Origin of the sequence: Microbulbifer jejuensis (assembly GCF_047289955.1) — a bacterium.
In the GTDB taxonomy this organism is placed as follows: Bacteria; Pseudomonadota; Gammaproteobacteria; order Pseudomonadales; family Cellvibrionaceae; genus Microbulbifer.
Map to the genome: position 1 here is coordinate 1 of NZ_JBLBUB010000024.1, position 56618 is coordinate 56618.

57 protein-coding genes, 1 pseudogene and 1 riboswitch (1 of these 59 running past the window's edge) are annotated in these 56618 nt (G+C 55.3%); of the genes and pseudogenes, 43 read left to right on the top strand and 15 right to left on the bottom strand.

Annotation, left to right across the window (positions count from 1 at the left end):
* The 5 genes and pseudogenes from ACL7TT_RS15100 to ACL7TT_RS15120 all read left to right on the top strand — a co-directional run.
* Positions 1–166, top strand: a pseudogene (locus tag ACL7TT_RS15100) (IS256 family transposase); the annotation flags it as partial.
* Positions 167–329: 163 nt separating this feature from the next.
* Positions 330–653 carry a D-Ala-D-Ala carboxypeptidase family metallohydrolase gene (locus ACL7TT_RS15105; RefSeq protein WP_413396628.1) on the top strand — a complete coding sequence of 108 codons (324 nt, stop codon included), beginning with the start codon at positions 330–332 and terminating at the stop codon, positions 651–653.
* Between the two features lie 482 nt (positions 654–1135).
* Complete coding sequence (locus ACL7TT_RS15110) at positions 1136–1444, top strand: hypothetical protein (RefSeq protein WP_413396630.1); 309 nt, start codon at positions 1136–1138, stop codon at positions 1442–1444.
* 648 nt (positions 1445–2092) lie between these two features.
* Positions 2093–2344, top strand: coding sequence for a hypothetical protein (locus tag ACL7TT_RS15115; protein WP_413396632.1), 252 nt, complete (start codon positions 2093–2095; stop codon positions 2342–2344).
* Positions 2334–2837 (top strand): hypothetical protein, encoded by a 504-nt coding sequence (locus tag ACL7TT_RS15120; RefSeq protein ID WP_413396634.1) that lies wholly within the window; start codon positions 2334–2336, stop codon positions 2835–2837. Before ACL7TT_RS15115 ends, ACL7TT_RS15120 begins: the two co-directional genes overlap by 11 nt.
* A 410-nt stretch (positions 2838–3247) precedes the next feature.
* Here ACL7TT_RS15120 and ACL7TT_RS15125 read toward each other — a convergent pair whose 3' ends face one another.
* The 4 genes from ACL7TT_RS15125 to ACL7TT_RS15140 form a co-directional block, all read right to left on the bottom strand.
* A complete protein-coding gene (locus tag ACL7TT_RS15125; RefSeq protein ID WP_413396636.1) occupies positions 3248–3925 on the bottom strand; it encodes an IS91 family transposase in 678 nt (225 codons plus the stop codon).
* Between the two features lie 12 nt (positions 3926–3937).
* Positions 3938–4039, bottom strand: coding sequence for a transposase zinc-binding domain-containing protein (locus ACL7TT_RS15130; RefSeq protein WP_413396638.1), 102 nt, complete (start codon positions 4037–4039; stop codon positions 3938–3940).
* Positions 4036–4167, bottom strand: a complete 132-nt coding sequence (locus tag ACL7TT_RS15135; RefSeq protein WP_413396640.1) for a hypothetical protein — start codon at positions 4165–4167, stop codon at positions 4036–4038. The genes ACL7TT_RS15130 and ACL7TT_RS15135 overlap by 4 nt, the downstream gene beginning before the upstream one ends.
* 128 nt (positions 4168–4295) lie before the next feature.
* The gene (locus ACL7TT_RS15140) at positions 4296–5066 is read right to left on the bottom strand and encodes a tyrosine-type recombinase/integrase (RefSeq protein ID WP_413396642.1); all 771 of its coding nucleotides are present in this window, start codon (positions 5064–5066) and stop codon (positions 4296–4298) included.
* Positions 5067–6039: 973 nt separating this feature from the next.
* On the opposite strand from ACL7TT_RS15140, the gene ACL7TT_RS15145 reads away from it, so the two are divergent.
* From ACL7TT_RS15145 to ACL7TT_RS15180, 8 genes are all read left to right on the top strand, one after another.
* On the top strand, positions 6040–6297 hold the full coding sequence (locus ACL7TT_RS15145) for a hypothetical protein (RefSeq protein ID WP_413396644.1): 258 nt from the start codon (positions 6040–6042) through the stop codon (positions 6295–6297).
* 184 nt (positions 6298–6481) lie between these two features.
* Positions 6482–6889, top strand: coding sequence for a GFA family protein (locus tag ACL7TT_RS15150; protein ID WP_413396646.1), 408 nt, complete (start codon positions 6482–6484; stop codon positions 6887–6889).
* 91 nt (positions 6890–6980) lie between these two features.
* Positions 6981–7499 (top strand): GrpB family protein, encoded by a 519-nt coding sequence (locus ACL7TT_RS15155; RefSeq protein WP_413396648.1) that lies wholly within the window; start codon positions 6981–6983, stop codon positions 7497–7499.
* A 252-nt stretch (positions 7500–7751) separates the two neighbouring features.
* Positions 7752–7997, top strand: a complete 246-nt coding sequence (locus ACL7TT_RS15160; protein WP_413396650.1) for a hypothetical protein — start codon at positions 7752–7754, stop codon at positions 7995–7997.
* 453 nt (positions 7998–8450) lie between these two features.
* Entirely contained in the window at positions 8451–9482 is a 1032-nt protein-coding gene (locus ACL7TT_RS15165; RefSeq protein ID WP_413396652.1) for an XdhC family protein, read from the top strand.
* Positions 9479–10195: a nucleotidyltransferase family protein gene (locus ACL7TT_RS15170; protein WP_413396654.1), complete on the top strand. Its 717-nt coding sequence runs from the start codon at positions 9479–9481 to the stop codon at positions 10193–10195. Before ACL7TT_RS15165 ends, ACL7TT_RS15170 begins: the two co-directional genes overlap by 4 nt.
* A 150-nt stretch (positions 10196–10345) precedes the next feature.
* A complete protein-coding gene (locus ACL7TT_RS15175; RefSeq protein WP_413396656.1) occupies positions 10346–10810 on the top strand; it encodes a (2Fe-2S)-binding protein in 465 nt (154 codons plus the stop codon).
* Entirely contained in the window at positions 10807–13053 is a 2247-nt protein-coding gene (locus ACL7TT_RS15180; RefSeq protein WP_413396658.1) for a xanthine dehydrogenase family protein molybdopterin-binding subunit, read from the top strand. The genes ACL7TT_RS15175 and ACL7TT_RS15180 overlap by 4 nt, the downstream gene beginning before the upstream one ends.
* Before the next feature lie 92 nt (positions 13054–13145).
* Here the strand turns inward: ACL7TT_RS15180 and ACL7TT_RS15185 are convergent, their stop codons facing one another.
* The 3 genes from ACL7TT_RS15185 to ACL7TT_RS15195 all read right to left on the bottom strand — a co-directional run bounded on the left by ACL7TT_RS15185 (position 13146) and on the right by ACL7TT_RS15195 (position 14730).
* Entirely contained in the window at positions 13146–13331 is a 186-nt protein-coding gene (locus tag ACL7TT_RS15185) for a transposase domain-containing protein (protein ID WP_413396660.1), read from the bottom strand.
* Positions 13332–13433: 102 nt separating this feature from the next.
* Positions 13434–13850, bottom strand: a complete 417-nt coding sequence (locus ACL7TT_RS15190; protein ID WP_413396662.1) for a hypothetical protein — start codon at positions 13848–13850, stop codon at positions 13434–13436.
* A gap of 421 nt (positions 13851–14271) precedes the next feature.
* Entirely contained in the window at positions 14272–14730 is a 459-nt protein-coding gene (locus tag ACL7TT_RS15195) for a hypothetical protein (RefSeq protein ID WP_413396664.1), read from the bottom strand.
* A gap of 1196 nt (positions 14731–15926) precedes the next feature.
* Between ACL7TT_RS15195 and csrA the strand changes: the two genes are divergently transcribed.
* Positions 15927–16151, top strand: coding sequence for a carbon storage regulator CsrA (gene csrA, locus ACL7TT_RS15200; RefSeq protein WP_413396666.1), 225 nt, complete (start codon positions 15927–15929; stop codon positions 16149–16151).
* 384 nt (positions 16152–16535) lie between these two features.
* Here the strand turns inward: csrA and ACL7TT_RS15205 are convergent, their stop codons facing one another.
* Together ACL7TT_RS15205 and ACL7TT_RS15210 are read right to left on the bottom strand one after the other, a co-directional pair.
* The gene (locus ACL7TT_RS15205; RefSeq protein ID WP_413396668.1) at positions 16536–18317 is read right to left on the bottom strand and encodes a protein kinase domain-containing protein; all 1782 of its coding nucleotides are present in this window, start codon (positions 18315–18317) and stop codon (positions 16536–16538) included.
* Positions 18318–18395: 78 nt separating this feature from the next.
* Positions 18396–19871 (bottom strand): NarK family nitrate/nitrite MFS transporter, encoded by a 1476-nt coding sequence (locus ACL7TT_RS15210; RefSeq protein ID WP_413396670.1) that lies wholly within the window; start codon positions 19869–19871, stop codon positions 18396–18398.
* A 417-nt stretch (positions 19872–20288) separates the two neighbouring features.
* Here ACL7TT_RS15210 and ACL7TT_RS15215 point away from each other — a divergent pair, with 417 nt between their 5' ends.
* The 12 genes from ACL7TT_RS15215 to ACL7TT_RS15270 all read left to right on the top strand — a co-directional run bounded on the left by ACL7TT_RS15215 (position 20289) and on the right by ACL7TT_RS15270 (position 30461).
* On the top strand, positions 20289–21596 hold the full coding sequence (locus ACL7TT_RS15215; RefSeq protein ID WP_299944708.1) for an MFS transporter: 1308 nt from the start codon (positions 20289–20291) through the stop codon (positions 21594–21596).
* A 136-nt stretch (positions 21597–21732) separates the two neighbouring features.
* Positions 21733–22941, top strand: coding sequence for an alginate export family protein (locus ACL7TT_RS15220; RefSeq protein ID WP_413396672.1), 1209 nt, complete (start codon positions 21733–21735; stop codon positions 22939–22941).
* Positions 22942–23059: 118 nt separating this feature from the next.
* A riboswitch (molybdenum cofactor riboswitch) is annotated at positions 23060–23210 on the top strand.
* The gene (gene moaA / locus ACL7TT_RS15225) at positions 23199–24176 is read left to right on the top strand and encodes a GTP 3',8-cyclase MoaA (RefSeq protein WP_299944711.1); all 978 of its coding nucleotides are present in this window, start codon (positions 23199–23201) and stop codon (positions 24174–24176) included. Its footprint overlaps the riboswitch before it by 12 nt.
* A 5-nt stretch (positions 24177–24181) precedes the next feature.
* On the top strand, positions 24182–24781 hold the full coding sequence (gene mobA, locus ACL7TT_RS15230) for a molybdenum cofactor guanylyltransferase (RefSeq protein WP_413396674.1): 600 nt from the start codon (positions 24182–24184) through the stop codon (positions 24779–24781).
* Between the two features lie 2 nt (positions 24782–24783).
* Positions 24784–25326 (top strand): molybdenum cofactor biosynthesis protein B, encoded by a 543-nt coding sequence (gene moaB / locus ACL7TT_RS15235; RefSeq protein WP_413396742.1) that lies wholly within the window; start codon positions 24784–24786, stop codon positions 25324–25326.
* Positions 25327–25329: 3 nt separating this feature from the next.
* A complete protein-coding gene (gene moaC, locus ACL7TT_RS15240; protein WP_413396676.1) occupies positions 25330–25821 on the top strand; it encodes a cyclic pyranopterin monophosphate synthase MoaC in 492 nt (163 codons plus the stop codon).
* A 21-nt stretch (positions 25822–25842) separates the two neighbouring features.
* On the top strand, positions 25843–26088 hold the full coding sequence (gene moaD, locus ACL7TT_RS15245) for a molybdopterin converting factor subunit 1 (protein ID WP_413396678.1): 246 nt from the start codon (positions 25843–25845) through the stop codon (positions 26086–26088).
* Positions 26089–26098: 10 nt separating this feature from the next.
* Positions 26099–26578: a molybdopterin synthase catalytic subunit MoaE gene (gene moaE / locus ACL7TT_RS15250; RefSeq protein ID WP_299944718.1), complete on the top strand. Its 480-nt coding sequence runs from the start codon at positions 26099–26101 to the stop codon at positions 26576–26578.
* Positions 26563–27333, top strand: a complete 771-nt coding sequence (gene modA, locus ACL7TT_RS15255; protein WP_299944720.1) for a molybdate ABC transporter substrate-binding protein — start codon at positions 26563–26565, stop codon at positions 27331–27333. The genes moaE and modA overlap by 16 nt, the downstream gene beginning before the upstream one ends.
* Positions 27330–28052: a molybdate ABC transporter permease subunit gene (gene modB, locus ACL7TT_RS15260; RefSeq protein WP_413396681.1), complete on the top strand. Its 723-nt coding sequence runs from the start codon at positions 27330–27332 to the stop codon at positions 28050–28052. Before modA ends, modB begins: the two co-directional genes overlap by 4 nt.
* On the top strand, positions 28052–29170 hold the full coding sequence (locus ACL7TT_RS15265; RefSeq protein WP_413396683.1) for an ATP-binding cassette domain-containing protein: 1119 nt from the start codon (positions 28052–28054) through the stop codon (positions 29168–29170). Before modB ends, ACL7TT_RS15265 begins: the two co-directional genes overlap by 1 nt.
* 100 nt (positions 29171–29270) lie before the next feature.
* Positions 29271–30461 carry a hypothetical protein gene (locus ACL7TT_RS15270; RefSeq protein WP_413396685.1) on the top strand — a complete coding sequence of 397 codons (1191 nt, stop codon included), beginning with the start codon at positions 29271–29273 and terminating at the stop codon, positions 30459–30461.
* A gap of 56 nt (positions 30462–30517) precedes the next feature.
* Here the strand turns inward: ACL7TT_RS15270 and ACL7TT_RS15275 are convergent, their stop codons facing one another.
* Entirely contained in the window at positions 30518–32131 is a 1614-nt protein-coding gene (locus ACL7TT_RS15275) for an MFS transporter (RefSeq protein ID WP_413396686.1), read from the bottom strand.
* Between the two features lie 198 nt (positions 32132–32329).
* On the opposite strand from ACL7TT_RS15275, the gene narL reads away from it, so the two are divergent.
* The 3 genes from narL to ACL7TT_RS15290 are packed head-to-tail and all read left to right on the top strand — an operon-like array spanning position 32330 to position 34821.
* Positions 32330–32995 carry a two-component system response regulator NarL gene (gene narL / locus ACL7TT_RS15280; protein WP_299944731.1) on the top strand — a complete coding sequence of 222 codons (666 nt, stop codon included), beginning with the start codon at positions 32330–32332 and terminating at the stop codon, positions 32993–32995.
* Positions 32996–33042: 47 nt separating this feature from the next.
* On the top strand, positions 33043–34272 hold the full coding sequence (gene moeA / locus ACL7TT_RS15285) for a molybdopterin molybdotransferase MoeA (RefSeq protein ID WP_413396688.1): 1230 nt from the start codon (positions 33043–33045) through the stop codon (positions 34270–34272).
* Between the two features lie 48 nt (positions 34273–34320).
* On the top strand, positions 34321–34821 hold the full coding sequence (locus ACL7TT_RS15290; protein ID WP_413396690.1) for a GrpB family protein: 501 nt from the start codon (positions 34321–34323) through the stop codon (positions 34819–34821).
* A 138-nt stretch (positions 34822–34959) separates the two neighbouring features.
* On the opposite strand, the gene ACL7TT_RS15295 is transcribed toward ACL7TT_RS15290, so the two are convergent.
* Positions 34960–36105 carry a beta-ketoacyl-ACP synthase III gene (locus ACL7TT_RS15295; protein WP_413396692.1) on the bottom strand — a complete coding sequence of 382 codons (1146 nt, stop codon included), beginning with the start codon at positions 36103–36105 and terminating at the stop codon, positions 34960–34962.
* Positions 36106–36264: 159 nt separating this feature from the next.
* Entirely contained in the window at positions 36265–36954 is a 690-nt protein-coding gene (locus ACL7TT_RS15300; RefSeq protein ID WP_299944735.1) for a ComF family protein, read from the bottom strand.
* Positions 36955–37122: 168 nt separating this feature from the next.
* On the opposite strand from ACL7TT_RS15300, the gene bioB reads away from it, so the two are divergent.
* From bioB to bioC, 3 genes are read left to right on the top strand one after another with little or no spacing between them, the layout of a single operon-like run.
* Positions 37123–38172 carry a biotin synthase BioB gene (gene bioB, locus ACL7TT_RS15305; RefSeq protein ID WP_299944798.1) on the top strand — a complete coding sequence of 350 codons (1050 nt, stop codon included), beginning with the start codon at positions 37123–37125 and terminating at the stop codon, positions 38170–38172.
* Positions 38169–39362 carry an 8-amino-7-oxononanoate synthase gene (gene bioF, locus ACL7TT_RS15310; RefSeq protein ID WP_413396694.1) on the top strand — a complete coding sequence of 398 codons (1194 nt, stop codon included), beginning with the start codon at positions 38169–38171 and terminating at the stop codon, positions 39360–39362. Before bioB ends, bioF begins: the two co-directional genes overlap by 4 nt.
* A complete protein-coding gene (bioC, locus tag ACL7TT_RS15315; RefSeq protein WP_413396696.1) occupies positions 39359–40906 on the top strand; it encodes a malonyl-ACP O-methyltransferase BioC in 1548 nt (515 codons plus the stop codon). The genes bioF and bioC overlap by 4 nt, the downstream gene beginning before the upstream one ends.
* On the opposite strand, the gene ACL7TT_RS15320 is transcribed toward bioC, so the two are convergent.
* Positions 40897–41385, bottom strand: a complete 489-nt coding sequence (locus ACL7TT_RS15320; RefSeq protein ID WP_413396697.1) for a L,D-transpeptidase family protein — start codon at positions 41383–41385, stop codon at positions 40897–40899. The genes bioC and ACL7TT_RS15320 overlap by 10 nt on opposite strands.
* Positions 41386–41620: 235 nt before the next feature.
* Between ACL7TT_RS15320 and bioD the strand changes: the two genes are divergently transcribed.
* The 7 genes from bioD to creD all read left to right on the top strand — a co-directional run bounded on the left by bioD (position 41621) and on the right by creD (position 48865).
* Positions 41621–42307 carry a dethiobiotin synthase gene (gene bioD / locus ACL7TT_RS15325; RefSeq protein ID WP_413396699.1) on the top strand — a complete coding sequence of 229 codons (687 nt, stop codon included), beginning with the start codon at positions 41621–41623 and terminating at the stop codon, positions 42305–42307.
* A 106-nt stretch (positions 42308–42413) separates the two neighbouring features.
* The gene (locus tag ACL7TT_RS15330; RefSeq protein WP_413396701.1) at positions 42414–44195 is read left to right on the top strand and encodes an acyl-CoA dehydrogenase C-terminal domain-containing protein; all 1782 of its coding nucleotides are present in this window, start codon (positions 42414–42416) and stop codon (positions 44193–44195) included.
* A gap of 108 nt (positions 44196–44303) precedes the next feature.
* A complete protein-coding gene (locus ACL7TT_RS15335) occupies positions 44304–44495 on the top strand; it encodes a DUF3094 family protein (protein WP_299944741.1) in 192 nt (63 codons plus the stop codon).
* 8 nt (positions 44496–44503) lie between these two features.
* The gene (locus ACL7TT_RS15340) at positions 44504–45172 is read left to right on the top strand and encodes a nitroreductase family protein (RefSeq protein WP_299944743.1); all 669 of its coding nucleotides are present in this window, start codon (positions 44504–44506) and stop codon (positions 45170–45172) included.
* 108 nt (positions 45173–45280) lie between these two features.
* Complete coding sequence (gene creB, locus ACL7TT_RS15345) at positions 45281–45967, top strand: two-component system response regulator CreB (RefSeq protein ID WP_299944745.1); 687 nt, start codon at positions 45281–45283, stop codon at positions 45965–45967.
* Between the two features lies 1 nt (position 45968).
* Positions 45969–47393, top strand: coding sequence for a two-component system sensor histidine kinase CreC (gene creC, locus ACL7TT_RS15350; protein ID WP_413396704.1), 1425 nt, complete (start codon positions 45969–45971; stop codon positions 47391–47393).
* A gap of 125 nt (positions 47394–47518) precedes the next feature.
* Positions 47519–48865 carry a cell envelope integrity protein CreD gene (creD, locus tag ACL7TT_RS15355; protein WP_299944749.1) on the top strand — a complete coding sequence of 449 codons (1347 nt, stop codon included), beginning with the start codon at positions 47519–47521 and terminating at the stop codon, positions 48863–48865.
* A gap of 36 nt (positions 48866–48901) precedes the next feature.
* On the opposite strand, the gene ACL7TT_RS15360 is transcribed toward creD, so the two are convergent.
* On the bottom strand, positions 48902–49363 hold the full coding sequence (locus ACL7TT_RS15360; RefSeq protein WP_413396707.1) for an EVE domain-containing protein: 462 nt from the start codon (positions 49361–49363) through the stop codon (positions 48902–48904).
* A 119-nt stretch (positions 49364–49482) separates the two neighbouring features.
* On the opposite strand from ACL7TT_RS15360, the gene ACL7TT_RS15365 reads away from it, so the two are divergent.
* The 4 genes from ACL7TT_RS15365 (at position 49483) to ACL7TT_RS15380 (ending at position 55742) form a co-directional block, all read left to right on the top strand.
* On the top strand, positions 49483–50571 hold the full coding sequence (locus ACL7TT_RS15365) for a sensor histidine kinase (protein ID WP_413396709.1): 1089 nt from the start codon (positions 49483–49485) through the stop codon (positions 50569–50571).
* Between the two features lie 4 nt (positions 50572–50575).
* On the top strand, positions 50576–51394 hold the full coding sequence (locus ACL7TT_RS15370) for a LytR/AlgR family response regulator transcription factor (RefSeq protein WP_299944755.1): 819 nt from the start codon (positions 50576–50578) through the stop codon (positions 51392–51394).
* A gap of 131 nt (positions 51395–51525) precedes the next feature.
* Positions 51526–54621 (top strand): efflux RND transporter permease subunit, encoded by a 3096-nt coding sequence (locus tag ACL7TT_RS15375; RefSeq protein WP_413396711.1) that lies wholly within the window; start codon positions 51526–51528, stop codon positions 54619–54621.
* Positions 54618–55742 carry an efflux RND transporter periplasmic adaptor subunit gene (locus ACL7TT_RS15380; RefSeq protein WP_413396713.1) on the top strand — a complete coding sequence of 375 codons (1125 nt, stop codon included), beginning with the start codon at positions 54618–54620 and terminating at the stop codon, positions 55740–55742. Before ACL7TT_RS15375 ends, ACL7TT_RS15380 begins: the two co-directional genes overlap by 4 nt.
* 303 nt (positions 55743–56045) lie before the next feature.
* Here the strand turns inward: ACL7TT_RS15380 and ACL7TT_RS15385 are convergent, their stop codons facing one another.
* Positions 56046–56618, bottom strand: partial view of a leucine-rich repeat domain-containing protein gene (locus ACL7TT_RS15385; RefSeq protein ID WP_413396715.1) — the 3' portion only. Its footprint extends 261 nt past the window's final position; 573 of the gene's 834 nt are visible here — the last part of the coding sequence; its start codon lies beyond the right edge, outside the window; its stop codon occupies positions 56046–56048.

A 56618-nucleotide genomic window follows, 5' to 3' on the forward strand; every position in this document is an offset into this window, starting at 1 on the left:
GTGCCTATCGAGAGACGGAATGTTGCACATGCTGTTCAAATTGGGAATGTGTGCAGAAGGAAAGTGGAGAAAACTCCGAGGCTTTGACTACCTCGCGAAGGTCATCACCGGAGTGAAATTCAAAGATGGAGAAGAGGTGCCAACAGTAGATCAGAGCGCTGCTTGATCATGCCTGCCGAACACCAGAATTGGCAATAACTCCGGGTGAAGTCATCCATAGTCTTCTCCAGGTCGGAGACCGCTTTCAAGTTGATTTAGCCGCAGTCAATAATATAGACGAAATAGTGCCTAGCCCGCCCAGCGCGGGCTTTTTCTTATCTGGTTAACCAATGTTCGATAACAACTACTTCACCGAATCGGGGTTGTACTGCCGCTATTGCGGGAAAATCCCCTTCTCGGATGACACGTTACGTCGGTTGATCAGAGTTGAAGAGCGGTTCAACAAGCTGATGATTATCAACTCCGGTTATCGCTGCGCGACACACTGCGTCAGTATCGGTTCCACGATGACACAGACTACCGGACAGGCTATTGATGTATTGGTAATCCAGGGGTACGCCTGCCGCTGTCACAGTGCGGCGGATCGGAGCGCTCTGGGCAACTGCCCCGAGGCCCATAGCAGGCGCTTTCTGTTGCTGATTATCATTACTTAAATAAATTTGTTTTTAGAGGGGCACATCACCGCACGGGAGTACGCACTGGCATTCATGCTGAAGCTGGGCCGCTATACGGTGGAGCTCATGGAGTGTGGTGAACTTGAGCTTCATGATATGGCCTGCCGTCTGGCTGAGTGCTGAGATTGCGGTGAGATCACTGTCGCACCCCGTGCACCATGGTGAGCAGCTTTGTAGGGGGTAATTTCATAGATAATGTGACCAAATGGGAGGGTGAATTTCGATCACTGTGACTGTTATTTTGGGAGGGGGGCTTATTTCTGCAAAAAACTAATAAATACATGAAGTTACATTGTTTGGTGTTTATTGGGATACTGGTCAGGGTGATCATTTTCCCACATGTGACGATAGTGCCAAATTTCCATATCTAATTGATTTGCAGCGCATTTTTGAGAAGTTGGCAAGAAATTTGTTCAGAAATACTGATCATGGTAACCAGTGTTTTAATGTTAGAGTTTCTTATGGCAAAGAAGCAGTTCGTTAGTCTTAAGAAAGTTGCCAAGTGGTCAATGGCGAGTACACTGCTACTTGGGATTTTCATCGTTATCTCAAGCTTGATCAATCAAATAGCTATAATGCAGTCGTTTGCTCTGGCTTATATGGCCGTGAGTTTAGTATTTTCTGTTTCTACTTTCATGTTGATTCTACGTCATTATAAAATTACATCAGGTAACGATATTTTAGTCCGGTTTATCGCCATCATTGGTGCGGTATTTTGTTGTTGTATTTGGCTTGTTTTATTTTATCCAGTTGCAATGTTGCTATCATAAACTCTGGCAAGTTGCTGAAATACATTCCGGGTGGAAAAAAGTGCCCTCGACCGGACAGCCTACACTTTGTTCCGGCTGCTGTTTAGCGAAGCTTGTTGCATCTTGCAGGGTGAAAGCCCTTGCCTGGTAAGAGTTAGCCACTCACCAGTATCGAATCTTGCGCGTTGTGCAGAACTTTAAATTAGGAATATTTGAGAGGCAGGAAGCGCGAGCGAATAATCAAGCTGAAGCGTAGACAGAGAAGTATGTAGGCCATAGGGAGCGCGTGCTCCTGAAGTGCTGTTATCGCTTCGAAATGCAAATTCTAGTTGGCGAGGTTTGTAACGCCATCTAAGCCGATGCAAAGCAATCGACTCAGAAGGGAGAGTTTCTCGCTATCTGAATGGCAAGATTGTGGAGACCTAGCGGAGTTCTTAAGCCACGGCATGCATACAGAGATGTAATGAGAACTTGTGAGACTCAAAGTAACTCCCAAAGGAATGGGTTGGGCTGTATAGCTTGAAAGGCGAAATGAACGATGGTGCCTTGGACGTCGGACCAACTCATAGTAGTCAGAGGGCGGGAAAGCCGTCTACAAGGCGAAGGGGTTGGCAGTTATATTGAGTCTGTAGTTGACACATACACCGGACATGTAAGGCTGGATATTGTATGAAAACAAAAGTGCAGGCATTACATACGGCAAAATCTGGGGCTGATGAATTATATTCATTGGGTGAAAGGGCGAAGATGGATGGAATGATGAGCTTTGGGAAAGGGTTTAGCTGCGCGGTAAATAATATAGCTGAGGAGCCGGATGCGGTAGTTCCGCAGGTCCGGATCTGCGTGGGGCGCCTCAGTCATGGGGCGTTCTACCACAATGATTTCATTGTCACCAAAAAATGGAAAAAGTATGAAAGTTAGAATAATAATAGCTGTCCTTGCTATGGCGCTATCTTCTGTCGCAGTTGCAAATGCAGATGAGAAAAAAACTAGACAGGAAATCTCAGATCTGATTAAAGCTTTTCGCTTTTCAATAATTGAAAAGGACGAAGAAAAGTTCCATGACCTTTTCTATGATAAATCTATCCCTTGGATCAGCGTTGTTGCAGACAAGAGAACTGGATCACTACCTAGCCAATCAGGTGTTAGACCTGGGTCTTACGTACAATTTATTTCATGGATCGTCTCAGCAGAAGAAAAAGTAGAAGAGAAATTCTGGGATATTGAAATACTAACCGATAGCGAGATTGCTTCAGTACATTTTAAATATAGTTTCCATGTTGGTGATTATAAAAGTAACTGGGGTGATGAAGCATGGCACTTGCTGAAAACCGGAAATGGCTGGAAAATTAGTTCTGTCGTTTACTCTGTCACATCAAACCCTGAGCCCATGCCGAAAAAATCTAACAAATAAGGATATATTGCGCTTGCCACAACCTATCTGGTTGTTGAATAAACCCTGCCAGCTCTATTTATGTAAATAAGTCGAAAGGGAATGGGTTTTGGAGGGCCAGCATTAACCGCTGACCTTTTCCACAGACGAGCAAAGCTCTCGCCCGGTAGGCGATAAAAAAATCGTTGTCACATAGTGCATTCGCTCCTTTACATAAGGTTCATTAATCCTCGCGGTGGTGGCGTCCGTGCTCTAACTGTTTTTATCCAGGCTTGGGTTTTGGAGGGTAAATATCAGTCACCCGCATAGGGCTGCGGCAGTGAAGGGCAAGGCAACCTCGCGGATTTCTTCTTCGGTGGCGCCGACCTTTGTACATTCAGCACCCACTGCAGAATACGCATAACGACTTTCGCGTTGCCATGTAAGTACCCCTAGCCTCGCGCACGGCGAAAGCTCTTTGGCAAACAGTGTTGCAGGATCAGTCTGATAAACTGCTCGCCGGTTACTGTACAGGTTTTCCATTGATCGGCTTTGGTATCGCGGTAGCGAAAGTGCACGTTGGAACTGTCATCGGACAAAATATTGGTATTACTAACCACGCCACGATACAGATAGCGCGCGAGGTAGTGCAGCGCTTGGGCGCCTTTGCCGACCCGTTTACAGTGTGCTATCCATTTCGCTGGCGTTCTGCTGGGTGCAATCCTGGCCTGAGAAGGCGCCTTGAGGAAGATGCCACGGAAGACTTTGGCCAAAGCGCAACCGTCGAACAGGCAGCGCCCACGGACTTCGCACCACTGCCGGCGAGCTTTACTAATTGCCGCACCGGGTAGCACAATGTGCATGTGCATGTGCATGTGCATGTGCATGTGCATGTGCATGTGTATGTGCGGGTGGTAGTCCAGACGACGGGTATGCGTATGTAGGGCAACGCAGAAGCGCAGCTCTCCACCCAGGGCGCTATCGTTTTTGGTAAAAGTTTTGAGGGTTTGCGCGGCACAACGTATTAGCAAATCGTAGCAAGTGTTCTGGTGTTGTCGGATGACATTTTGCAGCTCCCTGGGCAGCGTAAAGGTGATCAGGTAGTAGTTCACCGGTAAACGTTTTTGCACCTGGCGTTGCAGTCAGATCTGTGTGTCCTGATTTTGGCAGAGATTGCAGACGCGATGCCCGCAGGAACGGGGTGTGTGGGCGTTATGAGCGCAACGCTGGCAGGCCCATATCATCTCACCGCAAGACCCTTGGCGGCGCGCTCGATGGTGTTGAGGGCGGACCACTGGCCGCGGCTGAGGGAGTTGCCGAATTGTTCGACAAAACGGTGGCGGTAGCGTTGAACAATCGTTTGCAGTGTCATGTTACGCTCCCCATACCACACGCAGTTTGGCCAGTAGGCCATTGATGCGCCGAATCGTATTCTTCTGGGCGTAGGTGGTTAGCTGGGTGCACAGTGCAGTGGTCTTGGGACACTCGTGTCACATCTGCTCATGAATCGCCCGTAGGCTGACGCCCATGTCGGTCAGGAGTGTGCCGTAACAGTGAGGCAAAGTGTGGATGGTAATCGCTTTGTGAATGCCAACGTTGCTGACAATGGCTTTGAAAGACTTCAGTATCGCCACGATCCATTGGCGTACGGGCCAGGCACTGCTCCTCGGGGGTGTGTCCGCGAGGAAAGGGCAAGGTGGGATTTCGATGGGTTGCCCAGTATGCGCGCAGCGCCTGCAGTGTCAGCTTGGGCAGGAGGGCGAAGCGGTCCTTCTTGCCCTTCGCCTGGTGCACATATAGAAGGCCGCGTTCGCTGTCGATATCGGCCATACGAATGCCAAGGGTTTCGCCTAAGCGCAAACCCATTCTGAAGCAGGTGAGAATGAAGGTCTGGTAGCGCCGTTCGCGGGTACTGTTGATCAACCGCTCCAGCCCTTTGAGAGCCAGCGCATCGGGGAGGTGTCTTTCTTGAGATGGTTTGACAATATCCAGCCACTGCCAATGGCGCTTAAGCACGTGCTTGTAAAAGAACTGCAGGCCATTAGGATCTACCTTTATCGTTGACCAGGAGTGGGTGCTGATGAGAGACTCGAAATAGCCCTCAGGCTGCTCTTGATTGAGGGTATCGGGCGGGCTGTCAAAATATTCACAGACGCGTCGTATGGCACGGCTGTAAAGGTCAATGCTCGATTCGGCTTTGCCCTGACGCTTGAGTGCGCTAAGATGTTTTCGGTACAGTGAATCGTATCGTTTCTGCGGTGCTTTGTTCATAAAGATACTCCTCTAGTTATCGTGCTCGGATGTGAGCACGTAGGAGAATTATCTTTATTTCAGCGGGGTTATCTTTGCCGCGTAGCGGCTTCGTTCAACAGGGACCGACAGCAAGGATGTGCTTATAGCGCGCCCTTGTCTTAATCGGTATTATATTTACATGAAAGTAGTGTATCCAATAGATTGGAATAGAAGAAATCTCTTGGAAAGGCCTGCAAAGGACCGGCTATCCGATGATATTGTTCATACGGAAGATGGTGTCGAGCACGAACTGTCATTTTATGATCCTGTTAGGCTAGCGCAAGAAATTGCAAGAGAGTTGTCTGAGGGGAAACCAGGGTTCATCACGGGTGGACTAATTGTTGCGCCCGAAGTCAAAAAAATATCGAAAAGGTTATTTCACAGATTTAAAGTGCAAGGTATTTTCAAAGTGTTTAGCTATAATAAAGGGAACAAAAGCGACGCTTGCATCTCGCGTGGCCCCTACCGAAATATAGTGTGAAATGAACAATGTTCTATTTTCTAGATAATAAAACTTAGGGGCAGTGAATATGTATAAGTACATGCTGGGTATAATTTGTGGAATGGTTTTGGTTGTATGGGGATTTATAGCCCAAACTATTGGCATGCCTATTTTTAATCTTATTGTCATATCATTATTTTTTTTGGGTATCGTTGTTATGATTACATATGCAGCATTCAAACTAAAAATATTCCAAGAACAGTAGCGCTTATCCCACGTTAGTGTGGCAAAATTTAGTGTGTTCTATCAGTCTCATCTTTGGTTTGACAGGCGGTAGAAGTTGTGAAATGGTAACGATAAAATTCTCATGAATTGAGTGGCAGTAAACAACAAGTTGCAACCGACATCAAAATCTGTGCTCCTTTTATGATGTGCTGCGTTTATAACACAAAAATTATCAAACTGTTAATACCGCTTAACGTGGTGTTCAATATACAAAGAGAAATATGGATGTTTAAAGTATTAAAAAAGAAAAACAATGAATATAGTTTGAGAGAAAAGTGGGTTACGTCAGTTGTAACATTTTTCTTATTTTTACTTATTGGATATTTAGGTATTTACTATTTAGAGATATTTCAGACCTTGGGGCTGGTTACGTATCTGGGTGGAATATTGGTTAGTGCAGTCTTAGGCCTTATCGGCTTCAGGTATCCTAAAGTAATACATATGAGTGTATTTGCACTTCCGCTATTATTGATTGGAAGCTAACTTGAGTGTACATAATCAAATGTTGTATCCAACAACTTAATTTGTGGACTTTTTGCGTGGTTGCTGTTGTTGCCATTCTAAGCAAAAAACACTCAAAGCGTCGCCGCTATCGCGGCAGGCGCAACCTGCACATTGCTACATCTGCCCCAAAGCAATACGTTAAAAATCAAGAGAGTATGGAAGTATGAGCAAGCAATTAACGGGGGAGTGTTTATGCGGCAGTGTAAAATTCTCCGTAGTAGACAGCTTCAAGGCTTTTTATCAGTGTCATTGTAAGCAATGTCAAAAATTAACCGGTTCTGCTTTTGCTTCTAACTTATTCACTGCCCCAGGCAATATCGAGTGGATTTGCGGTCAAGTCAATATTACAAATTACAAACACCCTTCAAGAGAATTCTCAAAGGCATTTTGTAAAGAGTGCGGCTCTGCGGTGCCGTTTATGAATAAAAACAGAACATCATTGATTGTACCCGCCGGTTCCTTAAATGAGTATCTCGGTATACAGCCACAGGCAAATATTTTCATTTCTGAAGAAGCCTGTTGGCTGAAATCAGGACTGCAGGCGGAGAGTTTCAGTGGGTTTTCGGATTAATTTTTCAATAAGGCCAGCCAGAGGGAGCAAAAAATCGTTGTTCCTTCTGGGTTTTCCACCCTGCTGACAGCGTTAAGTGTCGTGGAGCAATATGAGAGTTATCGAAGTTGTTGAATATCAAGCATCATGGCCTAGTGAATTTGACAGGGAGAAAGAGCTTATTCTTGACACAATTGGTTCTTTGTCTCCAGAAGTTCATCATATAGGTAGCACATCTGTGACTGGTTTATCTGCAAAACCCATAATTGATATTCTTGTTGAAGTTGATGATCTAGATGAGTTAGATTCCTTCAATGACGCTCTTGCAAAGATAGGATATACTGCCAAAGGCGAAAACGAAATTGCTGAGCGTAGATACTTCGAAAAGGGTGGTGATTTTCGTAGTCATCACATGCATGCGTTTTTAAGGAGCAGCGAGAATTCTAGGAGGCATATCGCATTTCGGGATTATCTGCAACAGGATAATATAATAGCACAAGAATACGCAATTCTTAAAAAAAGTGTTGCACATAGCTGCAATCATGACAATGATAAGTACTGCAACGGAAAAAATAAATTTATACAATACCACGAGAAACAAGCAATTGAGTGGCATGCACTTAACAAGTAGGGGCGCTGGAAATAGAAATCTGCGCCTCTGCTTTCGTCATTATATTTATGATCAGAGGTGGAATGTGAACTGGGATCTATCGGATGTGGATTACCCTCAAGCTGATATAAAGAAAAATCATGTTGCGGGTTTATCCATGTGGATTGATAAAAAATCACTGAATTAGCCTTAGTATATGGTGGTGATTGGAATACATTGGTTGCAGACTTTTGGCTGAATGATCATTACTCAAGATTAATAGGCCATGTCCAAATGAAAGATGTGGCAATAGGTTATGATACTGGATTTAGAGTTTGCACCTACTTGGAGAATGGCGGAATAAAAGGTGATTCTGGTAACAATATGCCACTAATAAACAAATGGTTAAATATTGCTGTAGCAAGCGAAAGAGCCAATATCAAGCTTAATAATTTAGCTCAAAAAAACCTATTTGAAATTTGTCTTTCAAATTGTGGTGAGGGTGAGCTGAACGATGCCGTTAATATTGAATATAAATAAATACAATAAGCATATTAAAAAATGCCCACATAAAAAATCTAGGCTCGTTAACGCTCACCAAATGTTATGGTGTTAAATTTTTTGAGGCAGGTAGTTTGAGCATACTAAAAGTACTATTCTCTTTTTTCCGGATAGTAATCCGTATGCCTATCACTTCCGAGCGAAGCAAAGTTGTCTTGCACCAGGTAACAAGAGATCATCTGCAATGGGTAACAGTAAGCGAGCACTGAGGCGGCGCTCAGCTAAAGATTATTGATAACAGAACTTGCCAAAAAATGATTATGAATGTTAAAAGGATGTAAAAATAGCCAAGGAGTTAATTGTCAATAGAGGGGATTTTCCGCTTCTAAGAGGGCTGGTGAAATATAGGGTCGATGTATCCAGCATGGGTGTTGTTTCCTCCAAGTTTCATGGCGCCATGGCGGGCTCTGCCAAATTTTATAGTAAGGATTTATGTCGCATCATATTGAAGATCTTTTAAGTGAATGGCAGGCCGCACCCAAAGACGGCTGGGTATTGGCGGTTGTGACTAAAGTACAAGGTTCAGCTTATCGTAAAGCCGGTGCTATGATGCTATTCCACCCATTGGGAAAGGCCATTGGCATGGTGAGTGGAGGCTGTCTAGAGGAGGATCTTAAACGGCATGCTCAGAGAGCCATTCAATACAATGTAGTGGTAAAAGTAAAATATGACGCTAGAGATGAATCTGATGCCAGCTACCAGTTAGGTTGTGGCGGAATTGTCGAACTGATGTTGTTTCCATTAACGCAAAGTAATCATTACCTGCAATTACATTTATTGACAGAGAAACTCAATGCAGGTGACCCTGTTTTTTATGAATTAGCCATGACTAAAGCGGGCACGGCAGCGGATAAAATGAGTGCTGCCGTGGTGCATGTTACAGACGCTGATTATCCACTGCACGACTTTCAAAAAGCGGTAATGCTTACCCGAGCCAAAAGAGAACACACCACACAACAGTATCTTATCATTCCATGCCGTCCACGATTTCATATCGCTATATTTGGTGGTGGTTTGGATGCACAGCCAGTGGCCAATATTGCGAGCCAGTTAGGCTGGAAAGTTACGGTTATTGATGAGCGGACCAGTTATGCCAGAAGCTATGACTTTCCTAATGCCAGGATTATAAAGCAGTCAAGTACTAATCTGCCTGATTCGGTATTATGCCGTTTTGACGCGGCAATCGTGATGCAACACAACCTAGAGTTAGACAGTGCCGCCTTAAAACGTCTTAGCCAGGTTCCAATCAACTACATTGCCTTGCTGGGCCCACCTCATAGACGCGATAAAGTACTTGAAAGGGTTCAACTGACGGAAGCTGATTTTCATGGAGTACTTGCAGCACCAGCCGGGTTGGCGCTGGGTGGCGAGCTGCCCGAATCCGTGGCTTTAAGTATTTTGGCACAGTGTCATGGCGTACTGCATAACGCCAGCCAGTTTGCCTTAGAAAAGGTGATGCTTTGACCGACGAACTGGATAACACTCCAACAGACTTAGTGAATAGCAAGGCGAAGTCAGCATCAGCTAAAACTGTATTGGTGGCAGTATTAGCTGGTGGGGCAAGCCAGCGGTTCGAAGGGTGTAAGTTGGCAGCCGATATTGATGTTTTTGATGCCTCAGGAAAAGTAAAGCGCCAACCATTAATACTGCATTCGTTAGATAAAGTGCAATGCTTAATAGCTAAAGCACCGACGAAAATAAACTATCAAGTGATGGTCGTCCTGGGTGAACACAGCCAGGTTATCACAGCACTACTGCCTGATGAGGTCAAGGTTATCAAAAATCAACAGTGGCAACAGGGCATATCCAGTTCGATAAAAGTGGCCGTAGCTAAGGCTCAGTCGATACAAGCCGATGGTTTACTCATCACACTCGCTGATCATATCGGTGTTACTCTAAATGATCTTTACAGGTTAACCACTACTTGGTTTGCCAACGGACAAACCAGTTGTGCCCAATACAAAAACAGTTTTGGTACGCCAGCGATTTTTAATTCTGAAGACTTTAAGTTACTTTTGAGTCTTAGTGGAGATAAAGGCGCCAAAAAGTTATTGATTGAAAAAGAGAAATCACAAAAAATAAACGTGATCGATATTAAATTCGTTACAGCTGATATTGATAGCAAAACAGATTTAGAAAAGTGGCAACAACAGATAAAAGTAACCAGAGATTATTGATATTAGCTACCGGAGCGTTATTGGATTTGAGTGTGTTTTAGACTGGATAATAATTTTTCGTTACATGGCAACAAATAAATAAAAATATAACCGTGTTATCAACCTTAAGCTGTCGCTGATGTTATTAGTACCAAAGGAAAGGAGAGAGTAATGGCAAGTGAGAAACTAACATTAATGTTAAATGGTAAGATTTTTACTCTTGATACTGATCCGAATATGCCAATTTTATGGGTAATACGCGACATGTTAGGTATGACAGGCACTAAATATGGTTGCGGTGCTGGGCTTTGTGGCGCTTGCACGGTACATATTGACGGCAAACCAGCAAGAGCTTGCTTAACCAGTGTTGCACAGGCCCAAGGTAAGCATGTGACTACAATTGAAGCTCTTGAGTTTGAGGGGTTAAAAGAAGCTTGGAATACCCATAATGTGCCGCAATGTGGATATTGCCAGTCGGGCCAATTGATGTCTGCTGCGGCGTTGCTTGCGAGTAATGCTACTCCCACTGACGCTGATATTGAGACTGCTATGTCTGGCAATATCTGCCGCTGTGGTACCTATACCAGAATCAAAGCTGCAATCCAAAGTGTGGCTAAAAAGAGAACTGAGAAATGAGTATATTTACAGCAGTGCAAAACTTTAGCCGTCGTGATGTACTTAAGCTATTTGGAGTAACAGGTGGAGGTTTAGTGCTTGGAGCCAGCGGCTTGAGCTGGACTCCTATGGCACTGGCACAAGAAAAATCCGGTAAGCTCAATTTGTTCATTGCGGTTGGTGAGGATAATAAGGTTTATTTAACCTGCCACCGCTCAGAAATGGGACAGGGTATTAGGACGGGTATTCCTCAAATTTTAGCAGATGAGTTAGAGGCTGAGTGGCAACATGTTGTGGTGGTGCAAGGCATGGCAGATAAACGCTATGGTAGCCAAAATACTGATGGCTCCCGCAGTATTCGTAAATATTACTACCAGATGCGTCAGATGGGCGCAATAGCGCGAACCATGCTTGAGCAGGCAGCCGCTAATCGCTGGGAAGTTCCTGTTTCAGAGGTTAAGGCGAAAAGCCATTATGTTCATCACGACAAAAGTCAACGTAAATTGAGCTATGGTGAGTTAGCCTTAGCGGCATCGAAGTTAGCCTTACCGGATAAAGAGAGTGTTAAGTTAAAAAAGAATAGTGAATTTAAACATATTGGCCAGTCACGCACGATCGTTGATATGGACGATATGTTGTCGGGCAAAGCTAAATATGGCTATGACGTTCAACTTGATGGAATGCTTTACGCTAGTATTACCCGCCCTCCAGTATTGGGTAGTGATGTCGCTAGATTAGATGATAGTCAGGCACGAAAGGTTGCTGGAGTCGTTGATGTTATTCGCTTACCGGTTCCTAAAGGCGCACCTGCTTTTCAAGCTTTGGGCGGGGTTGCGGTAATTGCTACAAATAGCTGGAGTGCTTTACAAGGAAGAAAAGCACTAGTGATTGATTGGACTATCTCACCGAACGATACCCATGACTCTGAGAATTATTTGGAAACGCTATCTAAACGAATAACCCAACCAGGTAAACTTGTACGGCAGCAGGGCCCTGAAATTTCAGATTGGTCCACTAGTTCGAAAATTCAATCACAATATACTGTCCCTTATTTAGCCCATGCTCCAATGGAGCCACCCGTGGCAACTGCAATGGTGACTGAACATGGCTGTGAACTGTGGGCCTCGACTCAAACACCGCAAAGTACTCAGCAGAATGTGGCTAAAAATTTAGGAATAAAAGAAGAGCAAGTTAGAGTCAACGTAACCTTATTGGGGGGTGGCTTTGGTCGAAAAGCTAAACCGGATTTCAGTGTAGAAGCAGCACTGTTATCCCAACAACTTAATCGGCCTATAAAGGTAAGTTGGAGTAGAGAAGATGATATCCAAAATGGCTATCTTCATGCGATAAGCGCACAGTTTTATCAAGCTAAAGTTAATAATGACAATTTTCCCGAGGCAATGTTACAGCGTACTGGTTTCCCATCAATTAGCTCAACATTTGCAGAGAGCGTTGCGTACCCGTCTGCCGGAGAGTTAGACCTTGGCTTTGTTGATATTCCTTTTGCGCTCAAAAGCTATCGCTGTGAATCCGTTAAGGCTGAAGCATATACCCGCATAGGTTGGCTCCGCTCTGTGTGCAATATTCAACACGCTTTCGGTATAGGCAGCTTTGTTGATGAGCTAGCTCACCACGCTAATATGACATCACCACAGATGTGGAAACAGATGTTAGGTAAGCCCCGGCTGGTCGACTTTGCTGACCAAGGCTTTGAATACGATAACTATGGTGAAGAACTGTCTCGTCATCCTATGGATGTTGGCCGCTACCATAAGGTCATTGATATTGTGGAGCTGGCAATGAAACAGCAAACGTCACTTCAAAAAGGACAAGGCTGGGGCTTTGCAGTACATCGAAGCTTTACCAGTTATGTAGCAGTTGCTATTTTGGTCGAAGTCGATCGAAGCAAAAACCTAAAGGTGATCAAATCAATTGCGGCAATTGATGCTGGGTTGGTGGTTAACCCTGATCGAGTTATCTCACAAACCGAAGGCGCTGTTGTATTTGGCCTTAGTCTGGCAATGATGGGCGAGATCAGCTTTGAAGCGGGGCGAGTTCAACAGTCTAATTTTCATAACTACCCTTTGTTGCGTATCAATCAGTGTCCTGACATTGAAGTGACCATTGTGGCTTCTGATGCTCCTCCTGCGGGAGTGGGGGAGCCGGGAGTTCCGCCTGTAGCGCCAGCGTTAACCAATGCTATATTTGCTGCTACAGGTATGAGAATTAGAGACTTGCCAGTTAATAGTGTCTTGAATGTATAAGCGCCACTGAATCACCCTGAGTTTGCCGGAGGCAATTTGATTTGAGTCATGCCGCTTGGGCAGACTCGGCTTGCTGATAATACAGTAAGCGATCAAGTAACCTCGCCCTTTGGTTCATTCGGCAGGTCTGCTTCCGTTGCGCTCTGAAGATTCCATGGCAACAGGGCTTCAATTTCCCCGACGGTCTGCGCTCGCGGTAAGTCGGTGTAAACTCGGCGCAGGTAATCGTAGGGCTCAAGCCCATTGGTGTTGATTTGCACTGGATCGGGTTCAGGCATAAAAATAGACTCTTTTCGGCATAACGTTTAGTGAATGAACCGACTGGAGAGCAGCGTAAGGAGGTCCAGCCGCAGGGAACCATTGCACGCCTTGTAGGAATATTAATCAACACGGCAAAAGTACTCTCTAAATTTCCACTTTGTTACTGGCAGTGAATAGCAGTTATCTTCAAATTTTAAAACCTGTGTTACATCAGAATCAGTTAATTCGTCATAATATGTGACGCGAATTGAATTGCCACTCAGTACATCGACCTTGTGAGGTAAAAATGTCAATACATCAGGCTTTTCATCTATGAAATAAGTTGCGAATGAATCTACGCGAATTACATGCACGAGATGGCCAAAAAGCTCGTCGCGCAAAAACACCTGGGCCTTTTCTGGTATACCCTTAACCCCATCCATACTAGCTAGAGTCTTTTCTTCATTTGACCGCCAAGTACCCAGATATAAGGGATCATCGTCTGCTACTACGAATGATGCGAAAAGAAATAATGTCAAAGTTAAATTTAGCTTCATGCTCTTACTCATAACCTTTATATAGTGGTCACCGTGACCACTATTATGCTGATAACACTCCCAGAAGCAATTCTGTATCAATTATCCAAAATCCTTATTAAAATCAACTTATGAAACGCTTTTGATATGATCGTACAAAATAAAAAAGCGGTCATCGCGGCCACTATCCCGGAATAGTCCGCCATTTGTAACCCTCTGTATTTCATTTTTTCGGCGTAATTTTCTCTTCCGTCAAAGTAACAGTCAGGGTGATCGAAATTACGGCTTGCATTTGGTACCTGCCAAACTGCCCTTATAGGTCATGGATATGCCTAAATGGGCAATATCCTCGTACCAACCGCAACTGTTGTGCTTCCGGATTTCTGACCACTTTTACAGTTACTTTAGAGTTTCAGCGGTTCTTATTGGGAATAGCTTGATGTTAAACCGGCTGCTTGACATCACAGTCACTTGTTGGCATTTGTCTGGTAATCTCATAACCGATAATCACTACGGTTGACATGAGAAGCCAGACAAGCCACTTAAAAGCATTTTGCGCAAACACAACCTGCAGAGGATTTCCTATCACATAATCCATAAGCGGCTGGCGAATAAAGGCACCATGGATTGCGGTGAGCAGAAGTGAAAATATCACTACAGCAAACAGTACTCCATGCTGAATGAGTTTCTCACGCACCAAGGCATAAAGAGCAACTGCAGCAACACCATACTCAATAGAGCTTATCAGAGCCACATACTTCACCTTCCAGGAAGGTTGAATATGCACGCCCTGCATTTGGCTACTTACCCACTCCGGTAGCCATTGCGCAGAAATAACATGCACTACAAAACTGCTCGATGACGCTACAACTGCAACAATAAGTAACAACAAAATTCTCATTTCTACTCCAGTGATGCGCTCTGAGTACGGATGCTTATAAGATGATCAGCGTGTCCAGTATTATTCCAATCACCAGTTCCAAATCAAGTCTGTGGAAAATCTTTGGTATTCTGCTTTCAACCAGTCAGCAATTCATTTTAGGTACATCAGTACAAGCCAGAAAATGGTTAACGTGAACACTACCTATAAAGCTTGCTGTTGTTGGTCTTGTTTCCTTACCGGGCATTTCCTTCATAACGCTTCTTTAGGTACCAGAATTGCTTGCCAAATTTCCCCCTATAATAAATACAGAATTGAAAAAGCCCAATGCCGGGCTGCTCGCTTCCCTATGGACTTTAGTGGGGCATAGATAGGATAAAGACCCTTTTAGCCATTCACAGGTAAACACCCACCTCGTCTTGCGTACCTTTTCTTGTTTTTTTGTAGCGCCTCCGGGTGAAGATCGGGCAAATTTTCACTAACTTTACGTTCACAGGAAAGCTTGGATGTTTGAACCATGAAAAGAGTTCCATCTGGTCCGCAGTATAGATAGGTAAGGTTCATCGAACGGCTTCATCATCGATGGCGCATGCTCTGGCGGGTGTTCGTGCGGCTGAATGTCGGTTTTCAAGCCCTCCTTCGTCTTTAGGTGTTTTAGCCTATATGCGATCACAGCCAGATCTTGGATGCTGGCAATCATTTTGACTTTCTACCGCAACGGAAATATAGGCATCAAAATGATCTTATTGGATTTTATTAAGATTGTTTTCGGTATCAAGGCTACGTAAAATTGTCAAACATTTATCTGTGTTGTGGGTCGAGATTGAGTGGGCTTCTGTGAGCCAATGGCCCGGGAAGCCCAAGCGTTTCTAAAAGATCCATTTCCTCGATAGGAGAACGGTAGCGTGACATAAGCGTAAATAAAAAGGCGCTGACCCAAAGTGCACGAACACCAAGGGCCAGCTAACCAAATTGATAGGATAGTTATCAAAATGGCTTTATGGATAATACGCTAGAAACCCGCTCGTCTTCAATAAAGCGGGGTAGATTCAGGTGGTTGGAGCGATTCCCCAGGCTCTGGGAACGTTGCATCCGCCGGTTCTGCTTTACCGCCTACCGTTCCCGTGCCCCGCCTTGTAGTGCCTTCAGACCTTATTTTCCAAGTATTCCCATCATGAAAAATCAGCCCGGGATTTGCGACCCGGAAGGAAAGGCTTATGTTGATTTTAAAACGCCGGCCAGGCGAGAATCTCAGAATTGGAAAAAATGTCTCAGTCACCGTATTGGGTGTGACGGGTAATCAGGTACGGATGGGCATCAAGGCCCCAAAATCCTTGCCTGTTCACCGTGAAGAAGTGTATGTGCGCATCCAAAAGGAACGGGAGTTGGGCAATGGAAACCCTAGAGATACGGATTCTCCCCGTGGGGAGTACCCGCCATGAAACTCGATTTTCCTGTCAAGTCCCAATCATAAATCCATCAAGCTGCTGAATTGTTATCACGTTGATCTCACAATTCTTTTTCAGATAATTTTAACGGGGCAGAATCAATACTAACGGAGCCATATAACAGAATACTCGCCACATTCAGTATGCGGTGAAAGCATCCCTGTTCGCGCGTAACCGCGCCTGGGTGTAGGCACAGTTGCGCAGGACCCGGAGTTGTTCCAGCATTTATGGCCTACCGGTTCGGCAGTATGTCGTGGAGGTACGCTAGGTGGTGCATGTAAAGGTCTGTGGTCACTACTGCTGCGCTGGTATACAGCCGCCACGGGGCATAGCGTGTGTGGGTTGGTGGAGAACTGGCTGCGTACGATCGGATAAAACCTAGGTGCCGGAGGAGAAGAGCGCAACTACCGCCAGCAGGGTGACCACCCAGATACCGCACAGGATTTTCCAGAACAGGGAAGCGTCGCCCTTGTCTGTGGGGTCTTCGCGCAGGTAGTCCGGATTGGGGCTGCCCAGGTCCCGTATCAATTCCTCCAGCGTGGGGTAGCGCTGCTCCAGGTCGATACTGCAGCCGCGCGCCAGTGCGCGGTCAAACCAGAGGGGCACCACCGGGTTGAACTGGGTGGCGGAACGGTAGCGCAGGCGCTCGTAATCCGCGTTGGAGCGACACGCCTCAATCTCCTCTCCATAGGGAAGTTCCCCGGTAAACATCTCGTAGGCAATGGTGGCCAGGGCGTAGATATCGCCGCGAATACCGCTGTTGCGACCGAGAATATAGTGGGGGTCCGAATAGCTGGCGGTACCCAGCGCCGCCGGGTGTTCCAGCGGGCGGAAGATCTCGGCACTGCCGGCGATATACACCGAGCCGAAGTCGATAATTTTTACCTGGCCGTCACTATCCACCATGATATTCGCGGGTTTCAGATCCTGATGAATGGTCTCCTGGTCGTGAAACGCCTGCAGCCCCGCCGCGACCTGCTTGAGGATACGGAAGGCTTCCGCCGGCTTGGGAAAGCGATTGCGGGCAATCCAGGTTTCCAGGGTGATACCATCCACGTACTCCATCAGGTAGTAGAGTGCGCTGCGCGGCCGTTCCTGCCGGTGCAGGCGTACCACATGCTTGCTGTGAATGCGCAGGCCGATCCACTCCTCCTGCACAAAGCGGTCGATATAGTGGATATCGTCCTCGTAATTCACCGAGGGGGTTTTCATCACCAGGGTTTCACCGCAGGCCGTATCGCACACCAGATACAGCTGGCTGCGCTGGGAGGAGAACAGCTCGCGCTCCACCCGGTAGCCGTCCAGCACCATGCCCGGCTCCAGCTCCGGCGGAAATGGCAGGCGCGTGAGCTGGCGGCTGTAATCGTCCAGGGTGGCCTGGGGCAGTGCCTGCACCCGCACCACCAGCGCCGACAGATTGTCATCGCTGCCGTTTTCCTCGGCGATGCGCACCAGGGTTTCCGCCTTTTCCTGCTCGCTTGAATGGGTGTCCGCGAGCAGTTTGCGCAGAGCACCTTCGTCGATAAAGTCGTGTACCCCGTCGCTGGTGAGCAGCAGCATATCGTTGTCAGCCAGGCCCACCTGTCCGTAGTCCACCTGCAGGCCGGTATCCATGCCGAGTGCACGCGACAGCATCTGTTGGCGGTGTGCCAGGGTAATGTTGTGGTCGCGGGTCAGGCACTTGAGGGTATCACCGCGCAGGTGATAAATGCGGCTGTCGCCGATATGGAAATAGTGCGCGGTGCGGGATTTGAACACCAGGGCCGAAAAAGTACACAGGAAGCCCTTCTCCTGCTGGGGATAGTCGTGGCTTTTGCGGTACAGCTTGCTGTTGATGGAGGCGAGGATCTTTTGTCCGGCATGGGCCACCGACCAGGTGTCCGGTACCTTGTAATAATCCCGCACAAACTGCCCGGTGGCAGTGTGGCTGGCGAGGGCCCCGGCCTCGGCGGAACTGACCCCGTCCGCCAGTGCCGCCACCGCGCCAAGGTACTGTTGCAGATGCGGGCTTTGCGGCCAGTGGAACAGGGCCGAGTCTTCATTCTGTGCTTTGATACCGGCGCGGCTGCACAGGCCATGGCGCAGTTGCAGCACCGGTTGCGGCGCGGCAGCGGGGGGCTGTCCGCAATGCGCGGAAATGGTCGGGCCGGTTTCGGTCATTGTCGGTCCCCCTCTGGTAGCGGTGCCTGGCGCACAGAATCAGCGGAGAACAGCAGAGCCCTCCGCCGCCTCGGTGCCTTACTCTACGCTAATCAGCTGCACTGTGCCGTCTGGCAGCACTTCCGCAATCTTGCCCTTGGGCTCATCCAGAAACACGCAGGCAAAGAAGATCACAGCGGCAGCCCCGGCGATTACCAAAAAGAACTGGCTGTAGCTCACATAGGACAGGGTGGTGAGAAAGGTCACCGCGCCCACATTGCCATAGGCCCCGGCCATACCGGCAATCTGCCCGGTCATGCGGCGCTTCACCAGGGGCACTATGGCAAACACTGCGCCCTCGCCGGCCTGCACGAAGAAGGAGCAGCACATGGTGGCGATCACCGCGGCGGGAATCCACCAGCTGCCGTCGATCTGGCTCAGCACAAAGTAACCCACCGCCAAGCCGCCAATCAGGAACATCAGGCTGCGGCGGCGTCCCAGCTTGTCAGAAAAGTAGCCGCCGGTGGGGCGCGCCACCAGGTTCATAAAGGCGAAGCCGGAAGCGAGCAGGCCGGCCTTCACCGGGCTCAACCCTTCAAAGGTCTCCAGAAAGAACAACGGCAGCATGGAGACCACCGCCAGTTCCGAGCCGAAGGTGACAAAGTAGGCCAGGTCCAAAATGGCCACCTGCTTGAAATTGTACTTCTCCAGCGCCGGCACCCCCTTGCGCAGGTGCTCCCGGTTCACACTCCAGATCATGCGGGTCTGTAAAACGAACAGGGCTACCAGCAATCCCCACATACTGTAGGTGGCCTCCTGGCTGAGCAGGGCCACCCCACTGGGGGACAGCTTGTAGGCCAGTGCCGCCAGCGCCAGGTACATGGGCACGTTCATCAGCAGATAGAAGTAAAAGTCGCGCTTGCTGGTCACTTCCAGGCCGCCGCTTTTCTTCGGCTTGAAGTAGGTGGAGCCCTTGGGGGTATTGCGCGCGATGCGGTAGTAGAGGATGCCGTAGAGCCCGGCGAGCACCCCGGTGAGGCCGAGGGCGTAGCGCCAGCCGTCCTCGCCACCGAACAACAGGGCGAGGGTGGGCAGGGTTATGGCACCGGCAGCGGAACCGAAATTTCCCCAGCCACCGTAGATGCCCTCCGCCAGGCCCACCTGCCTGGCCGGGAACCACTCGCCCACCATGCGGATGCCGATCACGAAGCCCGCGCCGACAAAGCCGAGCAAAAAGCGGAACAGGGCCAGGGACTGGTAACTGTCTGCGGTGGCGAAGCCCAGGCAGATCGCGGATGAGGTGATCAGCAGGCCGCTGTACACCAGGCGCGGGCCCAGTTTGTCCACCAGCATACCGATCACGATACGCGCGGGGATGGTGAGTGCCACATTGAGAATTAACAGGGCTTTCACCTGCTGGCTGGTGAGATCGAAGGCTTCCTTGATAAAGACCATCAGCGGAGCATGGGAGAACCACACCAGGAAAGTCAGGAAGAACGCAAACCAGGTAATGTGCAGCGTCTTTATTTTGGGATCGCCCCAATGAAACAGATTGAGGCCGCTGGATTGACTCATGACTATTTTCTCCGGCTTCGCAGTAATCTAGCGGTGGATAGGGTCATGGCCGATGGTATTTGAGCAGCGCTGCAAAAAAAGTGCGCAAAGGGGGTAGGCGGGGGCCCCTTGCCCGGCTCTTCAGGGCGGGTTAATCCCATTGGGGTAGCGGGAAGGGTGCCCGCCTGGCGGTTTCACTGCGCGGGCTACCCAGCAGGTGGTAGTTGCGTCAATAGGTTTCCCCTCGGGGGGATTTTTGGGAGTAATTGCTGGCGAAACCGTTTTTGTGCATCTTGTCATCCAATAGCCCCGCCGGGCTGCGTCGCCTTCGCCGGCACAGTGCACTTCTGGCACTCTGTGGCCGGAATTTGCCCATACAGGGCCTGCGCGATCAGTCGGGCCTTTGGTTGAAAATCTGCATAACACGGGGAGCCTGCCGTGCAATATACCCAGCAACTCGCCGGGCGCGCATTGATGTTTGCCTCGGCCATGTTCGCCGCCAACTTTTCTGTGTGGACACTCTACGCGGTGCTCGGTGTGGAGATTCGCGCGCAGCTGGCCCTGTCCGCTACCGAGTACGGTATCCTGCTGGCGGCGCCCATCCTGAGTGGTGCACTGCTGCGCTTTCCCGCAGGCCTGCTGGTGGAGTATTTCTCGGCGAAAAACCTTATTTTGTTGCAGATGCTGTTGTTGTTGCCGGTGTTGTTTCTGCTGCCGTCTATCACCAGCTACAGTGCACACCTGCTGGCCGGTTTGTGGCTGGGTATTTCCGGTGTGTCCTTCGTACTGGGCATCCGCTATATCAGCCCCTGGTTTGAAAGGAGGCAGCAGGGTACTGCCCTGGGCATTTTTGGTGCGGGTAATGCCGGTGCGGCCATTACCCTGGCGCTGGCGCCGGCGATACAGAATTGGTTTGGACGGGAGTGGATAGGACCTGTGTATGGTTTCGGCATACTGCTGATGTTGTTTCTGTTTTGGTTTTTTGCCCCGGAGGAAACCCGCTATATGCGCAGTCGCGGCAAGCGTGCGCTTGCCGATCATCTCAAACCGCTGCTGGAGATACGCGTATGGCGCTATGGACTTTACTACTATTTTGTCTTCGGCAGCTTTCTCGCCCTTTTGCTGTGGCTGCCGAACTATTACCTGGCGGTGTACGGGGTAAGTACACCGGTGGCAATGGCATTGACGTTGCTGTTTGTGGCCCTGTCCAGTTCGCTGCGTGCCCTGGGGGGCTGGTTTGCGGACCGCTATGGGGCGCGCACGGTCAGCTGGAGCGTATTCTGGACCTGCCTGGTGTGTCTTTTTTTCCTCAGCTATCCCCCCACCAGCATGACCATCCACGGTGTGGCCCGGGATGTGCAATTGAATATTGAGGTGGGTATCGAACTGTTCACCCTGTTGCTACTGGTGATCGGTATCGCCCAGGGTTTTGGGCGCGCCTCTGTGTATAAGGCCCTGCACGATAACTACCCGGCGCATATGGGCAGCGTGGGGGGCAGCGTGGCCACTATTGGTGCACTGGGCGGTTTCACCCTGCCGGTACTGTTTGGTATTGCCCAGGACTTGGTGGGTATTCACAGCGCCGCCTTTATGCTGCTCTACGGGGTGCTCGCTGTGTGTATGCTGGTGATGTATCTGGCCATACAGCGCGAAAGACACCAGCAGCGCCTGGCCTTTGCCCGGCAAAACAATTTTCTATTCGATCAGGCGGAGGATACGGCAGTGCTCCCGGATAGGCAGGGTTGACTACCAATTTGGTATCAGGCTTGCATAAGGGAAAGTAGTAGACACATTGCCTGGGTGAAAAATGCAAAGATTTCAACGGCGGTGAAAAAGTTGTAGCTTTGTCTCTGCCAATTCGTTGTTGCAAAGGAAAAGCGTCATGACCACGCACAGATTATCCAGAATTATCGGAGCTTTACTGCTGGGGGCCTGCAGCACAACCGCTTTGCAGGCTGCGGCGCAGGATGGTGAAAATGCCACATTAACCGACGCGCTGAAATCCGGTGAGGTCGGGCTGAATCTGCGCTATCGCGTGGAGGCTGTCGATCAGGACAATTTAAACCGGGATGCCACGGCATCCACCCTGAGAACCCGGTTGAACTGGAAAAGCGGCAGCTATCGTGGTTTTGACGCTTTTCTCGAAATGGATGATGTCACTGATATCGGGAATGATAATTTCAATTCGACGGTCAATGGCAAAAGCCAATACCCGGTGATTGCCGATCCAAATGGTACCGAAGTCAATCAGGCCTACCTGCGCTATCGGGGTGACAACTCGGTGATTACCGCCGGGCGTCAGCGTATCAATTTGGATAATCAGCGTTTTGTTGGCGGTGTGGCCTGGCGCCAGAATGAGCAGACCTACGATGGGGTGCGCTACCAGTATGGCAGTACCGAAAGCCTGCAACTGGACTACAGCTACATTTACAAAGTTAATCGTATTTTTGGCGAGGACAGCGCCAATGGGGACTTTGAGGGGGATATCCAACTGTTCCACGCCGCCTACCCGGTGGCCGATGGCCACAGCCTGACCGGTTATCTCTACAATCTGGATCTGGAAGATGCGGTGAATAATTCCAGCCGCACTTACGGCCTGGACTATAAGGGGGCATTTGGCCCTGTGAAGGCGAAGTTGAGTTACGCACGCCAGACCGATATCGGCGACAGCCCCCTCGACTACAGCGCCAACTATTACCTGGTGGAGTTGGCCACTGCGCTGGGTCCGGTTGACACCAGGCTTGGCTATGAGGTGCTGGGTTCCGATAACGGTGTCGGGTTCAAAACCCCACTGGCCACCCTGCATAAATTTCAGGGCTTTACCGATCAGTTTCTGGCAACACCGGGCGAGGGTATCGAGGACCTGTATATCGGCGGCGCCACAAAAATTGGCGAGGGCAAGTTGAGTGTGAATTTCCACAATTTCAAGGCGAGTGATTCCTCAACCGAATACGGTAACGAGTGGAATATCACCTACAGCCGGAAAATCACCCAGGAGGTCTCTGCACTGGTCAAATACGCCACCTATGATGCCGATGAATACAGGGTGGATACCGACAAGGTCTGGCTGATGCTGACCGCCAATTTCTAACGAGCACAACAACCCGCAGGCCGGCCTTTCCCCTCCCGGGGCACCGGTGTCGCGGCGGCAAGGGCGAAGGGGGTACCACCTTTGCCCCAAGCATAAATTGGCTGGCTTGATACACTGACACCAGTTTAAACACCGAGTCCCGCCGCCTAAACAGCGCTGATCTTTGATTCTGCTGCAGGGTGTCGGGACCGTGGCCATAACGGTCACCAGGGTCGGGCGGGAAACTGCGCGGCCTCCCCAATTTGGAAAGGCGTTTAATGTTACAAGACCGCTTTGGCCGCAGGTTTTACTACCTGCGCCTGTCCGTCACGGACATCTGCAATTACCGCTGCAACTACTGCCTGCCCGAGGGTATCGGCTGTGGCCGTTCCCTCAAGGGCGAAAACCCCCTGTCGGTGCCGGAAGTGGCCACCCTGGTGCGCGCCTTTGCCGCTCTGGGCACAGAGAAAGTGCGCCTTACCGGTGGCGAGCCCTCCCTGCGAAAGGATCTGGTGCCACTGCTTGAAGCGGTGCGGGCCAGCGACAGGATTCGCCGCCTCGCCATCACCACCAACGGCTATCGCCTACCCAGCCAGATCGACGACTGGCACCGCGCCGGCCTGGATCAGGTCAATGTCAGCATTGATAGCCTCGACCCAGCCCAATTCCAGCATATCACCGGTCACGACCGCCTCGATAAAGCCCTCGCGGGGCTGGATCGCGCCCTGGCGCTGGGCATTGAGACCAAGGTCAATGCGGTGCTGCTGCGCCAGTACAACCTGGCCGAGCTGGATAACTTCCTCGCCTGGATTCGCGAGACCCCGGTGACCCTGCGCTTTATCGAACTGATGCGCACCGGTGACAATCGCGCGTTTTTCGCCAGCAACCATGTGTCAGGCAGCGATATTGAAGCCCTGCTGTTGCGCGCGGGTTGGGAGCAGGTAATCCGCAGCCGCGATGCCGGCCCGGCGCGGGAATATTTTCACCCCGATTACGCCGGGCGTATCGGTCTGATCACGCCCTATGGCAAAGACTTCTGTGCCAGTTGCAACCGCCTGCGGGTATCGGCCCAGGGCAAGCTGCACCTGTGCCTGTTCGCCGACCAGGGCTTCGAGATGCGCGAGGTGATCGCCGCCGGCGACAGTGAGGCCCTGGCCGCGCATATTCGCGCATTGATCGGCGGCAAGACCGCCGGCCACCAGCTGCACGAAGGCTTTACCGGCGCCACCCGCAACCTGGCAATGCTGGGGGGCTAGGGTTTATGGCCAGGGCGAACATCAACAAATCGACCATCGGTGTGGTGCTGGCCGGCGGCCGCTCCCGTCGTATGGGCCGCGACAAGGCCCTGCTCGCACACCCTGAGTGCGGCAGTTTCCTGGAGCACGCCGAGGCGTTGTTGCGTGCACTGCCGCTGGTACAAGTGGTGACCAGCGGCGCGCGCCCCGGAGGCATCGAAGACCTGGTGCCAGAGCGCGGTCCGTTGGGCGGCCTCTACTCTGTGGCGCTGGCCACCGGTGCCGAGGCCGCCTTGGTGATCCCGGTGGATATGCCGCTGCTGAGGCGGGCGCATCTCGCAGAATTGTTAGTGCAGGGGCAGAGCATTGGTGGCCCCTGTTATTTTGAAAACTGCTTTTTCCCCCTGTGGCTGCCGCTCAACCATCCATGCCTCGATTATTTGTGCCGTGCAGTGGCGGGGAGCGCGCATAACTCTGTGGGTGCACTGCTGCGCCACCTGGGTGCTGAATCCATTTCATTAAAAAGCGCCGGCGGCTGGCATCGCAATATCAACACGCCGGCGGATTATCTTGGCCTGACGGTACCGGATAACCTGTCCGAAAACCGTTATTTAAGAGAGCACTGATGATGTCCACACACGCCAGTAAAACATTTGTACCGCTGAATATCGCAGTACTTACCGTATCCGATACGCGCACTGCGCAGACCGATACCTCCGGCCAGTACCTGGTGGAAGTCCTGACTTCCGCCGGCCACCAGCTTGTAGATAAACGTATCACTCCGGACGATATCTACCAGATGCGCGCGGTGGTTTCCGCCTGGATTGCCGACCCCCAAGTACAGGTGGTGTTGGTGACCGGCGGCACCGGCTTTACCGAGCGCGACTCCACCCCGGAAGCCCTGAGCCCGCTGTTCGATAAAACCGTCGATGGTTTTGGCGAGTTGTTCCGCCAGCTTTCCCTGGCGGATATCGGCAGCTCCACCGTGCAGTCCCGCGCACTCGCCGGCCTCGCCAACCGCACGCTGCTGTGCTGTATGCCCGGCTCCACCGGCGCCTGTCGCACTGCCTGGGAGGGTATATTGCTGGAGCAGCTGGATGCCCGCCATAAGCCCTGCAACTTCATTCCCCATGTGCGCTTTGCCAGCGCCCCCTGCGAGAGTCGGGGGTAATTTGTGAGCCAGTTAACCCACCTAAACCAGCGCGGTGAAGCCAACATGGTGGATGTCACCGAGAAGGACATCACTGATCGCAGTGCCCTGGCAGAGAGCCGTATTTGCATGGGTGCGGAGGCCTTTGCATTGCTGAGCCAGGGGGCGCACAAGAAGGGCGATGTGTTATCGGTGGCCCGCATTGCCGGTATCCAGGCCGCCAAGAAAACCGCGGATCTGATACCCCTCTGCCACCCCCTGGCGCTGACCAAGGTAGCACTGGAGTTTGAACTGCAGCCGGACAAGCACAGTGTGCATATCACCGCCTTCTGCCGCCTGGCCGGACGCACCGGCGTGGAGATGGAGGCATTAACCGCAGCCTCGGTGGCGGCGCTGACGATTTACGATATGTGCAAAGCGGCGGACCCGACCATGGAAATTGGCCCGACCCGGTTGCTGCAGAAAACCGGTGGCAAGGGTGGCCACTGGCGCAGCGATGCGCCGGCAAGTGCTTGAGTATTTCAGAGGTAGAAAGATATGGTGAAGGTTCTGTTTTTCGCACGCCTGCGACAGCAGTTGGACACCGGCGAAATTGCCCTGGCAGACTTTTGCGGTAGTCTCAGTGCCCTGCGTGAAGCGCTGTGTGAGCAATACCCCCATTGGTGCGTCTACCTGCAACGGGACGATATCCGTATGGCATTGAACCAGGAGCTGGCGGAGCCCGATACGCTCGTGAATGCCGGGGATGAGGTCGCGTTTTTTCCGCCGGTGACCGGCGGCTAATGGTGCCTGTATGAAAGCAGTCGATCGTATCGAGGTGTGTGAAACGCCGCTCAATGTGGCTGTCGAATACGCGGCCCTGCAGGGCAACAGCGGGGATGGCGCCTGTGCCCTGTTTGTGGGTTCGGTGCGCGACTTCAATGCCGGTAGTGATGTCTGCGGCCTGGCCCTGGAGCACTATCCCGGTATGACAGAAAAAAGCCTGCAACGCATCACCGGTGAGGCGCGCAGCCGTTGGTCTCTGGGGCGCGTGGCCATAGTTCACCGGGTTGGCCCCATGCAGATCAACGACGAAATTGTTTTTGTCGGCGTTACCAGCCCGCACCGCCAGGCCGCCTTTGCCGCCTGCCAGTACATCATGGACCGCCTCAAGACAGAGGCCCCTTTTTGGAAGCGCGAAGCCATTGCAGATCAGACCGGTAATGCCACTGAACGCTGGGTCGAGGCCCGCGCCAGCGATGCCGAGGAGATGGACAAGTGGTCCGCCGGCTGAGCTTTCTGCTGTGCAGTTTACTGCTGGCGACTGCGCTGCCGGTCAATGCGGATAGCTGCACCCTGCGTGTGGCGGTGGCGGCCAGCTTCCGCCCGGCATTGGAACAGGTGCTGCCGGCATTCGAGCGCGGCAACACTTGCCCGGTGCAGCTCAGCAGTGGCAGCTCCGGTGTACTCTACCAACAGATAGTGCACCGCGCTCCCTTCGATTTATTCCTGTCCGCCGACCGCGAGCGGCCCGAGCGGCTGGAAAAACAGGGCGGCGTACTGGGTGACAGTCGCCGTACCTACGCCTTGGGATTATTGGCTCTCTGGCATCCGAAATCAGAATCGGAACCTGAAGGCTTATTGCAGCACTGGCCCGATAAAATCGTATTAGCTGATCCCAACTTAGCGCCCTTTGGCAGTGCCGCCCGGCAGGCACTGGAAAGTCTGGGCTTATGGGAAAAAAAACAAACTCAGCTGGCTTGGGCCCACAATGCCGGCCAGGCCTATTTAATGCTGGATTCCGGCAATGTGCAGTTGGGCTTTGTCGCCGCCAGCCAGATGCGCGCCGCCGGGCGGGAGAATTTCTGGCTGCTGCCCCAGCATTGGTATCACCCCATTGAACAGCAGTTGGTGATCCCCATTCAGAGTCGTCAGCCTGAAAAAGCACAGGCCCTCGCCGACTACCTGCGCTCACCCGAAGTACAGGCACAACTGCGCGATCTGGGTTACGGTGTTCTGCCGGCGCAGCGCGCGGGGCGCGGGCGATGACTATCGCCGCTGCCGACTGGCAGGCCCTGTGGCTCACCCTGAAGCTGGCCGGACTGACCACCCTGCTGTTATTTGTGCTTGGGGTGCCCCTGGCCTGGCGGTTGAGCCAGTGGCAGAGTCGCTGGCGCCATGGCATAGAGATATTAATTACCCTGCCGCTGGTGCTGCCGCCGACAGTGTTGGGTTTCTATTTACTGTTGTTGTTTTCCCCCAATTACGCCCCCGGTCAGTGGCTGTCGCAGCTCTTGGGTGGACCTCTGGTATTTTCCTTCGGCGGTCTGGTGTTTGCCTCGGTGATTTATTCCCTGCCGTTTATGGTGCAGCCGTTACTCGCCGCCTTTAATACCAACGGCCAGCGCCTGAGCCAGGCCGCCTCGGCGCTGGGTATGCCGCCCTGGGCGGCACTATTAAAAGTTGTGCTGCCCGCAAGTCGCGCGGCAATTGTGAGCGCCTGCGCGCTGACCTTCGCCCACACATTGGGTGAGTTCGGCGTAGTGCTGATGATCGGCGGTGCTATTCCCGGTGAGACCCAGGTGGTCTCCATTGCGCTCTACCAGCATGTGGAGGCGATGGAGTACGGTGCGGCGCACCGATTGGCCCTGATGTTGATAGGGATTACTACAGTACTGTTGTTACTGGCCCGTTGGCTGGGGCACATTTTGGCTCCGCGCGGCTCAACTAAAGAGAGCCTTAAGCCGGCGACGGGGGTATGGGGCTAATGGAAATTACCCTGCCCCTGTTTGGTACTGATGCGAGCAGTACTGACTCTGCCGGACTCTGTGCGGAAGGGCTGGTGACTTCACTGAATGCCACCACGCCGTGGCAATTGATCCTGCCGGCGAGTGGTGTTTTCGGTCTTACCGGCCCCTCCGGCGGTGGCAAGAGTACGCTGCTGTCGACCCTGGCCGGCCAGCGGCGCTGCCGCGGCACGATCGCTTTTGCCAGTACCGTCTGGCAGTCTGGGCGCCGCGCCCTGGCGACCCACAAGCGCGCCCTCTCCTTAGGCTTTCAGGACAGCCGCCTGTTTGCCGGGCAGTCGGTGGCGGACAACCTGGCATTGGCCCGCCGCTACAGCCGCAGATCACTGCCCGGGGAAGAGTGCGATCAGCTGCTGAGGGACTTCGGTATTGCGCCGCTACTCCATCAACCGGTGGAGTTGTTATCCGGCGGTGAGGCTCAGCGGGTGGCCCTGTTGCGCCAGCTTTTCCACAATGCGCCGCTACAGCTATTCGATGAGGCGCTTTCAGCAGTGGAGCGCGCTCAGGTACTGCGGCGTTTGTTGCCGACCTTACGGAATTTCTGGACCCGTCACCCGGCGTTGGTGATCTGGACCAGTCACGACTTCGACGAGATACAATTGCTGGCGCAACGCTGCCTGTGGATGGAGTGCGCGAATTTGTCCGCGCCGATGTCTCTGACCGAGGTGGCTCGGCGCCTGGAGGCCAATGCATTGGGGGATAGCTGCCGCAGCCGGATTGAGGCGCGGGTGGAATCCCTGCGTGATGGCCTGCTGAGTTTGGATTTGGGTGGGGTTTCCCTCTATGCGGACAGGGTCACGGGCCACTACCGCAATGGCGATACCGCCGCTTTCCTGCTGGATGCCGGCGATATCAGCCTCAGCCTGGAGAAACCGGGCCTGTCCAGCATCCTCAACTGCCTGCCGGTGACCCTGGCTGGGAAACAGGGTCTGGCCAATGGCCGCATTCGCCTGCAATTGTGCGCAGCGGAGCAGATGCTATACGCAGATATTTCCCGGCGCTCCTGTGAGCGCCTGCAACTGCGTGCAGGCACTACCTATTTTGCCCAATTCAAGGCCGGTAGCCTTGCCGGTTTGTAAGTGATCTTTGAGCAAATGGTTGTGCAAAAAATAGTAACTAGCTAAAACCCCGGATGATTTTTTGCTATTTTTGAATGCCAGCTAACTAGATGGTACTCATATGGGCGTTTTAATAGGAATTTCTCTCGTTAACGAGGGCGATAAGTGTTACAGGGAAAAAGCACAGCTTGAGGGATTACCCATAGCGAAAGCAGTGCGTGTTGAGGATTTATATCCGGTCCTGGCCCGGTGTATTGAAGAGAATGGACACCATTACCGCTTAACCCGCTCGGGATCGGATACCTTGGAAATAGAGGAAGAGATTCAGGATTGCGAGCCCTACCGGATCAATTTTTTCCAGTACCATATTTGCCGAAAGGGCGATACTGTCGTTATTCACTCTACCTACAAAGACGATGCCCTGTACTTTTATCTGGCTTGCCGCGCCGCCAGCGGGCAAAAGGTCAAGATCGCTTTTCATGGTGAACACCCGTTTTATAACCAAGACTCTATTGCTGAATATCAGGGGGCGGGTAACTACCACCTGGCCTCCTTCTTCGATCTTGAATACTTGCCCGGTTATATCGAAGCGCACTGCCAGCGTTTCAGTCACTATCCAAAATACTGGTCTTATCACTTCTTCATTCCGCATTTGGGCAAGGTTGAGTTAAATAACCACATATCTGATCCAACACAAGCTGTCTACAATCTCGATTTCGATCACCCGGAACGAGAGTTAACAATATTCCAATCAGCTATCGAAAAGGATGGCTGTTACTATTTTCGCAACGCCCTCACCACAGAAAAGCTTGTGGAAGTGCTTGAGGAAATGAGGGCAGAGCTACAGGCGGAAGGCATTACGACGATCTTGAGTTGTTTTGAGGCTATCCACAAGAATTATTTTGATTTTGAAAGCACCATCGAGACGGATGACAGTCTGGCCTCAGTTGTGGAAGAGCTTACCGCGTACCGACAAATTGTCCGTGAAGGCCCCGTTCAATATGCGGTAACGGAAAATACAGATGCGTCTTTCTCCGTACAGGCTTACTATTTCCAGGAGCCTGTGGGGTACAATTATACGATCAGTGATGAGGATATCTCTGACGGCCATATTTATCTGGATAAGTTCCACGATATGGATTTTTACGAGGATATGTGCCGCGCCATTGCCAGGCATCTATGCCCGACGATGCCAACGGTAGAAGATTTGGATGAGGTGGCAATCTATTATCACAGGGATTCAGATCGAAAGCTGATCGCCAGCCTTTTTGAGGAAACGGATATCACTCCGAGGTTGACTCAGGTGAAATAAAAAAGGGGAGGTGAAGACCTCCCCCGAATTTACGTTATCCCGTGAGTGAAACCGAATTACGGATTATAGAATTCGCCGTTCTTGCGCAGGTAGAACCAGTAGTTAATCACCAGGCATACCGCATAGAAGATGGCGAAGCCTGCCAGTGCGTATTCCGGGGTGGTGGCCTTGATCTGCTCACCGAAGACCTTGGGGATATAGAAGGCACCGTAGGCGGCGACCGCTGAGGTCCATCCCAGCACCGGGCCTGCCTGCTCCTTGGGGAACACCATGGCGATGGTGCGGAAGGTGGAGCCGTTGCCGATACCGGTGGCGGCAAACAGGATCAAAAACAATAGGAAGAAGGGCAGGAAGAACGCTTCCGGAGCGGCTGAAGCGTAGGCGGCCTTCATGTAGTAGGCCACGCCCAGGGCGCTTGCCACCATAATCACCGCACAGATCTGGGTAACCAGGGCACCGCCGATTCGGTCGGAAATCCAGCCGCCCACCGGGCGGATCAGGGCGCCGATAAAGGGGCCCATCCAGGCGTACATCAGGGCGCTGGGGCCGTTATTGTTGATGGTGTCATGGGTCATTACCCCATCCACCATCACATGGCTGTAGCCGAAGATGACCTTGATGGCCAACGGGAAGGCGGCGGCGAAGCCGATAAAGCTGCCGAAGGTCATGGTGTAGATCACACTCATCACCCAGGTGTGCTTGTTATTGAAGATGCGGTACTGGCGTTGCAGGCTGGTTCCGATCTCACCGGGCAGCAGTTTGAGGCCCAGCACCGTGGTGGCAATCACCAGCACCAGCACCACTTCCTTAGGCACACCCCAGCCGGAGCCGTTGGCCGCTTCCGGCAGTAACAACCACAGGCCCACCACAGCGGTGATCAGGCCGATGCCCAGCATCATGGTCATCTTGATCACGGCGCCGAGGGTATTGCCCACTTCCGGGGTGACTTCCTCGGTGCGCAGGTTGTTCATACCGAACCAGCCGATAAAGGCCAGGGGTACCAGAAACAGCAGCCACACAAAGCCGGCATTCTGAATCCATGCCTCGGAGCCCGCCGGTATCTTGCCGATCAGGGAGCCGGAGCTGCTCACCAGGGTCATGGGATCGCCGCCGGCGGCGCCGAAGGCACCGATGGTCATAAACAGCGGCACCAGGATCTGCATGGTGGTAACGCCGAAGTTACCCAGGCCCGCATTCAGGCCCAGAGCCAGGCCCTGTTTTTCCCTGGGGAAAAAGAAACTGATATTGGACATGGAAGAGGCGAAGTTACCGCCGCCGATACCGGACAGCAGTGCCAGCAGTTGGAATATCCACAGAGGGGTTTCCTTGTTCTGCAGGGCGATGCCGGTGCCGAGGGCGGGAATCATCAGCAGTGCGGTGGTAAACACGATGGTGTTGCGCCCGCCAAACAGCCGGATAAAGAAGCTGCTGGGAATGCGCAGGGTGGCTCCGGTAAGGCCGGCGATGGCCATCAGGGTAAACAGATCGGCCTTGGCAATGGGAAAGCCGAGATTGAGCATTTGTACGGTGATAATGCCCCAGTAGAGCCACACGGCGAAGCCGCACAGGAGACTGGGAATGGATATCCACAGGTTGCGGTTTGCGATCCTTTTGCCCTTGGACTGCCAGAATTTGCTGTCCTCCGGGGCCCATTCGTAGATGTCAGACACAGCGGCCACTCCTCCTAGAAATGATTCTTGCAGCCACTATGGGCCGGGGACCCAGCGCACTCAATTACCCTCAGTAAGTAATCCCTTTGCCCCGCGCGCGTATTGACTACCTCTTTGGGGGTAGCCGCAGCCGTTGGGCGCTATGGTAAAGTCACTGTTCAGATTTAATACAAATCGGACCAGAAAGCAGGATTCCCCATGACCCAATCCGCCACCGTAATGATGGTCGATGACCACCCCCTGTTCCGCAAGGGTCTCAAGCAACTGTTCGCCATGGAGCCCGGCCTGGAGCTGGTGGCCGAGGCCAGCAGCGGGGAGGAAGCGCTGGAACTGGCCAAGCGATACGAGCCGGACCTTATTTTGCTGGACCTGAATATGCGCGGTATGGACGGGCTGGACACCCTGCGCGCAATGCGTGCCGCCGATGTGACCTCGCGCATTGTCATACTCACGGTGTCCGACAATAATGCCGACGTTGTATCCTGCATTCGCGCCGGAGCCGACGGCTACCTGCTCAAGGATATGGAGCCTGAGGACATTCTCGACCAGGTGATCCAGGCCACCCACGGCAAGCTCGCCATCAGCCAGCGTCTCACCGAGATTCTCGCGTCGGCTCTGCGCAAGCCGGACAATTCCGGCGCGGACACCCTCTCCAGTCTTACCAGCCGTGAATACCAGATACTGCAACTGATCGCCGACGGCCTCAGCAATAAACTGATTGCCCGCGAGCTGGATATCAGTGATGCCACCGTCAAGGTACACGTGAAACATTTATTGAAGAAGTTGGGCATGCGCTCCCGCGTAGAAGCCGCCGTATGGATGGTCAACCAGAAGCGCCCGGAGTCCCAGGACCGGGCCCATTGACGCGCTTCACGCCCAGCGGCAAAGGAATACAGTGAGAGAGAATTCCCATGCCCACCATTGATTGCTGTAGCCAGCCGGGCCTGATGCCCCTCCAAAGCGCGCGCAAAAAACTGCTGCAGGCACTGAGCCCCATCAAGGATACCGAGACACTGCCGCTGGTGCGTGCGGGTGGCCGGATACTGGCTGAGGGTGTCTGTTCCGGTGTGAATCTGCCGCCCTGCGACAACTCTGCCATGGATGGTTACGCCCTGCGCTTCGAAGACCTGGCCAGCGGCCTGCCGCTGGAACTGATCGGCAAGTCCTTCGCCGGAGCGCCTTTCGATGGTGTGGTGAATCCGGGTACCTGTGTGCGCATTATGACCGGCGCCGCCCTGCCCGCCGGGGCCGATACCGTTGTGATGCAGGAAGCTGTCGATGCCCAGGGTGAATCCATTCGTATTATCGACGAAGTCCGCCCCGGTGATCATATTCGCCGCTGCGGCGAGGATGTGGCTGAGGGCGCTGCCCTGCTGGAGCGCGGCGAGTGTATCAGCATTGCCCATATCGCCCTGCTGGCCGCTGCCGGTGTGGACAGGGTGACGGTGTTGCGCAAACCGGTTATCGCACTCTTCTCCACGGGCGATGAGTTGTGTCAGCCGGGAGAGGCGCTGGGTAAGGGGGATATATACGACAGCAATCGTATCGCCCTGCTGGCGGCTCTGGCGCAGATGAACCTGGAGGGACTGGATCTTGGGGTGCTGCCGGATAACAAACAGGCCATCAGCGAAGCTCTGCAGCGCGCCGCGCGGGATGCCGATGCCATTATCACCTCCGGCGGTGTCTCTGTCGGCGAGGCGGACTATACCCGCGAAGTGCTGGAAGCGCTGGGTGAGATCGGCTTTTGGAAAGTGGCGATAAAGCCTGGCAAACCCTTCGCCTTTGGTGACCTGCAGGGCACCCCCTTCTTCGGCCTGCCCGGCAATCCGGTCTCCGCACTGGTCACTTTCTACCAGCTTACCGTGCCCGCTCTCACCGTGTTGAAAGGGGGCAGATGGCATGGTCCGCAGACGCTGTGCGCCCAGCTGCTAAACCCCCTGAAAAAGAAACCCGGCCGCACCGATTTCCAGCGCGGTATCTATCGCACCGATGACCGCGGTGAGCTGGTGGTGGAGCCGGTGGGTAGCCAGGGCAGCCATATTCTTACCGGTCTTGCCGCTGCCAATTGCTTTATTGTGCTGGCGCAAGAGAGTGGGGGTGTCGAAGCCGGAGATCGGGTGGTAATTGAACCCCTGCCTTGAGGGTGCCGCCGGGCACAGGGTTGGCACTACTCAGGAAGGTAAAGGCAGATGACAGCACCGGTAACGCTCAGAGCATACGACGCATCCTGGGTCTCAATATTCGAGCGGGAAAAGCGACACTTGATGGCTATAGCCGGGGAGTGGAATCACGGCGGTATTGAGCATGTGGGGAGCACGGCTGTTCCGGGAATGGTGGCCAAACCAGTGGTCGATATCATGTTTGGTGTCAGGTCACTGGCGGGCTCAGCACCCGCTATCGATGTACTTGTGGAGTCCGGCTATCAATACTGGCCCTACAAAGCGGAGGTCATGCACTGGTTTTGCAAACCGTCTGATACCTTCCGCACCCATCACCTCCATTTAATCCCCTTTGAGAGCCCGCTGTGGCGGGAACGCATCCAATTCCGTGACTTGTTGCGCTCCAACCGGGACGTGGCAATCCAATATGCACAGCTGAAACGCAAACTGGCAGCCACCCACAAAGAAGACCGTGAAGCCTACACCGAGAAAAAGTGGCCGTTTATCCAACAGGCATTGCAGAATGCCTAGTGCCAACAAACGGAACAGGCACCGCTTTTTTTTGCTAAAGCCGCTCTGTGACGACGTTGGAGCGCAGAAAGAACGGGATTGGCTTTTCTGGAATTTTTGGCTGCAGCGCCATTCGTAAATTCCGTACGCGACCGTCAATTAGACCGCGACCTTTTCCACCACCAGGCTGCCAATCGAGTAGCCGGCACCAAATGAGCAGATAATGCCGCGCTCGCCCGGTGTCAGATCATCGCTGTAGAGGTTGAAGGCAATCACTGAGCCGGCGCTTGCGGTATTGGCGTAGCGGTCCAGCACAACCGGTGCGCGCTCAGTACAGGTTTGATCACCCATCAACTTTCTGGCGATCAGGTTGTTCATATTGAGGTTGGCCTGGTGCAGCCAGTAGCGGCTTACTTGCTGCGGGCCGGTGCCGGTTTCCCGCAGGTGCTCCTCAATATGGGCCGCCGCCATGGGGCAGACTTCCTTGAATACCTTGCGGCCGTTCTGGCGAAACAGTTTGCCGGGCCCAAAGGGATCGACATCGGCGGCGCGCGCCGTATAACCGAAATTTGAGCGGATATTGTTGGAGTAAAGGGTTTTCGCCTTGGTGCCCAGCACTTCCCAGGCGGTGTTCACAGCGCAGGTCTCGCGGCGCTCCACCACACTGGCAACCGCCACGTCACCAAAAATAAAGTGGCTGTCGCGGTCGGTGAAATCCACCTGTGGCGAGGCCAGCTCGGCGTTGATCACCAGTGCGGTGCGCGCGGCGCCGGAACTGATCGCATCCACGGCGCGCTGCAGGGAAAAGGTGGCGGAGGAGCAGGCCACTTCCATATCGAAAGCAAAACCGTCGATGCCGAGCGCACCCTGGATTTCGATGGCAATGGCCGGGTAGGCGCGCTGCAGATAGGAAGCGCCGACGATCACCATATCCACATCACAGGCGTGCTTGCCGGCTTTTGCCAGCGCCAGCCTGGCCGCATTGACACCCATCTCGGCCTGTACACAGAGCTCGTCGTCCTTGCGCTCGGGAATTAAGGGACGCATGCGTTCCGGGTCGAGGATACCCTCGCGGGTAACCACGTAGCGGCTCTTGATACCGGAGGCGTTCTCAATAAATGCCGCCGAGGACTGGGGTTTTGGCGGCCGTGCTCCGGTGTCGATCTCCTGCGCATATTTGCGATTGTAGTGTCGGGCGTAGGTGTTATAAGCCTCCACCAGCTCTTCGTTGCTGATTGCTTCCGGTGGCGTCCACAGGCCTGTGCCGCTGATGACTATGCCCTGTGGCAATTGGTATGCACACATCGCTGAATCCCCGGCCCACACCAGATGGCATGCGGGCAATTACTCACTGAATAGAACCTTAGCAGTGTTGTCTCGACTGGCCCCGAGGCACCAGTGCGACAAGATAGAGTATTTTTGCGCCAATAGTGGATTGGGTCTATCTGTGGTCGCGCCGAAGAGTCAGGGTGTTCTGGCCAAAACGAAGGCGCTGACCTCCCCAGCCCCGGCATGCAACAGTTTTTGTGCCGCTGCTTCCAGGGTGGCACCGGTGGTCAGTACATCATCTACCAACCCCACATGGCGCCCCCCGACATTTTCGCGCAGGGCGAAACTCTGCAGCAAATTGCGCAGGCGCTGGGGGCGCCGCAACTGCGATTGGGTCTGGGTGGCGGCAACTTTGCGCAGCAGGCGTGGGCGTACCGGTAATTGCCATTGTCGTCCCAGTTCTGCTGCAATCAGCTGTGCCTGGTTGTATCCCCGCTGCCAGTAGCGACGCCAGTGCAGGGGGATAGGGGCGAGCAGGTCGGGGCGCTCAGCCGCGGGCTCCATCACCTGCGCCGCCAGTTGCGCGAGGCTGTGGCCGGCGGCCAGATCGCCACGGTATTTAAAGCGTTGAATCATTTGGTTCACAGGGAAAGCATACTGCCAGGCCGCACGCACCCTTGAGAGAGGGGGCGGCTGGCGGAGGCAGTCGGGGCAGTGCTGTGCGGCGGGGGGCAGGGGTTGGGCACAGGTCTCGCAGGCGTTGCCCAACTGGGGCAGTTCAACTGCACAGGGTGTGCAGAGGCCGCTGTAACCTGCGCGGTCTCCACACAACAGGCACTGCGCCAGGTTGTGCGGGAGCAGGGAGGATAAAAAGTGGTAAACCATAATCAGGTAATTGAGTTGACAGCGGTTGGGCCGCGGCTAAACTGGCCAGCTTGTCCGGTCGCGCGTGCCATTGCCAATTAGAGCCCGCCGATTGGCCCCGTGCGAATCTCACCAACACACACAATGCCAGCAACAGAGAGAGTAAGCCCTGTGACCGCCGCTCAGCAAATGCCCGCCGCCGAGATTCGCCACGATTGGACCCGTCAGCAGGTTCTGGATCTCTTCGCCATGCCGTTTAGCGATCTGATGTTCACCGCTCAGCAGGTGCATAGGATGCACTTTGATGCGAACCGGGTGCAGGTGAGTACCCTCTGCTCCATCAAAACCGGCGCCTGCCCGGAAGACTGCGCCTACTGCCCGCAGAGTGCCCGCTACGATACCGGCCTTGCGCGGGAAACGCTGATGAAGGTGGAGAAGGTGCTGGAGGAGGCCCGCGCGGCCAAAGCCGGTGGTGCCACCCGCTTCTGCATGGGCGCTGCCTGGCGCTCGCCCAAGAAAAAAGACATGCCCTATGTCACCCAGATGGTGCGCGACGTAAAGGCGCTGGGTATGGAAACCTGTATGACCCTGGGTATGCTCAATGATGAACAGGCCCAGAAGCTGGCCGAGGCAGGATTGGATTACTACAACCACAACCTCGATACCTCGCCCGAATATTATGGCGAGATTATCACCACCCGCACTTACCAGGATCGCCTGGAGACTCTGGGTCGGGTGCGCGCAGCCGGTATGAAAGTCTGTGCCGGCGGTATTGTCGGCATGGGCGAGGGCGACAAGGACCGCGCCGGCCTGCTGATGCAGCTGGCCAACCTGCCCGAACACCCGGAGTCGGTGCCCATCAATATGCTGGTACGGGTTGCCGGCACCCCCCTGGAAAAACAGAAAGACCTGGACCCCTTCGAGTTTATCCGCTGTATCGCCGTGGCCCGAATGATGATGCCAAAGTCCCATGTGCGCCTGTCTGCCGGGCGCGAGCAGATGAGCGACGAGATGCAGTCGCTGGCCTTCCTGGCCGGAGCCAACTCCATTTTCTATGGGGAAAAACTGCTGACCACCGCCAATCCCGAAGCCAATAAGGATATGCAGCTGTTCAGCCGCTTGGGGATCCAGCCGGAGAAGTACCAGCAGTACAGTGATGAGTCTGAAGTGGAAGCGGAGCTGAACGCCCGGATCAGCGAGCAGAAGGATGATGCGTTTTTCTACGACGCGGCCAAATGACCCTGGACCAGATTCTGCGCCAGCGTCTCGATGAGCGGCGCCGGCGTAACCTATACCGGGAAGTCAAAACCCTGGATTCGGTGCCGGGTCCCCTGGCCAGGGTGGATGGTCGCGAACTGCTCGCCTTCAGCAGTAACGATTACCTGGGGCTGGCAACCCGCCCCGAAGTCATCAGTGCCCAGCAGGCGGGTGCCGAACTGGGCGCCGGCGCCACTGCCTCCCACCTGGTCAACGGGCACTTGCAGATCCACCAACAATTGCAGCACAGCCTTGCCGAAGTCACCGGGCGCGAGGCTGCGCTGGTGTTTTCCAGTGGCTATATGGCCAACATGGGCACACTCTGCGCGCTGTTGGGTCGCGCCGATACTATGATTTCCGACAAGCTCAACCATGCCTCTTTGATCGATGGTGCGCGCCTGTGCGGTGCCAACAGCCTGCGTTTTCCACACAACGACCTGGAGGGACTGCATCGCCAGTTACAGCGCGCTGCCGGGCGCGGCGGCAATATCCTGGTGGCGGTGGATGGTGTCTACAGTATGGATGGCGACCTTGCGCCGCTGGCGGAGATTGCCGGCCTGTGCCGGGAATATGGTGCCTGGCTGATGGTGGATGAAGCACACGGATTTGGGGTGATGGGCAGCGGACAATTGCCACTGGCTGGCAGCTGCGCCGCGGTGGGCCTCGGCCAGTCTCAAGCGCCGGTTGTGATGGGCACCCTGGGCAAGGCCGCCGGCAATGCCGGGGCCTTTGTGGCCGGTTCCCGCGCGCTGATTGATTACCTGGTGCAGTTTGCCCGTCCCTATATTTATACCACCGGCATGGCGCCGGCGGTGGCCGCCGGTTGTGTCGCGGCCATTGATCTGATGCGCAGCGAGCCCCAACTGGCCCAGCGACTGGAGGGGAATATCGAGTATTTCCGCCGGCGTGCCGCACAGCAGAATTTACCCCTGACAGATGCTCCCGGTGCTATACAGCCGCTGCCGATCGGCTGTGCAGAAACCGTGATGACGGTGTCGGCGGCGCTGGAGCGGCAGGGCTTTATGGTGGGTGCCATACGCCCACCCACGGTGCCCGCAGGCACCGCTCGCCTGCGCATTACCCTGAGTGCCGCGCACAGCCACAGCCAGATCGATGCGCTACTCGAGGCCCTGGCCACAGTGCTGCGGGAAAATAACGCGGTGCGTCTGTGAGCCGGATTGAGAACCTGGTGTTTCTGCACGGCTGGGATGGGGACAGGAGTCCGTGGCAGCCGCTACTTGCGGCGGTGCGCGAACAGCTGGCGCTGCCCCTGCACTGTATGGGGTTGCCGGGTTTTGGCGAACGCAGTGCTGAGCCCTGGCCGCAGCAACCAGCCCTGTTGCAACAGCTCTACCAGTCACTGCCACGCAACTGTGTGCTGGTGGGGCATTCCCTCGGCGGCATGCTGGCCCTGCAGCTGGCAGCCAGACCGGGACAAAGAAAAATCCGTGGGATAATCACTATTTCTGCGAATGCCTGTTTCGTGGAACGGGATAACTGGCCGGGTATGCCCCGGCGCACCTTTGAGAATTTTCGCGCCGCCTTTGTGCGGGACCCCGACGGGACCTGGGAGCGGTTTTGTGCCCTGCAGTCCCAGGGTGACAACGCCATGCGCGCCCTGCTCAAACACCTGAAGGGGCGCAGGCCCAATATCAACCCGGAGGCCTGGTTACAGTCCCTGGATTGTCTGGCCGGGCTGGATAATCGCGATTTGCTGCAGAAGCTGGCAACCCCCGCCTTGTACCTGTTTGGCGGGAATGATGCCCTGGTGCCCCAGGTGGCTGTGGAGGAAATACGTGCCAGTGGTGCCCCGGTAGCGGTGATGGAGGGTTGTGGTCACAAGCCGCACCTGTCACAGCCGCGTCAGGTGGCGGGGTGGTTGCGGCATTTTGTGCAGGGCCTGTCCTCAACTGCTGCCCTGGCGGCGGAGCCCTTCGACAAGTCCGCGGTGGCGCGCTCTTTTGGCCGCGCCGCTGCCAGCTATGACGATTGCGCCCACCTGCAGCGGGCGGTGTGCGGCCGGCTTGGGAACATGGCGGAGCGTCGCTGGGTGCCGCGCACCATTGTCGATTTGGGCAGTGGGACCGGTTTTGGCAGCGCACTGCTGCGCCGGCACTTTCCGCAAGCCCGTATTGTCGCGTTGGATCTGGCCGAGGCTATGCTGCGCTTTGCGCGCAGGGAGCAGCCGCATGCGGATGGTTATATCGCCGCGGATGCGGAGCAGCTGCCCCTCGCGGACGGCAGTGTGGATCTGGTGTTTTCCAGTTTGGCGCTGCAATGGTGTTACCGGTTGCCGCAGCTGTTTGCAGAATTCGACAGGGTCCTGGCGCCGCGCGGCCATTGCCTCGTGGCCACGCTGGGGCCCGGCACCCTGGCGGAACTGAGCAGCAGCTGGGCCCAGGTGGACACCGGTGTACACGTCAACCGCTTTCTGCCCCTGGCCGATTGGCGCGATGCCGCGGGGCAATCCGGCTTGAAGGGAGAGGTGCAGCGGGAACAGCGCCTGTTGTACTTCGACAGCCTGCGTCAGTTGATGCAGGAATTGAAAGGGGTGGGGGCGCACAATATCAACCGTGCCGCCAGGCGGGGAATGACCGGGCGCGCCAGACTGCAGCGCCTGGAGGCGGCCTATGAGGGCCTCAGGCAGCCCCGGGGGCTGCCGGTGAGTTACGAGGTTATTTACCTGAAGCTTGCCCGCGGGGGCGATCAGGGGTAGATATCAATGGGGATGGGTGTCTTTACCAGGGCCCAGATCTCATCCATCTCCCGGTTGGAGGCCACCGCGATACAGCCATCGGTCCAGTTGTTGCGGCGCAGGTGCTTTTCCATATAGGACCACTCGGGTTTGATGCCGTGGATCATGATATCGCCGCCGGGGCTGACACCCAGCCTGGCCGCGCGCGCGCGGTCCTGTTTGTTCGGGTAAGACACGTGGATAGAGCGGTAAAAGCGGCTGTTGGGGTTCTTCCAGTCCAGGGTGTAGCGGCCCTCGGGGGTACGCTCATCCCCCTGGCGGACCTTGTGTCCCCTGGGGTTATCGCCGAAGGAGACGGTGTAACTTTTCACCACCCGGCCGTTGCGAATCAGCTGCATCAGCTTCTTGGATTTGTACACCGCAACATGGTCGACAGGGGTCACTTTCGCTGAGGCGAGCAGGGGCACCACCAGCATCAGGGCAATCGTCAGGTATCGCATGGTCTTTAAGCTGTTTGAATGTTTTCAGTTATTTCCGGATTTACCGCGTCCCTGCAGGGCAGTTTCCCCTTTTGAGGGGGTTATTTTGTCAGCGCAACCCCGTGCCTTTGTTATCAGTGCTCGGTTTGATTTGTTTAAAATTTGCGCTACATGAGTAAATTACCATCAAGTTGATGGCGTGAAAAGCCACTATAAGAAAAAATGTACACTTTTTTGATCAGGGGAGGCGGCGGCCTTGGGCAGAACCTATTTTGTTGCCGGTACCGATACCGGAGTGGGCAAGACCTTTGTAAGCGCAGCCCTGCTCACCGCAGCTGCGAATGCGGGCCTTCAGACCGCGGCGATAAAGCCCGTGGCCTCCGGCTGCGCGCGCACCGAAGCCGGACTGCGCAACGGGGATGCCTTGCTGTTGCAGGAGGCCATGACCCTGGAACTGAGCTACCCGCAGGTGAATCCCTTCGCCCTGGAGCCCCCCATCGCCCCCCATATTGCCGCTATTGAAGCGGGCAAGCAGTTGAGCCCTGCGCGTATGGCCGGCGTCTGCCGCGGTGTGATGTCCGCCGGTGCCGACCTGGTGCTGATTGAAGGCGCCGGGGGCTGGCGCACGCCGCTGGGCCCCAGGGCCTTCCTGTCCCAGTTGCCACGGGAATTAAATACCCCGGTGGTGCTGGTGGTGGGGATGCAGCTCGGCTGTATCAACCATGCCCTGCTGAGCGCCGAGGCCATCCGCAGCGACGGCCTGCCGCTGGCCGGCTGGGTGGCCAACTTTGTCTGCGAGGGGATGGCGCGCGCAGAGGAGAACCTCGCCACCCTGGAAGCGCTGCTGCCCGCGCCCCTGCTCGGGGTGGTGCCCCACAGTGAGACCCGGGATTACCAGGCGGTGGCCCAACATCTGGATATCCGCCCGCTGCTGCCCTCCTGACCCGCATTTCCCCAGGGGCTCGCGCGCGCTCAAAGCGGTTGACTTTGGGCGCCTGCGCACCTAGATTCAAACAAGCGTTTGAAACACTGGAATGAGGACCGGGAGCATGGCCGACTACAAGGCGCCACTGCGGGAGATGCACTTCCTGCTGCACGAGGTATTTGCCGCGGAAAAACTCTGGGCGGAACTGCCCCAACTGGCCGGGGCCGTGGATCGCGAGACCGCCGACGCGATTCTGGAGGAAATGGCCAAGCTGGCCGCCAATACCCTGGACCCGATTAACCGCAGCGGCGACGAAGAGGGTTGCCACTGGCGCGATGGTGAGGTGACCACACCGGCGGGCTTTAAGGAGGCCTATGCCACTTTTTGTGCGGGTGGCTGGGGCGCGCTGCTGGGCAACCCCGAATACGGTGGCATGGGGATGCCGAAGATGCTGGGGGCCCAGGTTGAGGAGATGCTCAATGCGGCGAATATCTCCTTCGCCCTCTACCCGGTGCTGACCAACGGCGCCTGCCTGGCGATCAATGCCCATGCCAGCGAAACGCTGAAGCGGAAATACCTGCCCAGGATGTACGAGGGCACCTGGGCCGGCGCCATGGATTTGACCGAGCCTCACGCCGGCACCGACCTGGGCATGATCCGCACCAGGGCCGAGCCCCGCGAGGACGGCAGCTACCGCATTACCGGCAGCAAGCTTTTTATTACCGGCGGAGACCAGGATCTCTCCGAAAATATTATTCACCTGGTACTGGCCAAGCTGCCGGATGCCCCCACAGGACCCAAGGGTATTTCCCTGTTCCTGGTCCCCAAATACAAGGTGCATGAGGACGGCAGCCTTGGCGAGCACAACAATGTGAGCTGCGGTTCCATTGAACACAAGATGGGTATCAAGGCCTCCGCTACCTGCGCCATGAACTTCGACGGCGCCCAGGGCTGGCTGGTGGGGGAGGTGAACAAGGGTCTCGCGGCCATGTTCACCATGATGAACTACGAGCGCCTGGGTGTGGGTATCCAGGGTCTCGGTGCCTCTGAACGCTCTTACCAGAATGCCCTGGCGTATGCGCGCGATCGTATCCAGAGCCGTTCGCCCGCCGGCGCGCAGCAGCCTGAAAAAGCTGCTGATCCGATTATTGTGCACCCGGATGTGCGCCGTATGCTGCTGACCCAGAAAGCCCTGGTGGGCGGCGGTCGCGCCCTGTCCACCTATGTGGCCCAATGGCTGGACATCGCCAAGTTCGGTGAGGGGGATGCGAGGAAAAATGCCGAGGCCATGGTGGCCCTGCTGACGCCAGTCGCCAAAGCCTTTACCACCGATATGGGGCTCGACTGCACCGTGCTCGGACAGCAGGTGCTCGGCGGCCACGGCTATATCCGCGAGTGGGGCCAGGAGCAACTGGTGCGCGATGTGCGCATTACCCAGATTTACGAGGGCACCAACGGCATCCAGTCCCTGGATTTGGTGGGCCGCAAGACCGTTGCCAACGGCGGCTCCCTGTTCGAGTTGTTTGCCGCGGACGTACAGGAGCTTATCGACACTGAAGTGGATCGCGAGGCGATGGCGGAGTTTATCCAGCCCCTTGCGACAGCGTTGCAGTGCCTGCGCGACGCTACCGGAAAAATGATTGCGGCCACCCGGCAAGATCCCTGCGCGCCGGGTGCGGCTTCGGTGGAATACCTGCACCTGTTCGGCTATGTGGCCTACGCCTTTATGTGGGCGAAGGTGGTTTCTGTGGCGCAGGCCAAGCAGGAGGCGGACAGTTTCTACCGCGGCCAGGTGAAAACCGCGCGCTTCTATTTTGCCCGCCTGCTACCGCGTACTCAGGCATTGGCTGCCAGCGTCAATGCCGGCAGCACAGCCCTGATGGATATGGAGGACGCGCTGTTCTAAATACTGTGAAACGCCACTCGGGAAGCCCCGCAGCGCGGGGCTTTTTGCTAGAGTCGCCTGTGGCTTTCCCCTACAATCGGGGCGCAATAATAATGCGGGAAAGTGCCCATGTCCGATACCCCACCGAAAAAGCTGTCCGACGAGGACCAGGCCAGAGTTGAAAAGTACCTCAACAGCGGCGTCAACCGGGTCGAGCGCCGCCCTTTTCGCCCCTGGTTGCTGCTGTTGGTGATCGTGGTGGTGTTGACACTGCTATCCCTGCTCAGCCTGTTGATCGCTCGGGCCAAGGGCGTTGTTTAGGGGGACCTATGAATACAGAAAAATCCTTTCAGCCATTGGATTTCACGCACCTGGAAGAGGCCGAAATGTGCAGCCGCGCTGCGGAATTCTACCAGTTGATGCGCCGGCGGCGCTCGGTGCGGGATTTCTCCTCCAGGCCGGTGCCCCGAGCGGTGATTGAGAATGCGCTGCGCGCGGCGGGCAGCGCGCCCAGCGGTGCCAATATGCAGCCCTGGCACTTCGTGGTGGCGGAGAGCGCCGGTATCAAGCGCCGTATCCGCCTGGCTGCGGAAGAGGAGGAGCGCGAGTTCTACCAGCGCCGCGCCTCGGAGGAGTGGCTCAATGCCCTGGAGCCCCTGGGCACCGATGCGCACAAACCTTTCCTGGAGACAGCCCCCTACCTGATTGCGATTTTTTTGAAAAAGTTTTCCAGTGATGCCTCCGGTGCGCGTCGGAAGAACTATTACACTGCGGAATCGGTGGGCATTGCCACGGGGATGTTGATTGCGGCCCTGCACGATGCCGGAGTGGCCACCTTGACCCACACCCCCAGCCCGATGAAGTTTCTCAATGATATCCTCGCGCGTCCCGCCACGGAAAAGCCCTATATGCTCCTGGTGGCCGGGCTGCCGGCGGAGGGGGCCGAGGTGCCGGCAATCGACAAAAAGCCGTTGGAGGAGATTGCGGACTTCCTGTGAGGTTCCCAGGACTAAGGGCTGGCATAGCACCCTGTATTGTATGCAAAAGGGTGTATTCCAAGGGCACAGAGTCGGTTGAGAATCCGGGAGCGTTTGAGCGTGGGCCCCATGTCAAAAATACTGATCGTCGAAGACGAAGCCGCAATCGCCGACACTCTGGTTTACGCCCTGCAGGCGGAGGGCTTCGCCACCCACTGGGTGACGCTGGCCGGTGAAGCGCTGGCGCTGCTCGGGCGCGAACAGTTCGACCTGGTCATCCTGGATGTCGGGCTGCCGGATATCAGCGGCTTTGAGGCCTGCAAGCGCCTGCGCCGTTTTTCCGAGGTACCGGTCATCTTCCTCACCGCACGCAACGCGGAGATAGACCGGGTGGTGGGCCTGGAGATCGGCGCCGACGACTATGTGGTAAAGCCCTTCAGTCCGCGCGAACTGGCGGCGCGGGTCAAGGTTATCCTCAGGCGCATGGCGCCGCACACCGACAAGCCCACTGCAGGGGCGCCCCTGGGGCCTTTTCGCATCGACCTGCTGCGCTACCAGGTCCATTTCCACGGCCAGTTGCTGCCTTTGACCCGCCATGAATTCCGCCTGCTCGAAACCCTGCTGGGCCAGCCCGGGCGGGTATTTTCCCGCGAGCAACTGCTCAACGCCCTGGGGGTGGCTCCCGAGGCCGGTTACGAGCGCAATATCGATAGCCATATCAAGGGACTGCGCGCAAAACTGCGGGTGGTGTCCCCCGCCGCCAAGCCGATCCAGACGCACCGCGGGCTGGGTTACAGCTGTTCCTCGGCGCACTGAGATGCCACTGGGCATACGCATCTTTGCGGTCTATTTCCTGTTCGTCGGCCTGGCCGGCTGGTTCGTACTGAGTACCGTGACAGACGAAATCCAACCCGGTGTGCGCCAGTCCACCGAGGAAACCCTGGTGGACACCGCCAACCTATTAGCGGAAATTCTGCACGATGAGGTCAAGGCCGGGAGCCTGGCTCAGAGCCACTGGCCCGAGTTGCTCGAGGCCTATGGCCGGCGCCAGCCGCAGGCGAATATCTGGGGGCTGACCAAGCGTGCAGTCAACCACCGTATCTATGTCACCGATGCCTCCGGCAGGGTCCTGCTGGATTCCAGCGGCCGGGCCCTGGGTCAGGACTATTCGCGCTGGAACGATGTCTACCTGACCCTGCGCGGCGACTATGGCGCGCGCACCACCCACGAAGATCCGGATAATCCGGAATCCTCGGTGATGTATGTGGCAGCGCCGATCCTCGATGGCGAACAGATCATCGGTGTGGTCTCGGTGGCCAAGCCCAACCGCACCCTGCAACCCTATATTGAGCGATCGCAGCGGCGCCTGCGGTGGTTTGGTGTGGGGTTGATCGCCCTCGGTCTGCTGGTCGGCGCGCTGCTGTCCTGGTGGCTCAGCAGCGCGCTGGGCAAACTGACCCGCTACGCACAGGCTGTCAGTGCGGGTAGCCGCGCCGAGCTGCCGCGGCTACCCGGCGGCGAACTGGGGCAGCTGGCGATGGCTGTGGAGCATATGCGCACCGAGTTGGAGGGCAAAGCCTATGTGGAGCGTTACGTCCATACCCTGACCCACGAATTGAAGAGTCCCCTGGCGGCTATTCGCGGTGCAGCCGAGCTGCTCGACAGCGATCTGCCGGCGCCGCAACGCCGACGTTTCGCGGCCAATATCCAGCGGGAGAGCAGGCGCTTGCAGCAGTTGATTGAACGCCTGTTACACCTGGCCCAGGTGGAGCAGCGCCAGGGCCTGGAGGAGCGGGTGGCAGTGCCGCTGGCGGCTCTGGTGGAAGAGCTGGTGCAGGGCCGGCAAGCGCGTATCACCGCCGGCGGTGTGCGCATAGAACAGGCGCTGGATCCGGCGCTGCGGCTGTGCGGCGAGCGCTTCCTGTTGCGCCAGGCACTGGCTAACCTGTTGGATAATGCACTGGACTTCACGCCCCCCGGCGGCCTGATCCGCTTTGTTGCCGAGCGGCGCGGGGCACACATTGTTCTTTGCCTGTACAACCAGGGCGTGGCGATTCCGGAATACGCCCTGGCGCGCCTGACCGAGCGCTTCTATTCACTGCCGCGGCCCGGCGGCGGGCGCAAAAGTACCGGTCTCGGGCTCAATTTTGTACAGGAGGTGGTCGGGTTGCACGGCGGTACCCTGGCGATCGGCAATGCAGCGGGCGGTGTTGAGGTGCGCCTCGACCTGCCCGGTGCCTGAGAGACAGCGCGGCCGCCCCACCAGACCCCACACAGTCTCCATCCATTCCCCTTATTCTCCCCATCGATTCCCCATATTGGCGCTTCAGACTCGGCAGCTCGAAATTCAACAGTGAGGACTGAAGCATGAACCGAATCCTGGTTTTTAAGTTGGGTGCCATCGCCCTTTTGATATTGCTGCTGCTGATTCCCCTGACCATGATCGGCGGACTGATTTCTGAACGACAGCAATACCAGCGGGAGGTAGTACAGGATATTGCCCGCAGTTCGAGCTACAGCCAGACCGTTGTCGGGCCCATTCTGGTGTTGCCTTATACAAGGACTGTGCAGCGGTTGAAAATCCATGACCGCACCGGTGAGCAGTATCAGGAGCAGCGGGAAATGAGCGGGCACCTGTATTTTTTACCGGAGCGTTTCACTTTTGATGCGACACTTGGCACCGAATGGCGCGCAAGGGGCATCTACAAGGCCCTCCTGTACCACAGTGATAGCCGGGTCGGTGGTCTGTTCCGCACGCCGGCGCGCCTGGGGCTGGGGGATAAGTTGGACCAGTACCGTTTTGAGACACCGTTTCTCGCTGTTGGTATCAGCGATATTCGCGGTATCCGCAACGGCTTGAAATTGCATCTGAATGGTAAAGCCCTGGCGTTTGCCCCCGGCAGCGGCGCCCCCATACTCGGTGCCGGCGTGCACGCAGTATTGCCGGCGCTGGAGCGCGAGGGCGGCCAGACCCTGGAGTTTGCCTTCGATCTCAATCTGCAGGGCACAGAGCAGCTGCAACTGGTGCCGGTAGGTCGCGACAGCCAGGTGATGCTGAGTGCCGACTGGCCGCACCCCAGCTTTGTGGGCGAGTATCTGCCCAGCCGCCGCGAGGTGACCGAGCGCGGTTTCAGCGCAGAGTGGCAGACCAGTTTCTTTGCCACCAACCTGGAGGAAGTGCTGCAAGGCTGTGGGCAGGAGAGTGAGTGTGCCGGCCTGCGCAATCGCAGTTTCGGAGTCAGTTTCCTCGATCCGGTTAACCGGTACCTGAAAACCGACCGTGCGATTAAATACGCGCTGCTGTTTCTCGCCCTGACGTTCGCCACCTTTTTCCTGTTTGAGATTTTGAAGCGTCTGGCGGTGCACCCGGTGCAATACGCGCTGGTGGGTCTGGCACTGGCGCTGTTTTACCTGTTGCTGTTATCGCTTGCTGAGCACATTGCCTTCGCCCTGGCCTATGGGCTGTCCGCCGCTGTGTGCGTGGGCCTGATTGGTTTCTACACCAGCTCGGTACTGCGCAGTTGGCGGCGGGGGCTGGGCTTTTCCGCGTTGCTGGCGGCCCTGTACGGATTGCTCTATGGCCTGCTCAGCGCCGAGGACTATGCCCTGCTGATGGGGTCAGTGCTGGTGTTCGCGGTACTCGGCTGCACCATGGTGCTGACCCGCAAGCTGGATTGGTACAGCGTGGGTCGCGATTCCCCCAAACAGGAGTGAATACCCTGTCGCGGCGCCGCGGGTGCCGCGACAGCTTCAGAGACCGCCCAACGCCAGGATGGTCTCCCACTCCGCTTTGCGTACCGGCTGGATCGACAGGCGCCCCTGTTTCACCAGTACCATCTCTGTGAGTTGCGGGTTTTTCCTGATTTCGATAAGGGGCAATGGTTGCGCAAACTGACCGCGCCAGGTCAGGTCCACACAATACCAGCGGGGCTTGTCGGTGCTGGCCTTGGGGTCGAAGTAGCGGCTGTCGGGGTCGAACTGGGCCGGGTCCGGGTAGGCGGCGCGCACGACCTCGGCGGTGCCTACCACCGCGGGTTGCTTGCAGGCGCTGTGATAGAACAGCACCCCATCGCCGAGCGCGACCCGGTCGCGCAGGTAGTTGCGCGCCTGGTAGTTGCGAATTCCATCCCAGCAACCGCGGCCACCTGGCTCGGCGGCGAGGTCCTGCAGACTGTATTCGTTGGGCTCGGATTTGAATAACCAGAATGCCATGCGGCAGTTTGTCCCTGTGCTGCGCCGGTTGGTGTTTCGCTGGCGATCTGTGCCATTTAGTATGAATCCATACAACGGTGTCAAATCGACGCCTTTTTCATACCTGCCAGCGGGAGATTATGGGAAACATAGCATTTCAGTGGCTTTCACGGCGCCTGTCCAGTCACCGGTCCAAGTACTGGGCCCTGCAGCTCAGTGGTTGGGGCGGCTACACCCTGCTGACTTTTGTGGGCAGTTTTTTCTGGGTTAAGGACCACTGGTTACACATGGGCTACATCGCCGTGGCCACGGCCACCGGGGTGCTCCTGAGTGAGGCTATGCACGCGGGTTTCCAGCGTCTCTGGAACAGACCGCCGGCTACCCGCTTTCTGGGCTCTTTGCTGCTGGTGCTGGTGGTGGCGGCTGTGTGGGCGGCGATCAAGTTCAGTGGTTCCCTGTGGCTTTACGGCAACAAGAGTGAAGAGCACCCGGCGGTGCTGGCCACCTATTGGTTTTCCTATTCCTTCCTGATTCTCACCACCTGGGCAGCGCTCTATTACGGCATTAAGTATTACCGCGCTTCCCAGACCCAGCAGGCCAAGATCCTGCGCGCGGAGGCGATGGCGCACCAGGCCCAGTTGAAAATGTTGCGCTACCAGTTGAATCCCCATTTCCTGTTTAACACCCTGAACGCCATTTCCACACTGATCCTCGATAGCGAAGGGCGCACCGCCAATACCATGGTGACGCGCCTGTCGCAGTTTCTGCGCCACTCTCTGGACAATGACCCGATGCAGAAGGTCACCCTGGCCAAGGAGGTGGAGGCACTGATGCTCTATCTGGATATCGAAAAGGTGCGTTTTGACGACCGGTTGGGTGTGCGCCTGGAGTTGCTGGGAGAATCGCCCCGCGCCCTGGTGCCGAGTCTGCTGCTGCAGCCATTGGTGGAAAACGCGATTAAATACGGTATCTCGCAGCGGGAGTGGGGCGGTGAGATCAGTATCAAGGCGCGGGTTTTCGCCGGGGAGTTATTACTGGAGGTCAGCGACAATGGCCCCGGTATGTCGGAAGAGACACTGCGCCGGATTGGCAAGGGCGGTGGTGTGGGTATTCGCAACACCTGTGAGCGCCTGCAGGCACTGTTTGGCGATGACCAGAGGGTGCGTTTCGGCAACCGGACCGGGGGTGGCCTGTCGGTGAATATTCGCATCCCCTACGAACAGGAATAAAGAAATGAGCGCAGTTGATGAAAGCCTGACCGCAATTATTGTCGATGACGAACCCCTGGCGCGCCGCGGGTTGCGCCTGCGCCTGGCGCAGATGCCCGGTGTGGAGGTGATCGCTGAGTGTGGCAATGGGCGCGAGGCTCTGCAAAAGATCCTCAAACTGAAACCGGATGTGGCTTTTGTGGATATCCAGATGCCGGGTATCAACGGCCTGCAGCTGGTGCAGCAGATTCCCATGGAACAGCTGCCACAGGTGGTGTTCGTGACCGCCTACGACCAGTATGCGGTGAAGGCTTTCGAAATCAATGCTGTGGACTATGTGTTAAAGCCCATTGAGGAGGAGCGCCTGGAGCTGGCACTGGACCGCGTGCAGGAAAAAATTGCCACAGCGGATATTGCCCTGCAACGGGAGCAGCTGCTGGAGGCGGTGGCGGATTTGACCCGGCAATCTCCCGAGGTGCTGGAGCAGAAGCTGGTGAGTGGTCAGATTGCCAGTAGTGCCTATCCGGATAAGATCGCGGTGAAGGATTCCGGCAAGATCACCCTGGTACCGGCGCGCGAGATCGACTGGATTGATGCCGCCGGGGACTATATGTGCGTGCACGCCCGTGGTGAAACCCATGTGATGCGCATTACCATGAAGGAGCTGGAACAGCAGCTGGACCCAACCTTATTCCAGCGTATTCACCGCTCCACCATTGTGAACCTGAGCCGGGTACGTGAAATTCGCGCACACATTAACGGCGAATATCATCTGGTTTTGGAGAACGGCGAATGCCTGAAAATGAGCCGCAGCTATAAAAGCAAGGTGCAGCACTTTTTGTAACCCAGGCGCAGTGCCAGTAAAAATATCATCTATGGCTTGGTCGACAACTCCGGTCGATTAGCCGCAAAGCCCTTGTCTGCAATTGTTAATACATTAGCCTTTGATGCCAATAAAAAACAAGGACCACCGGAATGGCACTGACAAGAGCCGCGCTGAAAAACCCCGCCGCCGCCGGTGTGGCGGTCGTGTTGGCCGTATTGCTGGGTGCCTTTCTCGCCAGCCGCCTGCCGGTGCAACTTTTCCCCGATATTGAAAATCCGCGTATTACCATCCAGGCCAGCTGGCGCGCCGCGGCGCCCAAGGAAGTGGAGGCGGAAATTGTCGAGCCGATAGAATCGGTACTGCAGGGCCTCACCGGCCTGGAGAGAATGCAGGTCAACGCCGGTCGCGGCGGTGCCTCGGTGAACCTGGAGTTCACCAGGAGCACCGATATGGACAAGGTGTTGATCGATGTGATCAACCGCATGAGCAGCCTGCCACCGCTGCCGCGGGATGCGGAGCCGCCGCGGGTGATGCTCGGTGGTTGGGGTGGCGATGCCACCGCACTCACTTACTTCTTTTTACAGAAACTGCCCGGCAATCCCAAACACCTGGATGATTACGCCGGCCTGATCGAGGATATGCTGCGCCCGGAACTGGAATCCGTGCCCGGCGTTGCCAGTGTACAGGCCCAGTCCGGCCGCGCCGCGCAGGAAGAATTGCAGGTTATATTCGACCCCTGGAAAGCGGCGGACTTGGGCATCCAGCTACCGGCGATCAGCCGTCAGCTGGCCTCGGCGCGGGATGTCTCCGGCGGCTTTACCGATGTAGGGCGGCGCCGCTACACCCTGCGTTTTGTCGGCGAGTACCGGCCCGATGATTTATCCAAACTGGTGCTGGAGTGGCGCGATGGACAGCCGGTGCGCCTCGGCGATATCGCCGAGGTGCGCGTGGGCCAGTCCGAATCCCGCGGGGTGACCACGCAAAACGGCAACCCGGCGGTGTCCATGCGGATCAATCGCACCAATGACGCCAATATGCTCGCCACCCTGGAGCGGGTGAAACAGAAAGTTGCCGAGCTGAATGCCACCAAGTTGAAGACTGAGCAACTGGTGCTGGTGCAGTCCTTCGACGCGTCGATCTTTGTCTACCGTGCCCTGAACCTGCTCGGCGGCAACCTGGTACTGGGTATCCTGCTGGCAGTGGGCGTACTCTGGTGGTTTATGCGGCGCCTGCGTGCGACTTTGATCGTGGCCGCCGCCATTCCCATCTCCCTGCTCTCCACCTTTGTGGTTCTGTCTGCCGCCGGGCGCAGTGTGAATGTGATTTCCCTTGCCGGTCTCGCCTTCGCCACCGGGATGGTGCTCGATGCCGCGATTGTTGTGCTGGAAAATATTGTGCGCCTGCGGGAAAAAGGGCTCGGGCCCCAGGAGGCCTCGGAGCAGGGTGCAGCCCAGGTTTGGGGTGCGCTGCTGGCCAGTACGGCGACGACCGTGGCGATCTTCCTGCCGGTATTTTTCCTCGACAGTGTCGAGGGCCAGGTGTTCGGTGACCTGGCCCTGACGATTGCCGTGGCTGTGGTCTTCTCCCTATTGGCGGCCGTGGCCATAGTGCCGCTCGCGGCAAAGCTGTGGCTGCCGCCGGTTGCCAGCGAGGACCGCCTGGCGCGCATCTGGGAAAAAATCACCGCGCGGATAATGGCACTGACCAGCACCCGCGCGCGCCGCTGGCAGGTGATCGGTGGTTTCCTGGTGATACCTGTTGCCGCCACTTACCTCCTTTTGCCCAAACTGGATTACCTGCCGCCGGTAAAACGGGACGCAGTGGATGTGTGGATGAATTTCCCTTCATCCACCAATACCAAAACCATCGAAAAGGAAATTGTCAATGAACTGGACCGGCGTATGGCGCCTTATATGCGTGGTGAACGCGAACCGGCGCTGAAGAACTATTACATTATTTCCTGGCCCAACGGTGGCACCATGGGGGTGCGCGTAAAGGATATGAATCAGGCCAAGGAAATGGAGCGCCTGTTGCGCGAGGAGATCCTGGTGGATATTCCCGACTTCCAGGGCTTTGCCGCGCGCGGCAACCTGTTCGGCCAGTTTGGCGGCGACCGGCGCATTGCCCTGCATCTGCAGTCCCGCGACGCGGATGGCCTGATGCGCGCCGCCACCCGCGGTGTGGCGGTGATGGAAGAGATCATGCCGGGTACGCCGGTGCAGACCAATCCGGGACTGTCCCTGTCGGAGCCTGAGCTGACGGTGCGCCCCAATGACCGCGCCATGTTGGAGCAGGGCTGGAATCGCCAGGATATGGGCAGTTTGATCCGCACCCTCGGCAACGGCCTCTATGTGGGGGAGTATTTCGATGGCGAGAAGCGTCTGGATGTGATCTTTAAGGCGCAGTCCTGGCGTACCCCGGAGCAGTTACAGAACACGCCGCTGGTCACCCCGCGCGGTGAGGTAGTGACTTTGAACCAACTCGCCAGCGTGGAGCGCACCGTGGGTCCGGGCAGTCTGCGTCGGGTGGATGGCCGCCGCACAGTAACCTTAAATATCGTGCCGCCGGACGATGTGTCCCTGGAGGAGGTGCGCGCACAACTGGAGGCGGAAGTACTGCCAAGGATTCGCGCGGTCCTGCCCGCTGATGGCAGCATCCTGGTGGGTGGTAACGCCAGTGACCTGGACAAGGCACTGGTGTCGCTCTCACAGAATTTTATTCTGGCACTGCTGATCCTGTTCCTGTTGATGAGCGCCCTGTTCCGCTCCCTGCGCGATGCCGGTCTGGTACTGTTAACGGTACCTCTCGCCACGGTTGGCGGTGTGCTGGCACTGCGACTGCTAAACCTGGTGAGCTTCCAGCCATTGGATCTGCTGACCATGATCGGCTTTGTCATTTTACTGGGCCTGGTGGTCAACAACGCTATCCTGCTGGTACACCAGACTCGCGCCGCGGAAGAGGCCGGCGCCACCCGGGTGGCGGCGGTGGAGCAGGCACTGCGTTTGCGCCTGCGCCCCATTTTTATGAGCACCCTGACCAGTGTATTCGGCATGCTGCCATTGTTGGTCGCGCCCGGCGAGGGCAGTGTGATCTACCGCGGTCTGGCCGCAGTGATTGTCGGTGGTATGGCGGTCAGCACTCTGTTTACCCTGATTTTATTGCCGGCCCTGTTGCAGCTCGGACAGCTGCCCCTGCCGCAATTCACCCGCCTGCGCCAGAAACTGGCCGTGAGGAGTTCCCGATGAAACCGTTCTTGGCCGCAATGGCTCTGTCCCTGATCGCAGCCGGCCCGGCCCTGGCCCAGCGCGGCGCGGTGGTGGTCACTGTGGACCGGGCGCAAACACGCGAGATGGCACCGAGCCAGTGGTCTGCCGGTCAGGTGGTGAGCCGCCGCGATGTCCGGATCTCCTCTGAGTTGGATGGTGTGCTGGAATTTGTCGCCGAGCCCGGCAGCCTGGTAAAAAAGGGCGAGCGTCTGGCGCAACTGGATGCCACGCACTGGCGGTTGCAGCTGCGCAACAGCGAGAGCCGTATTGCCCAGTTACAGGCCCGCCTCACCTATATGGATGCGCAGTTGCAACGCTTGAGCAAGCTGGCGGAAACCAACAGCACCTCCCGCGCGGCGCTGGAGGAACAGCAGGCCGAGCGCGAGGCCATGGCACAGGACCTGTTGGCCGCGCAGATCGAGCGGGACAGGCGCGCCTATGAACGCTCCAAAACCACCATCGATGCACCATTTGACGCTTTGGTGGTGAGCCGGGAATTGCAGGCGGGAGAATATGTGCGCACCGGCTCCGAACTGTTGCGCGCGCTGGATATGTCTCAACTGGAAGTGGAGGCAGATATCCCCCTGGCGGCACTGCCATTGATCAATGCCGGTGACACCATTGCCGTGCGCAGCGATGTGGTGTCCCGTTCCGAGGGGGAGCGCGCCAGAGCGCGGCTATTTACCGGCCAGGTGCGGCAGTTTGTGCCCGTGGCCAGCGACCATTCCCGCCGGGCCAAGCTGATGGTACAACTGCCGCAGAGCGCGCCGCAGCAATGGGACTGGATTGTGGGGATGCCGGTGCAGGTGGCCGTACCCCTGTCGGAGGCGCGCGCCATCCTGGCCGTACCGCGGGATGCACTGGTATTGCGCAATGGTGATACCTTTGTTTACCGGGTGGGTGAGGGCGACAAGGCAGAACGCCTGTCTGTGCGTATCGGCAGTGGCGATGGCGAGTGGATTACCGTGCATGGAGACCTCGCTAGTGGCGACCGGGTCATCGTGCGTGGCGCCGAGCGCCTGCAGCCGGGCCAGGCAGTAAAGATATTGGCTGAGGTCGTGCGCGATGCGGAGGGCAACAACGCCCACAGCGATAGCTGATCAATTTCCTTTTTAGAGATCAAAAAGCCTAGCTCCCAAGGCCTATTATTTGCCGTGTTTAAAAAAACCGGCAAAACGGCCTGTATTTCAAGTGGTTGAACTGCCGAGTCGGTCCTCTGTTTTTTGTAGCCGTGCGTTGACTACGGATGCTACATACTACCGGGTCGGAAGGAAAGAACACCCCTCTCCCAGGATACGCTGTGAATACATTCTTGTACGCTCGTAATCGGCATCCATGCCTCATACGATCCTGGCAGAGGGATATTCTTCCCTCCTGCTTTACTAGTAACTCTCTGCTGCCCTCTAACGACAACCAGTATCACTTGAGATAATAGCTTTTGGAATGATTGTATCTATCTCTAGAATATTTTCACATGTAAGTTCATTATTTTGAATGGCAAGACGTTTCAGCTCCAAATTGTTTGATACATCTAGCTCAGTTAATTTATTATTCGTAAGGTAAAGCTCCCAGACATTAAAGTTTCCGCTTACATCTATTTCGGTTAAGTTGTTGTAGTCAAGAGAAATATTTATTAGCGATGGATTTGTTGTTAGATCTATACTTTCCAGTTCGTTAGAATCTAAAGAAAGGTATTTGAGGTTAGAGTTATTGCTGATATTTACCAGATTCAGCTGATTATGTGAAAGTACAGCGTTTTCTAATAAAGGGTTGTCTTTTAAGTTAACTCCAGTCAATTTGTTGTAATAAAGAATAACTTCCTTTAGTGCTGTTTTTCCGTGTAAATCAATATCTCTAATCTCATTATTAAAGAGATTAACAAATTCCAGCTTAGGGTTCTTAGATAAATCAATTTCAGTCAGATGATTAGAGGTTATAGATATTTCTGTTAGCTCAGTATTATTACTTACATCAAT

Coding starts and splice junctions, on each gene's coding strand:
- ACL7TT_RS15370 (WP_299944755.1), top strand. CDS start 50,576: ATGAGCGCAGTTGATGAAAGCCTGACCGCAATTATTGTCGATGACGAA.
- ACL7TT_RS15335 (WP_299944741.1), top strand. CDS start 44,304: ATGTCCGATACCCCACCGAAAAAGCTGTCCGACGAGGACCAGGCCAGA.
- ACL7TT_RS15295 (WP_413396692.1), bottom strand. CDS start 36,105: ATGTGTGCATACCAATTGCCACAGGGCATAGTCATCAGCGGCACAGGC.
- ACL7TT_RS15320 (WP_413396697.1), bottom strand. CDS start 41,385: ATGCGATACCTGACGATTGCCCTGATGCTGGTGGTGCCCCTGCTCGCC.
- csrA (WP_413396666.1), top strand. CDS start 15,927: ATGTTGATTTTAAAACGCCGGCCAGGCGAGAATCTCAGAATTGGAAAA.
- ACL7TT_RS15220 (WP_413396672.1), top strand. CDS start 21,733: ATGACCACGCACAGATTATCCAGAATTATCGGAGCTTTACTGCTGGGG.
- ACL7TT_RS15135 (WP_413396640.1), bottom strand. CDS start 4,167: ATGACACTGCAAACGATTGTTCAACGCTACCGCCACCGTTTTGTCGAA.
- modB (WP_413396681.1), top strand. CDS start 27,330: ATGACTATCGCCGCTGCCGACTGGCAGGCCCTGTGGCTCACCCTGAAG.
- ACL7TT_RS15150 (WP_413396646.1), top strand. CDS start 6,482: ATGAGCAAGCAATTAACGGGGGAGTGTTTATGCGGCAGTGTAAAATTC.
- ACL7TT_RS15290 (WP_413396690.1), top strand. CDS start 34,321: ATGACAGCACCGGTAACGCTCAGAGCATACGACGCATCCTGGGTCTCA.
- ACL7TT_RS15140 (WP_413396642.1), bottom strand. CDS start 5,066: ATGAACAAAGCACCGCAGAAACGATACGATTCACTGTACCGAAAACAT.
- ACL7TT_RS15210 (WP_413396670.1), bottom strand. CDS start 19,871: ATGAGTCAATCCAGCGGCCTCAATCTGTTTCATTGGGGCGATCCCAAA.
- creB (WP_299944745.1), top strand. CDS start 45,281: ATGTCAAAAATACTGATCGTCGAAGACGAAGCCGCAATCGCCGACACT.
- moaD (WP_413396678.1), top strand. CDS start 25,843: ATGGTGAAGGTTCTGTTTTTCGCACGCCTGCGACAGCAGTTGGACACC.
- ACL7TT_RS15300 (WP_299944735.1), bottom strand. CDS start 36,954: ATGGTTTACCACTTTTTATCCTCCCTGCTCCCGCACAACCTGGCGCAG.
- ACL7TT_RS15185 (WP_413396660.1), bottom strand. CDS start 13,331: ATGCCTGAACCCGATCCAGTGCAAATCAACACCAATGGGCTTGAGCCC.
- ACL7TT_RS15265 (WP_413396683.1), top strand. CDS start 28,052: ATGGAAATTACCCTGCCCCTGTTTGGTACTGATGCGAGCAGTACTGAC.
- moeA (WP_413396688.1), top strand. CDS start 33,043: ATGCCCACCATTGATTGCTGTAGCCAGCCGGGCCTGATGCCCCTCCAA.
- ACL7TT_RS15380 (WP_413396713.1), top strand. CDS start 54,618: ATGAAACCGTTCTTGGCCGCAATGGCTCTGTCCCTGATCGCAGCCGGC.
- bioF (WP_413396694.1), top strand. CDS start 38,169: ATGACCCTGGACCAGATTCTGCGCCAGCGTCTCGATGAGCGGCGCCGG.
- ACL7TT_RS15270 (WP_413396685.1), top strand. CDS start 29,271: ATGGGCGTTTTAATAGGAATTTCTCTCGTTAACGAGGGCGATAAGTGT.
- ACL7TT_RS15365 (WP_413396709.1), top strand. CDS start 49,483: ATGGGAAACATAGCATTTCAGTGGCTTTCACGGCGCCTGTCCAGTCAC.
- ACL7TT_RS15205 (WP_413396668.1), bottom strand. CDS start 18,317: ATGACCGAAACCGGCCCGACCATTTCCGCGCATTGCGGACAGCCCCCC.
- ACL7TT_RS15130 (WP_413396638.1), bottom strand. CDS start 4,039: ATGATATGGGCCTGCCAGCGTTGCGCTCATAACGCCCACACACCCCGT.
- ACL7TT_RS15160 (WP_413396650.1), top strand. CDS start 7,752: ATGAAAGATGTGGCAATAGGTTATGATACTGGATTTAGAGTTTGCACC.
- ACL7TT_RS15105 (WP_413396628.1), top strand. CDS start 330: ATGTTCGATAACAACTACTTCACCGAATCGGGGTTGTACTGCCGCTAT.
- creD (WP_299944749.1), top strand. CDS start 47,519: ATGAACCGAATCCTGGTTTTTAAGTTGGGTGCCATCGCCCTTTTGATA.
- ACL7TT_RS15110 (WP_413396630.1), top strand. CDS start 1,136: ATGGCAAAGAAGCAGTTCGTTAGTCTTAAGAAAGTTGCCAAGTGGTCA.
- moaB (WP_413396742.1), top strand. CDS start 24,784: ATGTCCACACACGCCAGTAAAACATTTGTACCGCTGAATATCGCAGTA.
- ACL7TT_RS15190 (WP_413396662.1), bottom strand. CDS start 13,850: ATGAAGCTAAATTTAACTTTGACATTATTTCTTTTCGCATCATTCGTA.
- moaE (WP_299944718.1), top strand. CDS start 26,099: ATGAAAGCAGTCGATCGTATCGAGGTGTGTGAAACGCCGCTCAATGTG.
- ACL7TT_RS15360 (WP_413396707.1), bottom strand. CDS start 49,363: ATGGCATTCTGGTTATTCAAATCCGAGCCCAACGAATACAGTCTGCAG.
- ACL7TT_RS15195 (WP_413396664.1), bottom strand. CDS start 14,730: ATGAGAATTTTGTTGTTACTTATTGTTGCAGTTGTAGCGTCATCGAGC.
- ACL7TT_RS15175 (WP_413396656.1), top strand. CDS start 10,346: ATGGCAAGTGAGAAACTAACATTAATGTTAAATGGTAAGATTTTTACT.
- bioB (WP_299944798.1), top strand. CDS start 37,123: ATGCCCGCCGCCGAGATTCGCCACGATTGGACCCGTCAGCAGGTTCTG.
- creC (WP_413396704.1), top strand. CDS start 45,969: ATGCCACTGGGCATACGCATCTTTGCGGTCTATTTCCTGTTCGTCGGC.
- ACL7TT_RS15340 (WP_299944743.1), top strand. CDS start 44,504: ATGAATACAGAAAAATCCTTTCAGCCATTGGATTTCACGCACCTGGAA.
- ACL7TT_RS15165 (WP_413396652.1), top strand. CDS start 8,451: ATGTCGCATCATATTGAAGATCTTTTAAGTGAATGGCAGGCCGCACCC.
- ACL7TT_RS15145 (WP_413396644.1), top strand. CDS start 6,040: ATGTTTAAAGTATTAAAAAAGAAAAACAATGAATATAGTTTGAGAGAA.
- ACL7TT_RS15375 (WP_413396711.1), top strand. CDS start 51,526: ATGGCACTGACAAGAGCCGCGCTGAAAAACCCCGCCGCCGCCGGTGTG.
- ACL7TT_RS15180 (WP_413396658.1), top strand. CDS start 10,807: ATGAGTATATTTACAGCAGTGCAAAACTTTAGCCGTCGTGATGTACTT.
- ACL7TT_RS15120 (WP_413396634.1), top strand. CDS start 2,334: ATGAAAGTTAGAATAATAATAGCTGTCCTTGCTATGGCGCTATCTTCT.
- ACL7TT_RS15155 (WP_413396648.1), top strand. CDS start 6,981: ATGAGAGTTATCGAAGTTGTTGAATATCAAGCATCATGGCCTAGTGAA.
- moaA (WP_299944711.1), top strand. CDS start 23,199: ATGTTACAAGACCGCTTTGGCCGCAGGTTTTACTACCTGCGCCTGTCC.
- ACL7TT_RS15330 (WP_413396701.1), top strand. CDS start 42,414: ATGGCCGACTACAAGGCGCCACTGCGGGAGATGCACTTCCTGCTGCAC.
- mobA (WP_413396674.1), top strand. CDS start 24,182: ATGGCCAGGGCGAACATCAACAAATCGACCATCGGTGTGGTGCTGGCC.
- ACL7TT_RS15115 (WP_413396632.1), top strand. CDS start 2,093: ATGAAAACAAAAGTGCAGGCATTACATACGGCAAAATCTGGGGCTGAT.
- narL (WP_299944731.1), top strand. CDS start 32,330: ATGACCCAATCCGCCACCGTAATGATGGTCGATGACCACCCCCTGTTC.